Origin of the sequence: Streptomyces sp. NPDC058683 (assembly GCF_042716195.1) — a bacterium.
Lineage (GTDB): Bacteria > Actinomycetota > Actinomycetes > Streptomycetales > Streptomycetaceae > Streptomyces.
The window spans coordinates 114,219-156,435 of sequence record NZ_JBHXSK010000025.1; the positions used below are offsets into that span (position 1 = coordinate 114,219).

The following is a 42,217-nucleotide window of genomic DNA, read 5'->3' on the forward strand; positions in this document are numbered from 1 at the left end:
GGACAGTTCCCGGCCGATGGCGCTCATCATGCTGATCTCACTGGTGGCGGCGGCGCTGGCACTGACGGGCCTGGCCAGGCCGTGGGAAGGGAAGGGGGAACCGGTACCGGCGTAGCAACGGACGGCCTTCCTCCCGGCACCGTTCAGCCGTCCCTGGCACGGCCCCCGCGCCGTGCCATCAACTCCCGTGACCATCCAAGCGCACGTTGATCGACAAGTGCTGCCGGCCCATCGACAAGCGCTGCCGGTGACCTTCACGCATCGGAGCCTCTTGGAGGCGGCCGTCCGACGGGTCGGCTGGGCGGTCCGCCTGACGGGCCACGAGGCGCCGCGAAGTCCGACCGTGCCGTCCGTCGCCTTCAGCAGGAAGAAGCCCGGCCCCCGCACGGGGAGTTGGCGGACTGCGCCCGTCCCGGTTGCCGGGAGGCGGAGAACTGCCCAGGTCGGCGGGACGGCCACATCCCGCGAACGCGCCGCTTCGACGGGTCGCCGGACTCGCGGAGGTCCCGGGGCCGGCCTCGCCGAGCGCGTCCGGACCGGACGGAGCGAACCCGGGTCCGTCCGAACTCCGAAGCGAGGCACGGAGCTTCCGTGGACGCTTCCCACCTGCGGCTCAGCATGGATGTCCGCACCAGGGGTTGACAGGAAGCTCCTCACGCCACAGCCTTTGGCAACGTTGTCATTCTGCTCGGTGCGGGGTACGCAGAGCCGTTTCGGCGCACCTCGCCGCTTTTTGATGGGACGTCAGATTCATGACCGATCAATCGGATCCGTGGCGTAATCCGTCGCGGCGGTCCATAGTCGCCACGGGTTCCACCCTGTTGGCCGGGTTCGGACTCGGCGCGTCGCTCCCCGCCTCGACCGCAGCCGCCGCCACGGGCCGACCGGCGCACCCCGACTCGCCCCTTGAACTCGCGCTCAACCGGCCCGTCTCGGTCTCCTCGACGGCCTACGCCGCCACGCCCGGGTCCTTCGCGGTCGACCGGCTCACCGCGCGCGGCGTGCGGGGCAGCGGGTGGCGGGCGGAGGCCGGCGACCCACAGTGGATCACCGTCGATCTCCAGGCCGCGTGCAAGGTCACCTGGATCCGCCTGACCTTCGAAGCCGACGCCGCCGACCCGGTGTTCACCCCGCCCACCAGCGGAAACCCGGCCGACGGCACCACCGGCAAGGAGATCCTGTCGAGCTACGCGGTGGACTGCGTGGTCGAGACCTCCCTGGACAAGAAGTCGTGGACGAGTGTCTACCGCACCACCGCCGGCACCGGCGGAGCCGTGGACATCCAGCTTCCCCGCCCGGTGCCGGCGCGCTGGGTGCGCATGACGTCCCGCAAACGCTCCAGCCCCCTGCCCCTCGGACTCAACGGCTTCGAGGTGTACGGCACTCCCGACGGGCACCGTCCCACGGCGACGGGCTGGACCGACTGGGGCACCCGGCACGGTGCGGCGCCCAGGCTGACCGTTGCCGACGACGGCACGGTGCCGGTGGAGTCCGGCTGGCGCCTCACCCTGGACGACTGGGCCGGTGCCGACGGTTCCGGCCTGTCGAAGACCTCCGTCGACACCAGCCGCTGGCTGCCCGCCACCGTCCCCGGCACGGTCCTGGCCTCCCTCGTGGACCAGGGCAAGCTGCCTGACCCGGTCGCCGGGCTGAACAACCTGCACATCCCCGAGGCGCTGTCGCGGCACTCCTGGTGGTACAAGCGGGACTTCGAGCTGCCGCACGGCCTGCGCACCGGCTCCGGCCGCAGGATCTGGCTGGAGTTCGACGGCGTCAACCACCAGGCCGACGTCTGGCTCAACGGTGAACGGGTCGGTGATCTGACGTACCCGTTCGCCCGTTCCTCGTACGACGTGACCCGGCTGCTCGCCGCGGACGGCGCGAACGCGCTGGCCGTCAAGATCACGCCGATGCCGGTGCCCGGCAGCCCCGGCGACAAGGGCCCCCTGGGCGAGTCCTGGGTGGACGCGGGCGCCCAGCAGATGAACCTCAACTCGCCCACCTACCTGGCTTCCTCGGGCTGGGACTGGATGCCGGCCGTCCGCGACCGTGCGGCGGGGATCTGGAACCACGTCCGGCTGAGATCCACCGGGCAGGTCGTCATCGGCGACCCGCGCGTGGACACCGTCCTGCCGAAGCTGCCGGACGTCTCGGTCGCCGAGCTGACGATCGTCGTACCGGTCCGGAACGCCGACTCCACCGACCGCCGTGCGACGGTCTCCGCGGCCTTCGACGGCATCCGGGTGTCCGAGGCCGTCACCGTCCCGGCCGGCGAGAGCGTCGACGTGGTCTTCGCCCCCGACGCCTTCCGGCAGTTGCGGCTGCGCGACCCCAAGCTGTGGTGGCCGAACGGCCTGGGCGAGCCGAACCTGCACGACCTCACGCTCACCGCGTCGGTCGACGGCACCGAGAGCGACCGGCGCACCACCCGCTTCGGTATCCGCCAGTTCGGCTACGAGTACGAGGTGCCGCTGCCGTTCACGGCGTCCGGCGACTCGTACCTCCAGTCCGTCACCTTCGACCGGCAGCAGGCCCGGTACGTCCGTGTCAACTGCCGTACACGAGCCACTTCTTGGGGCAGTTCCCTGTGGACCCTGGCCGTGCGGGACAGCATCCGGCCGGCCACCGACCTCGCCCTGCACGCCCCGGCCGACGCCTCCAGCACGGACGGCGACGACCATGGCGCGGCCAACGTGACCGACGGCGATCCGGGCACCCGCTGGTCCTCGGCGTACGAGGACGACCAGTGGATCCGCGTCGACCTGGGCTCGGCACAGTCCTTCGACCGGGTCGACCTCACCTGGGAGCAGGCGTACGCCAAGGCCTTCGTGGTGCAGGTCTCCGCCGACGGCTCCGAGTGGACCGACGTGCAGGCTGTGGACAACGGAGCCGTGCCGCTGCCGTTCAGCAACGGCGACGCCAGCCTCCAGGTCGAGGACTTCGACCAGCGGACGGCCCGCTACGTCCGTATCAACTGTGGTCTGCGCAATACCAGTTGGGGCAACTCGTTGTGGTCCTTGAGCGTCGTCGACCGTGCCGTCCCCGGCACCGACCTCGCCCTGCACAAGACGGCGAAGGCCTCGACCGAGGACTCCGGCCATCCTGCCGCGCACGCCACCGACGGTGACGCGGGCACCCGTTGGTCGTCGCAGTACGAGGATCACCAGTGGATCCAGGTGGACCTGGGCTCCGCGCAGAGGTTCGACCGGGTGGCGATCGTCTGGGAGACGGCGTACCCGAAGACGTACACCATCCAGGTGTCCGACGACGGCGAGCAGTGGACCGACGTCAAGTCCGTGTCCAACACGCCCGATCCGCTGAAGATCTCCGTCAACGGCGTGCGGGTGCTGGCCCGCGGCGGCAACTGGGGCTGGGACGAACTGCTGCGCAGGATGCCGCCGGAGCGGATGGACGCGGCGGTGCGGATGCACCGCGACATGAACTTCACCATGATCCGCAACTGGGTCGGCAGCAGTGACCGGGAGGAGTTCTTCGCCGCCTGCGACCGGCACGGCATCCTCGTCTGGAACGACTTCCCGAACGCCTGGGCCATGGACCCGCCGGACCACGACGCGTTCAACTCGACCGCGCGGGACACCGTGTTGCGCTACCGCATCCATCCCTGCGTGGCCGTCTGGTGCGGGGCGAACGAGGGCAACCCGCCCGCCGCCATCGACCAGGGCATGCGCGAAGCCGTCGAGAAGCAGGTTCCCGGCCTGCTCTACCAGAACAACTCGGCCGGCGGCATCGTCACGGGCGGCGGCCCCTACGGCTGGGTCGAGCCGGAGAAGTACTTCGACCCCGACACCTACGGCAGCAAGGACTTCGGCTTCCACACCGAGATCGGCATGCCGGTGGTCTCCACCGCGGCGAGCGTGCGCAACATGACGGGCGACGAGCCCGAGTGGCCCATCCGTGGCGCCTGGTACTACCACGACTGGAGCGAGCGCGGGAACCAGGCGCCGCAGAACTACAAGGCCGCCGTCGAGTCCCGCCTCGGCGAGGCGGCCGGCCTCGACGACTTCGCCCGCAAGGCGCAGTTCGTCAACTACGAGAACACCCGCGCCATGTTCGAGGCGTGGAACGCCAACCTCTGGGACAACGCCACCGGCCTGATGCTGTGGATGTCCCATCCGGCCTGGCACAGCACCGTCTGGCAGACCTACGACTACGACTTCGACGTCAACGGCACCTACTACGGCGCCCGTTCCGCCTGCGAGCCGCTGCACGTCCAGGCGGACCCGGTGAAGTGGCAGGTCCTGGCGGTCAATCACACCCGAACGGACCTCAAGAACGCCACCGTGACCGCCCGCCTGTACGACCTGTCCGGCCGGCAGCTCGGCAGCAGCAGGACCGCCCGGGTGGACGTGGCACGGGCCGCCACGACGGAGGCGTTCACCGCCGGCTGGACCGACGACCTGCCCGACCTGCACCTGCTGCGGCTGACCCTGGAGGACGCCCACGGCAGTGAGCTCTCCCGCAACACCTACTGGCGCCACCGTGAACCCGCCGCCATGCAGGCCCTCAACAAGGCCAAGCAGGTGAACGTGTCCGGCTCCATCGGGCAGGTCTCCCGTGCCGGCGAGCGTCACGAACTGACCGCCACCGTCCGCAACCGCGGCTCGGCCGTCGCCGCCATGGTCCGGCTGTCCCTGGTGGACGAGGCCGGTGGCCACCGGGTGCTGCCGACGCTCTACAGCCACAACTACCTGTGGCTGCTGCCCGGCGAATCGCAGACCGTCACCCTGTCCTGGCCGTCGGGGTCCCTCCCCTCACGCCGTCCGGCGCTGACGGTGGAGGCCTACAACAGCCGCGCCACGACGATCCGCCCCTGAGGGGCCGCGCGTTCCCGCCGAGGGCACACCGAACCGTCCTCGGCGGGACACGCGTGCGACACGCGGCGATGCCTCCGACAGTTCCCCCCCGGGTTCTCCGGATCTCGGCCGCCGCGCGGTCACCCTCCGACGAAGCTCACCGTCTGTGTCATGTCCGCCCGCCCGGTGCGCACTTGGGGCACGCCTTCTTTTTCGAATCCCGCCGCGACACCACAGAACAGCACGAGCCCGTCATCGGCCCCGACCACCTGGCTGACGGTCCTGCGGTACATCGTCCACATCACCTGAGGACAGCTGTGCAGCCCTTCCGCCCTGAGCAGCAGCATGACCGTCTGCAGGTACATCCCCGCGTCCCCCCACTGCCCCGGCCCCATCGTCCGGTCGAGGTAGCAGAAGAGGACGACCGGAGCTCCGAACGCCTCCGAGTTCAGGGCGGCGATCCTCCTGGGTCGGTCCGGGTCGTCGCGCTCGATTCCCAGCGCCTTGTACCGCTGGGCGGCCGCGGCGGAGAACCGGTCCAGATACGGCGGGACCAGTTCGGCCGGGTACATCGGATACTCCCGCTCGTCACCCGGGTCTCCCGCCAGTGCCCTGGCCGTCGCACGTCTCTTCAGTTCGGCCAGGGGCTCGCCGCTCACGACATACACGTGCCACGGCTGCAGGTTCCCACTCGACGGAGCCCGCGCCGCCGTGGCCAGAACCCGTTCGAGTACCTCCTTGGGTACCGGCCGACCGCTGAACGCCCGCACGGCCCTGCGGCTGTCCACGGCTTCGTACACATCCACGCTTTCTCGTCCTCTCGTCCTCTCGTCCAACGACAGCCACTTCTCTGCTGATTTGAGCGCACGCCGATACGCGAGCCGCCACCGCCCGCCTCCCTCGGTACCGGAATCGCCGTACCCGCGATGAGCAGGCGGTAGCCGTAGTCGACGGATTCCCGGGTCAGCAGGCCGGCATGGCGGCGGTGCCAGGCTTCTGAGGCCAGGTCCGCGCGCGGTCTCGCGATCGCCGGTTCGACCACGGACGCGGGAAGCAGGGCGAACGTGGAACTCGCCTGTCGAATGGAGGGATCGAGACAGAACTCCGGACGCCGCCGGTACGCGATCTGAAAGCCGTCGGCGAATCATCGGCCATCTCGCGCAGCCGGCCGGCACGACCGAACCGGCCCGGCGGCTGGGCGTCAGCCCCGGCACGGACATCTCGTTCTCTGCCTGCGCAGCCCCCTCGGCGATCAGCTGGTGACCTGACGCCGCGATCGCCGGGACACACCAAGGAATGGGCACCGCCGGATCCTGACCGAGTCACGCCTCACCGACGGGCAGTCCAGTTCCGTGGCGGCCCACCGTTCTGACAGGGCATCGGAGAAGGTGCGTCAGGGGTAATGTCGCCCAGCGTGAAGTCGGCGCGGAGGACGGCGCCCGGTTCCAGCAGCCGCCATTGGACCTGCGGCTTTCTGCTGTGGGACGAGGCCACGATGGTGAGGTGTCCTTCGGGCAGCCCTGCCACGGCGTAGGTGCCCTGGGCGTTCGTCGCGGTACGTACCAACTGCCGTCCTCTGCCGTCCATGACGGTCACCGCGGCGTGCCGGAGCGGTTGCCGCGCACTGTCGCGTACGGTGCCCACCAGCGTCGGCAGCGGTTCGCCGAAGTGGTGGTGGGCCGGCATCGCCGTGGGTATCGGAGTCTCCAGGGACGGGTCGTCCACCGGTGGCTCCGCCTCCTTGTACTGCTTGCCCCTGCCGCGGTGCCGGGCGCCGGTGCTGCGGTGGCGCCAGGCGTCGAGGCCCATGAGCGCGATGCCCGCGGCGATCCACGCGCACAGGACGAGGACGGGCCTGCGGACCCCCGCCCCGTGGAAGTACAGGACGCCCCTCAGCGCGTCCACCGCGTTGCCGAGCGGCATCACGGCGTGCACGTGCTGGAAGAACGTCGGCAGCATCGCCACCGGGGCCACCCCGCTGGTGGGCGTGCTCAGCACGATGAACAGGCCCATCCCCACCCCGGGGAAGAACTGCTTCGTGAACGGTGCCATGCCGGTGCAGAACGTGGCCACCGCCGTCGTGAGGAGGAACGCCATCGCGAGGGCGGCCGGGTCGTTCGGCAGGTAGCCGAGGTCGACACCCACGAGGTCACCGACGACGGCGAAGACACCCGCGACGCCGACGATCGTCATCAGCTTCCTGCGGCGGTTGAAAGTCACCGCACGCAGCAGGGTCGTCGCGAGCAGGTACCCGGGGATGTTCCAGGCGGTGCCGAAGTAGACCAGGGTGGTTCCCGTCAGGTCCTTGGCCGTGGTGGGTGCCACATCCCTGAGGGTGAGCGGCTCGCTGGTCGCGGAGGTAAGCCCCGCGAAGTCCTTGCCCAGCGCCTGGAAGAGGGACATCCCGTTGGCCTTGGCCACATAGAGCACCGGACGGTGGCCGCCGACGTATCCCGCCACGGCACTCCGGTCCAGCACCGCCCGGCGGGCGGCCCGTGCATCGGCCACGGAGGTGACGTCGAACCCTCCGGGGTGATGACGGTGCAGCGCGGCCTCGACCTCCGCCTCCGGGGCACGGCCGGCGACCACCACGGCGGCATGATGCGGTTGAGGCGCGTGCAGGGCGGGGGCGAAGCAGAACAGGAAGCCCAGGAACAGCGTCACCGGGAACCACAGTGCCTCGGCGAGGGCTCTGGCCGACGACATGCCCTGTTCTCCGCTACGGGCCCTCACCTGCTCGACCCGCGTACGGCGCCGTGGGCCGTGGTGGACGGCTTCGCCGCGGACCCGGCCGCGCCGCCCCCTGATCGCGGGCCCTGCTTCCTGCCCGTCCGCTGTGCGGTCTCCGCTTTCATGGCGCCCTTTCCGTCTTTCGCGTCGGCCGTCGCCGTGGCCGGGACCTGCTCTTACGTACTGATCGGAGATGCGCCTGGTGCCCTCTCACCGTTCTCACCGCTCCCTACGACGGGCACGATCGGGCCGCGGATCTCCACCCGCATCACTGCTTGCCGTGTGCGCCTGTCCACTCGGACTCGCGGCCCGGCTCGGGGAGGAGACGGCCGCCCTCCACAGCCGAGCGGGCGGGGCTGTCCTGGATGACCACCAGCACGGTCTCCGGATCCACCTGGGCGATTCGTGAGACGGCTGCCGCGAGTTCCAGGGCGAGTCGGCTGGTGCTCTCTTGCGGATGACCGCGTCGCACCCAGCCATTGACCAGGAGCGGTGTTCCAGGGGTCCCGCCGACGAACACGTTGTCCCGCGGCAGCTCCGGGAACACGATGTTGACGTAGGCCAGTGGGACATCGTTGATCTCCGCGTGGATCCGAGTGATCTCGGTGGCGAGCGCGGCCTTGGTCTCCGTGGTCAGCGTGCCCTGCGCGGTGGTGCAGGTGTAGAGGGGCATGGCGTCTCCGGTGGGGGTGAGGCGGGATGGGGGGAATCGGCACAGAGTGCCGCCTTGTCGGGGCTTGGGACCGACGTGGTCGACCTACTTGCGAGGTTCCGTGTCGGCCGGGGGCGACCGACACGGAACCTCGGACAGGTGCGCGGCTCTGCCGGGCTGTCCCGAACTGGTCGCGGTGAGTGGTCAGTTGTCGTAGTCGGTGAGGGTCCTGAGGTCGTTGACGGAGTAGGCGAGGTGGAAGCGGAAGCCCTTGCCGGTTCGCCGGACGGGGAGGTCGGCGAGCTCTTCGCCGCGAGCCGGGAGGAAGTTCAGCTCGCCGGTGCCGATCCAGGCCTCGGTGACGCTCACGTCGTCGAGAAGCGCGAAGACCAGTTCGTGAACGGCGGGCTTGTCGTGCTGTCCGGCGGCCAGGCGGGGGAAGTGCCGGAGGTTGACCACGGGGCGGTTCATGAGGGCGGCCGGATCACTGAGCGGCTGATCGAGGGTGACGCGGGCTTCGGCTATGCGCTGGCCGGCGCTGGAGGCCGTCGCGCCGAACTGACCGCCCTTTCCGACCGGCGGGGTGGCGGGGTTGGCGACGGGATAGGCGCGGGTCTGGTGGACGACGCCGAGCTTCTTGGGGAAGCCCTGGACCCAGCCGCGGGCCATGGCCGCGTCGTTGTCGACGTAGATGTAGGGGCACCAGGCGACGGGCGTGTCGTCGAAGCGCGCGTCCAGGGTGGTGAGGAACTCCCGGTACTGGGAGCGGGCGGGGTCCAGGTACTCCTGTCCCGTGGAGGAGTACTGCCAGTCGATGAACATGGCCACGCCACGTCCGGGGGTGTCCGGGTCGAGAGCGAGGCCCTCGGGGAGCGTCGCCTCGGCCGCGGCGGGGTCGGTGAAGAACTCGACGCCGACAACGGTTCCGGCGTAGTGCCACGGCGGAGCCGGCGCCAGATTGGCGGTCCCGCGGGGAGAGAGGGGCAGGGTGTAACCCTTCATGGCAGATTTCCCTTCCATGAGTGCAACGATACGTATCGTTTCATTCGGACACCAGGGACGCTAACACGCCTTGACCCGAAAATGAAACGGTACGTATCGTTGCACTCATGGGACTCGCATTCACCTCGGATCCGGCGGCCACCCCGCGCTCGGCCCCCAAGATCCTCGACGCCACCAGGGACCTCCTGGCCGCGCAGGGCTACTCCACCCTCACCATCGAGGGGGTCGCGGCGGCCGCGGGCGTCGGCAAGTCGACCATCTACCGCTGGTGGCCGAACAAGGAAGCACTCGTCGCCGACGCGCTCGCTGAGGTGTTCCGGGCGGAGGAGATCCCCGACCGGGGCGACACCCGCGCGGAAGTGCGCGAGGCGGTCGACATGACGATCCGCAACTACGCCAACGAGGACCTGGCCGCGTCACTGCCCGCGCTCGCCGCGGGCCTGCTGCCCCACCCCGAGCTCATGGCCCGCTTCCGGGAGACCTTCCTGCGACGCAAGCGGCAGAACATCGACGTCGTGCTGCGCCGGGGGATGGAGCGGGGTGACCTGCCGCCCGACCTCGACACGGAACTGGTGCAGGACCTGTGGGCCGGTGCCATCCTCTACCGTCGGCTCATGATCGGGTCGCCCCTCGACGACGACCTGGCCGAACGCCTGGTCGAACTGGTGACCCACTCCCCGACAGCAGCCTTGTCCCGCCGTCCGCCCGCCTCGTCCGACTGAGCGACTTGACCGATCGAATCCGGCTGGCGCGTGCCGGCAGGTCCGTGATCTCGGCATGATCAGTTCCTGGCGCTTGTATTCCCGGCACTCGTAACCGCCCGCAGGACGGCCCTCGGTGATCCTGTCCTGCCGTTCACGGCGCCGGCTCCGGGAGCTCCACAGGGCCGGGACACGGCCGGGGTGCCGAGGGTGGCGTCTACGATGCCTTCTGGGTGCGCTGTCTTGCCCGGTAGGCCCGCAGGTTCGCCGCGTTGCCGCAGACCTTCACGTCGTGCCAAACCCCGCTGTTGTTGCGTGACCGGTCGAAGAACGTGGTCCCGCACCGGTCGTTCCGGCACACCTTCAGCCTGTGCCAGGTGCCCGTCTGCTGGGCCTGGAAGACCTCGATGAGGGCCAGGGCCGCCACCCGCCGCCAGCCGGTGCCGCGCGGCACCGGGCGCACCTGTCCGTCCTTGCCCAGCTCCATCACGACTGCCGCAATGTGCAGCGGCGGCAGTGCCTCTCCCTGCCCCTGCGCCGCCGCCCGGCGCAGGTCTTCACGGAAGGCCCGGAGTTCTTCGTGGTCGTGCGGGGCGAGTTCGATGCCTGCCGCGAGTCCGCCCGTGGCCTGGTTCCACTGCGCCAGTGCCTCGTCGAGCCAGGTCTGCGCGTCATCCGGGTCCGCGAGGAGGTCGCTCGTGCGTGGTTTTCCGGCGGAGATGGTGTTCATGAGGTCCTGCACGAAGGCGAGCCCCTCCGGCGCCGAACCCGTGTCGTAACGCATCGTGGCGGGCCAGCTCATTGCTATCACTCTCCACATGGCGCGCGTCCCGGCGACATAATCATAACATTTTTGCTTCTTTATTTTGCGCGTCCGCATGGCACCTGGGCGGAGGTGTGGCTCAGAGGTGAGCGACATATGCGTCACAGCTGACCGGGCACCGTGTGGCGGCGTCCGGCATCGACCGCCCCCGGCAGCGCGGCGTGCGGGAGCCCAGGTCTGGCTCCATGCTGGAACCGAGGGGCGGGCAACGAGGGGGTGCGGCAACGGAGGGAGTGGTGGGGATGCGGACCGTCGTGGACCTCACACGCTGCCAGGGCTATGCACAGTGCGTCTTTCTCGCACCGCAGATGTTCGAACTGCACGGGGAGGAGGGGCTGTTGTATACGACCGCCGTCCCCGAGGACCAGGTGGAGCGGGTGCGCCAGGCCGTGGCCGCGTGCCCGGTGCAGGCGATCCTCCTCGGGGAAGAGGTGAGCGGCGGTGCCCGGTGACCTCAAGGACGGCCGTATCGTCATCGTCGGCGCGTCGCTGGCGGGGCTGAGGGCCGCCGAGGGACTGCGCGACGAGGGTTTCACCGGCTCGGTGACCGTGGTCGGGGACGAACCTCACCCGCCCTACGACCGGCCGCCGCTGTCCAAGCAGGTGCTGCTCGGGCAGGCGACGGCGGAGACCACCGGGCTGCCGATGCGCCACGATCCGGACGCCGAGTGGCGGCTCGGGGTGCGCGCCGCGGGCGTCGACCTGCTCGCGAAACAGGTGCTGCTGGAGGACGGCGCATCGCTGCCGTACGACCGGCTGCTGATCGCCACCGGCACCCGCGCCCGGCCCTGGCTCAACCCCGAGGAAGGCGCCCTGGACGGAGTGTTCACCCTGCGCACCCGCGAGGACGCCGGGGCACTGGCCGAGCGTATGGCCGCCGGACCGGAACGGGTGCTGGTCATCGGCGGCGGCTTCACCGGCTCGGAGATCGCCTCCGCCTGCCGGGAACGCGGGCTGGCCGTCACCGTCGCCGAACGCGGCCCCGCGCCTCTGGTGGGCGCCCTGGGCGGCACCCTCGCGAAGCTCGCGGCCGTCATGCAGCGCAACCACGGCGTCGACCTGCGCACCGGGGTGACGGTCACCGCCCTGCACGGGGACGGGAACGGGACCTTCACCCACGCGCAGTTGTCCGACGGCAGCCGCGTCGACGCCGACGTCTGCGTCGTGGCGCTGGGCGCGATCCGCAACGTCGAGTGGCTGGCGGAGTCCGGGCTGGCGGCGGGCCCGCGCGGGATCGCGTGCGACGCCGGCTGCCGCGCCTTCACCATGTACGGGATCGTCACCGACGACGTCTACGTGGCCGGTGACGTCTCCCGCTTCCCGCACCCGCTGTTCGGGTACCAGATGCTCTCCCTGGAACACTGGGGCAACGCCGTCGAGCAGGCCGCGGTGGCGGCCCACAACATGGTCAATCCGGGGCCGCTGCAACGCCCCCACCTGGCCATCCCGACGTTCTGGTCGACCCAGTTCGGGCTCAACATCAAGTCGGTGGGCGTGCCCACCTACTCCGACCATGTGGTCATCGCCCAGGGCTCGCTGGAGGCGCGCCGCCTGGCCATGGTCTACGGCTACCAGGGGCGGGTCACCGCCGCGGTCACCGTCGACATGGCCAAGTCGCTCGACTACTACCGGCACTTGATCGAGACGGCCGCTCCGTTCCCGCCCCCGCCGGGCGCGGCCGACCGGGCGACCGCGGCCGACGTCCCGATCCCGTCCGACGTGCCGGATCCTTCCGTGCTCTCCCACGGCCCCACCGTGGCGCTCACCGGATACCTGCCCGACCGCCGACTGGCCGTGGTGCAGCCGACGCGCTGACCCGCGTCCCGTCCACGACTCCCACCACGAGGAGCCACCATGGACTCCGAGACCCTGCTGGCACGGATCACCGACTACGCCAGCCGCCCCAACCCCTACCCGCTGTACGCGGAACTCCGGGAGGCCGGCCCCGTGGTGCGGCAGGCCGACGGCAGCCACCTGGTCGGCGGCTACCACGACATCGCCGCCCTGCTCCACGACCCACGGATGAGCACCGATCCCCGCATCCGTGGCCAGGTGACGCACAAGCCGCCGTTCCTGCGGCTCGACGACCCGGAACACCACAGGCTGCGCACGCTGACCATGCGGCCCTTCGGACCCCCGCACAGCCCGGGCCGCGTCGACGCCATGCGCGGCGAGATCGACCGGATCACCGAGGAACTGCTGAAACCCTTCGAGGCGGGCCGGCAGATCGACCTCGTCGACGACTTCGCCTACCCGCTGCCCGTCACGGTGATCTGCCGCCTGCTCGGCGTGCCACGCGAGGACGAGCCGCTCTTCCGGGCCTGGTCCGACGTGCTGGTCGCGGCAGCCGACCTCAAGCCCGAGGACGACGACTCCGCCGGGACGCACGAGGCGGGCGACCAGGCACGGATCGAGCTGGGCGGGTACCTCGTGAACCTCGCCGAACGGCGCCGCGGCACCCCGGGCGACGACCTGCTCTCCGCCTTCGTCAACGAGCCGGACCCGGCCCTGCGGCTCACCCAGGAGGAACTCGCCGAAACCGCGGTGCTGTTGCTCATCGCGGGACACGAGACGACGGTCAACCTGATCACCAACGGAGTGCTCACGCTTCTGCGCCGGCCCGAGCACCTGGACCACCTTCGCCGCGACCCCGGCCTGCTGCCGCGGACGGTGGAGGAACTCCTGCGCTACGAACCCCCGGTCCACATGCGCGAGCGCATCCCGCTCACCGACATCACCGTCGCCGGCACCACGCTCGCCCGGGGCACCTCCGTGATCCTGGCGCTGGCCGCCGGCAACCGCGACCCCCGACGGTTCGACGATCCCGACCGGTTCGACCCCACCCGCCCGGACAACGAACACCTCGGCTTCGGCAGCGGCATCCACCTGTGCTTCGGCGCACCGCTCGCCCGCCTCGAGGCCCAGACCGCGCTCGGCGCACTGCTCCCCGTGCTCGGCACGGCAAGCCTGGTCCAGGACCCACCTCCCTACCGCCAGAACGCCATGCTGCGCGGCCCCCGCCATCTGCCGATCCAACTGTGAAGCCCTCCCGTCCCTCCGGGCCGGCAGCTTGGTGTGCCCGAGCACGGAGGAGCAGGAAGTCGAGCTGCTGTGTGGCCGGTGGTGGCTACTCCTGAGCGGTGCCGGTGGTCGCGAAGCGTCTGCGGTAGTGGGTCGGGGTCGTGCCCAGGTGGCGGGCGAAGGCACGGCGGAGGGTCTCGTCGGTGCCCAGACCGCTGTGCTCCGCGGCCGAGGTGACGCTGTGGCCCTCGAGGAGCAGGTGCTGGGCACGGTCGAGACGGACCCGTTCGACCCAGCGCGCGGGCGTGGTGCCCAGTTCGGCGCGGAACAGCCGGGTCAGATGGCGGGGGCTGACGGCGGCGGACGTCGCCAGGGCGGGCAGGCTGTGGTCGGCGGTCGGGTCGGCGAGCACGGATGCGATCAGGGTACGGAGGAGGTCGTTGCGGGCCGGTGGGGTGGTGATGGCGGTGGAGAACTGGGACTGCCCGCCCGGGCGTTGCATGAAGACGACCAGTTCGCGGGCGATGTCCCGGGCCACGCCGGCGCCGTGGTCGTCCTCCACCAGGGCGAGGGTGAGGTCGATGCCCGCGCTGATGCCCGCCGAGGTGACGTAACGCCCGTCACGGATGTGGATGGCGTCGGGCTCGACCCGGACCCGGGGGTAGCGGCGGGCGAACGTGGCCGCGTGCCGCCAGTGGGTCGTCGCACGGCGGCCGTCGAGCAGGCCCAGCTCGCCCAGCACGAACGCGCCGGTGCACACGGAGGCGACCCGGCGCGCCCGCTCGGTGAGTTCGCGGACCGTGGCCAGCAGCTCGTCCTCGATGGGCCGCTCGGCCAGCCGGTCGCCGCCCGCGACCAGGACCGTGTCGACCGGTCCGGTGTCGGCCGCCCGGACCGTGCCGGTCAGCGCCGGCCCGGCGGACGTGGTGACCGTCCCCCCGTCCGGCGACACCAGCACCAGCTCATAGGGATCGGCCAGCCGGCCCGCCTGGTGCAGCACCTCCGAGGGGCCGCTGACGTCGAGCATGGTCACGCCCTCGAAGACCACGAAGCCCACTCGATGTGCCATGTCCCAATCCGTGGTTTTCCTGGCAGCAGAGACATGGCCCAGCCTACGTCCCCCGGAGAACCCTGGAGGCACATCACCTATCCGGTATGGAGGCTGAGGACGATGAGCGAAGAGATCGCAGGCGTACGGATCCCGGACACCACCCTGGTGCGGGAGGCCACGGACATGGTGCGCGATGTCGCCACCCCGCTGGTGTTCGACCACTCCCGGCGGGTCTTCCTGTGGGGCTCGCTGCGCGGCCGGGCCCTGGGGCTGGCCTTCGACCCCGAACTGCTCTACGTGGGGGCGATGTTCCACGACCTCGGGCTGACCAAGAGCCTGCGCCGCACCGACCAGCGCTTCGAGATCGACGGCGCCGACGAGGCCCGCCGATTCCTGCACGCCCACGGCATCACCGGCGAGCCCGCCGACCGGGTCTGGACGAGCATCGCCCTGCACACCACCCCGGAGATCCCGCTGCACATGGCACCCGAGATCGCCCTGGTGACGCGCGGGGTCGAGCTGGACGTCCTCGGCATCGGCTATCACGAGGTCACCGACGAGCAGCGCGCCTCGGTCGTCGCCGCGCACCCGCGCCCGGACTTCAAGAACCAGATCCTCGCCGCCTTCACCGAGGGCATCCAGGACCGCCCCGACACCACCTTCGGCAACGTCAAGGCCGACGTCCTGGCCCACTACGTCCCCGGCTTCCGCCGCGGCGACTTCGTCGAGGTCATCAAGGGTTCCGCCTGGCCCGAGTGACCGGTTCGTCGTGGGAGGTCACTTGGGCGGGGGCGCGAGCAGGGCTTCCACGACGTCACGGAGCGGGCCCACCAGGTCCTCGGGTGCCGCGTCGGCCAGCGGCCGCAGACCGACGGCCGAGCGTACGACGGCGACGCCGACCCCCAGTGCGACCAGCAGTTCCGCCCGTAGCAGAGCGTCGGGTGCCGATGTGGCACCCGACGCTTCGAGCACCTGCCGGCCGAACTCCTCCAGCGCCCGCCGGCGCAGCTCGGCCACCTGCTCGTCGCCGGAGTCCCGCAACAGCATCAGCACCGGATGCTCGCCGAACTCCGTCCACGCCCCGGCCGCCAGCTGACGGCTGAGCGCCTCGGCCAGGGCGGCCGGGCCGCGCGGGAACTCCTCCTCGCCGCCCAGGAACCGGGGTGTCGACGCCAGCGCAGCCTTGAACAGGCCCTCCTTGGAGCCGAAGTACCGCTTGACGAGCGCCAGATTGACCCCGGCGTCCGCGGCGACGTCCCGCAGCGTCGTGCGGTCGTATCCGAGCCGCGTGAACCGGGCGCGGGCGGCGAGGAGGAGCGCCCGGCGCGTCGCCGAGGCGTCCCGGCGCCGGCGGCCGTCGGCCGGATCGACCGGGCTGACCCGATCGGGTTGCGAGGGTGCCTCGTCCGCTGACACGTCGGCTCCTCTCAGGGACATTTCCGTGGCCCGGGAAGGGGCCGCCATCAAGTAATCGTGCGTTGACTTGGCTCGGGGGTGGGGCTACGTTACCAAGTAATCACTTGATGACTAACGGGGCCGTGGGAAAGGAACATCGACGGTGCCTCAGCAAGCTCTTCTCGTCATGGACGTCCAGCGGGTCGTCACCGACCGGTTCGCCGCGGACGACTACCTGCCGCGCCTCGCCAAGGCGATCGACGCCGCCCGCGCGGGCGGCGTCCCGGTGATCTACGTGGTCGTCGGCTTCCGCCCCGGATACCCGGAGATCAGCACCCGCAACAAGATCTTCGGCGCCATGGCGAGCCGCGCGGCCGGCCTGGCCGGCGACGCCCCGGCCACACAGGTGCACCCCGACGTGGCGCCCGCACCCGGCGAGACCGTCGTGACCAAGCGACGCGTCAGCGCCTTCGCAGGCAGCGACCTCGACCTGGTGCTGCGGGCCGGCGAGATCGATCACCTCGTCCTCACCGGCATCGCCACCAGCGGCGTCGTACTGTCAACCCTCCGCCAGGCCGCCGACCTCGACTTCGAACTCACCGTCCTGTCCGACGGCTGCCTCGACTCCGACCCGGAGGTCCACCGGGTGCTCACCGAGAAGGTGTTCCCCATGCAGGCGGAGGTCACGACCGTGGACGCGTGGGCGGCGGCACTCTGACGCCTGCCGTGCCCGGCGCCGGCGCCGTCAGCGTGCGGCCGGGTGGGGCAGGTCGTGGGCTTCCAGGCTGATCAGCTCCTCCGATGTCGGGGCGGTCAGCTCGGCCACCCGCTGGGCCTGGCGCTCGGTCATCTCCTGGAAGATCTGGCGGGCCGAGCGGCCGTTGCCGAAGCCCTCGCCCCGGGGCATGGCCTGGAAGAGGGCGAGGAGTTCGGTGCGGGCCGTGGGCGTCAGCTCGTAGCGGTGCTGTCCGGCCTGGAACTCCACGATCGAGACCAGTTCGGCGGACTCGTAGTCCTCGAAGAGCAGGGTGCGGCCGAAACGGGAGGCGAGGCCCGGGTTGGAGCCGATGAAGCGGTGCATGTCACCGGGGTAGCCGGCGGCGATGACCACCACGTCGTCGCGATGGTCCTCCATCAGCTTCACCAGGGTCGCCACCGCCTCGGTGCCGAAGTCGTTGCCCGCCAGCGCCGGGGCCAGTGAGTAGGCCTCGTCGATGAAGAGCACACCGCCCAGCGCCCGGGTGAAGGCGGCGGTGGTCTTCGGGCCGGTGTGGCCCACGTACTCGCCCACCAGCGCCGTACGGTCGACCTCGATCAGATGGCCCCGGCGCAGCAGGCCGAGGGCCTTGAGGAGACGGCCGTAGAGGCGGGCCACGGTGGTCTTGCCGGTGCCGGGGTTGCCGGCGAACACCAGGTGGCGGCTGAGCGGCGGGGCCGGCAGCCCGGCCTCCTCGCGGCGGCGGACCGTCTGCATGAGCTTGACCAGTGAGCCGACGTCCTGCTTGACCCGGTCCAGGCCGACCAGTTCGTGGAGTTCGCCGAGCAGGTCCTCCAGGTTCTCCTCCTCCGGCTCCTCGGCGTCGGCGCCGGCGGACTTCGAGGCCCTGGGGGAGGGCGCCGTCCCGGGAGTGCCGTTCGCCGGCGCCGCGGCCGGGGTGCCGAAGGTCAGCGGGGCGCCGTCGGCCGTGCAGTCCTCCAGGACCGGCTTCGCGCCGTCGTCGGTGCCCAGCGCCTCGGTGCAGTCACGGACCCGGCAATGCCGGAACACCGGGTCGGCCCCCGCGGCGACATGCAGGGCGGGGAAGCCGGCGCGGGTGACGTCGAGCCCGGTGAACGTGCCGCCCGCGCCCTCCGCCAGGAACACCCCGTTCTTGCCCGGCCGGTCGATGCGCAGCCCGGTCATCTCCGGCCTGGCGCCGGTCCAGACGACGGCACCGGAGCCCGCGCAGTTCTCGACCCAGCCCCCGTTCACCGTCGCCTCGGCGCCCTCGTCGACCACCAGCCCGGCCGCCCCGGCGCCGCTGATCCGGATCCCGGCGAGGGAGGCGGCGGCGCCCTTGGCGACCTGGACGCCGATCTCCTTCGTGCCGGTCACCGTGGAGTCGGCGACCGTGCTGCCGGTGGGCGAGCCGATGCCGATCCCGGCGGCGGACCCGGCGACCCGGCAGCCGGTGAGCGTAGCCACCGCCCGTTCCAGGATGCTCACCCCGGTCATCGCGACATCGATGATCCCGCAGTCGGTCAGCTCGATCCGGGCCTCGCCGGTGGCGTGCACACCGTGCTCGGAGCCGCCGCGCACCCGGCAGTCGGCGAGCCGCCCCACGGCCGTACCGGCCAGGTGGACCGCGCTGAAGGCACTGCGGTCGATCCGGCAGTCCGCCAGGTCCGCCTCGCCCGCACCCGTCACCAGCAGCCCGTTGGCGCCCGCGTCGGCCACGAAGCAGCCGGACGCGCTGAGCCGCGCGGTCTCCTGCACCACCAGCCCGCTGGCGGCCGCCCCGCGGATCTTGCAGTCGGTCAGCTCGGCACGCGCCGACCCGGTCAGATGCACCCCCGCCGCCCCGGGCGTCTCGATGCGCGACTCCCCGGCGGTGGCCTCGGTGGCGTCCTCGAGGAGCAGTCCCGCCCGGCCGCTGCCCGCCAGCACCGAGTCGGTCAGCCGCAGCCGGGACCGGCCGCGCAGCCGCACCCCGGACCCGGTCGTGCGCTCCAGGCGCAGGCGTACGGCGTCCAGGCTCGCGGTGCCGGACAGCACCACGCCGGTGCCGTCGACGCCGGTGACCGCCGTGTCCTCCACCCGTGCCCGGACACCCCCGGCCAGATGCAGGCCGGCCAGCCGGGCGCCCTCCAGACGGCAGCGGCGCAGCACGACCGCCGTCGTACCGCCCTCCTCGTCGTCCGGGCCCTTCGCCTGCACCCGGCCGCCCTCCACCGAGCACTCCTCCAGGACCAGCCCGGCGCCGGGGGACACGCTCACGGCGGGCCGGCCCGCGTCGGAGCCCCACACGGTGATGTTGTGCAGGGCGCAGTCCGGTCCGTCCACGGTCACCGCGGGCGCCTCCCCGGGCGGCGCCGCGATCACGACGCTGCCCCGGCCGTGCTCCGCCGTGAGCACGACCGCGCGGTCCAGGACCAGGTTCTCGGTCCAGGTGCCGGGGGCGATCACCACCAGATCGCCGGGCGAGGCGGCGCGTATCGCCTCGCCGATGGTCCGGTACGCGCCCCGGCCGCCCTGACCCTTGGGCGCCACGGTGTGACGGGTGGTCATCTACGTTCCTCAAGTCTCGGTGATCGCCGCTGTCCCGATCATGGTGCCTGGTAATAGGTGGGATTGATGCTCGCACGGTAGGTGCTGGTCAGGTACAGCGACTGGATCGACTTCTCGAAGATCTTGAAGGGTAGCTGGATCCAGAAGTCGGCGAAGCCCTGGCGGTGGAAGAGCCGGCTGCCCGCGCTCATCACGAACACGTTCTTGACCAGTCCGGTGGTGGCGGCCGTGGTGACCGAGGCGGCGGCGTTGATCCCGCCCTCCCAGAGCGCGTCCCCGCCGTGCAGCTTCACGGTCTGGCCGTCGGCGTTGGTCACGCCCCACACGGCCGCGTTCATACTGCCGTTGACCCAGCCGGACAGCGCGCTGCTGAAGACACCGAACGAGTAGTCGTAGATACCGCCCCGCCAGCGGGTCGGCGTCTCGTTGCCCGCCCACTCGTTGGCCCAGGTCTTGTCGTGGTTCAGCGGACGCCGGGTCCACGGCTTGCCGCCGTCGACGTTGGCGATGCCGGCCTTGAACTTGCCGAGATTCTCGAACCCGAGGGCCCGGTTCTCGTGCACCGCGGTGCTCAGTCCGGTCTTGATGGTCGCGCCGACCGCCGCGTTGGCGAACGACTTGAGCGCGTCCTTGCCGGTGAACGGCTTGTTCTGGACGGCGGCCACGATCCCGTTGACGGCGAGGTTCGCACCGAACTCCAGGATGAACTCCTGACCGAACTCCAGCGCCGCCTTCTTGGCCACGCTCTGCCAGTACGGCTCGTAACGCGCCTCGCGCAGAGCCGCGTTGCCGTCCGGCAGGACGGTGCCGGACCAGGGCATGCGCTGCGCCTCACGGGTCGTACGGCCCCAGCCGCGGATCTCGGTGAGCGCGCCCCGGAAGTCGTACTCGTTGCCGGTCAGCCGCATACGGCCGAAGCTGTCCCGCTCGAACACCAGCCCGTTGTCGGTGCGCTGGGCGACCAGGGTGCCCCGGTCGTCGTAGCGGTTCCACTGGCCGCGCCAGGCGTCGGTCTCCAGGAACCCGCCGCCGTCCGCCTTCCGTTCGCGGACCACGCTGCCGTGGTCGTACTCCTTCCACACCGAACCCGGCGTGCCGGCACCGGTGTCGTACGTCCGCACCCGCACCGGACCGCCGTTGTGCAGCGGGGTCTCGCGCAGGACGGTGGGGGCGCCCTGGCCGGTGCCGGGCAGCGAGTCACGGAAGTGGCGGGCGCCCGGCGCCCACTGCTCCTGCCAGGTTCCGTCGTGCCACCAGCGGCGGACCTGGTTGGCCAGGGCCGGGTCGAGGGCCGTGCCGTCGCGCTTGAAGACGTTAGCGGTCCACCAGCCGTTGGTGTCGCGCCAGGCGTCCACGTGGTTGCCCGAGTCGAGCATCCGGCGCTCGCGGACCAGCTGTCCGCCCGCGTCGAAGTCCCGGTAGGAGTCGTCCCAGGGCAGCCGGGAGTCGGTGGAGCCGCGGAAGAACTCACGCTCGCCGGTGGCGACCTCGGCGCCGTTCGCGTCCAGCTCGCGCCAGGTCCAGCGGCCGGAGCCGGCGCGGCCGGAACCCTGGATCACATGGTCGGGCTGGTTCGGCTTGGCGTGACTGAGGCCGACGAGGTTGCCGTGCGGGTCCCGCTCGACCCACAAGCGGTTCTCCGGCAGGCCGGTGTACTCCCGGACGACCCCGCCGGGCAGTCCCTCGCGGGCGATCCGGGTGGTGCCGCCGGCGTCCTGGTACACGTCCTGCCAGAGCCTGCCCGCCGGGTCGTTCGCGAGCGGTTCGCGGTAGCCCCTGACGTTGCCGGCCTGCCAGGGCTGGTCGGTGGGGTTCGTCGGGGCGTGGCCGGGGCGCGCGGCGTGGTCGCCGACCTTCAGGGAGGTGCCGTCGTGCAGTTTGCCGCTGAACCGGGCGAAACTCCCGTCGGCGGCCAGGTCCAGGGCGCTGCCGTCCATGCCGACGTAGCGCACGCCGGAGGCGGCGACGGTGCCGTCGTTCGCCTCCTTGCTCCAGGTGAACATCTGGTAGGTGTCGTCGCCCCGGACATGCGCGTACGGCGGCCGGGTGTGCTCGGCGCCGGTCAGCCAGCGGGTGCGCACCCAGGTCGGCGGGCGCTGCTCGCGCCAGCGGTCCGTGGTCAGGAAGCCGTCGCCGAACGCCTCGTGCTTGCCGACCTCCTTGCCGTGCGGGGAGTGCCGCTCCCAGGTGCCGCGCAGCGTGCCGTCCGGGTTCAGGGCGTGCTCCTGGTACTGGCCGGCCCGCTCGGGCCATTCGGCCATGCCCCACTGCTGCTGGGCGACCCGGCCGTCCGTGGTGCGGTCGGTCCAGCCGCCGCCGACGCGCTCCGGCGTACGGGGACCCGAGGCGATCTCCTTGCCCGCGCCGTCGTAACGGTGCCAGGTCCAGGTGCCGTCGTCGGTCCGGACGCCCAGGGTGTGCCCGGCACTGCCGTCGAACTTCTGCAGCCCGTCGCGGTACTCGCGCACGGTCCGTCCCCAGCCGTCGGCGTCCCGCCAGCCGCTGCCGGCCGTGTCGTGGTGCCGGCTGCCGGTGCCGACCGGGGCGCCGCTGTTCTCGTCCCAACGCACCCAGTGCGTACGGGGGTTGGTGCGGGCGAACGCGATGGTGTCGGTACGGCGGAAGGAGTCGACGACATCGCCGCCGGCCCCGGGCAGTGCCCGGCGCTCGAAGACCGGGACCTTCGCCTTGGTCGAACCCAGCAGCCGGATCCGGCCGCCCCCGATCCCGGAGAGGTCGGCGGTGCCGTGGTGGAAGGCGCCGGTGCCGGCGATGCCCCGGCCGTCGGTGCGCGTCCAGGTCCGCCGCCCGTGGTCGAGGACATAGGTGAAGTCCGTCGGCCGGCCGTTGTCCAGCACCCTGAATCCCTGCCGGACCGGGCGGCCGTCGGCGCCGAGCACCAGGAACTCGCCGTTGCGCGGGCTGCCGTGCTGCTGGAACACGATCCGCAGATCGCCCTCGCTGCGGCCGACGTTCCAGTGGTCGAGACGCGCACCGGCCGTGTTCTCCAGCCAACCGCCGCCGAAGCGCCCGTCGGCCGCGGTCTCGGTGACGACGAAGCGTTCCCCGTACCCCGCGGGCAGCGCCTCGGTGCTGCGGTGACCGCCGCCGGGCAGCGGCACCCGTTCCCCGAGGAACCGGCCGGTGCCCTGGTCGAAGGTCTGGACGACGTCGGTCGGCCGGGTGACCCGGATACGGCCGCCCGGGTCGACGGCGACCGTGTGCGCCGGGTCCGGGGCGAAGCCGGCGTCCAGCCAGCGCTCGGGCGCACCCAGCGGACGGTCCAGATGCCCGACCGTGTCCCCGCCGCGCCCGGTCAGCCGCAGCCCGTCGCCGGTGTGGACACCGTCGGCCCCGAAGGTGTGGTGGCCGCCGGCGTTGACGGTGCGGAAACCGCCGTTGCCGGGCAGGGCGGTGACCGTGTCGGGCAGCGGGCGGCCGTAGGCGTCGGTGAGCCGGTGACCGCCGGCCCCGTCGGGCTCGACGAACCGGCCGCCGCGCGGCCCGCCCGCCGGGTCCGTCAGTGCCGTCGAGGTACCCGCCGGGCGGGCGTGCCCGTCGTAGAGCGTGGACCGACCGGTGACGTCGTCGATCGTGCGCAGCCGACCGCCGCCGACCTCGATGACGCGTTCCGGCAGCGGGTTCCCGGCGGTGTCGGTGAGCCGCCGGCCGCCGGCACCGTCCGGTACGGCGATCCGGTCGGCGCGCCCGCCCGTCGGCCCCTCGAACAGGGCCCGGCCCGAGTCCTGGAAGACGCCCTCGCCGGTGTACCGCGTGGTGGTGCCGGTCGCCTCGTCGGTGACCCGGAACCCGGCCCCGTCGGGCAGCCGGGTGACCGTCCCGGCCTGGGGGACGCCGGCCGTGTCGGTCACGACGTACCGGCCGTCGCCCAGCTCGGCCAGGAACCGCCCGCCGCGTCCGCCCTGCGGGTCGGTGAGGGAGACACCCCCCTCCTGGAACCGGCCCTGACCGTCATGGCGTACGGAGACGCCGGTCGTGTCGTCGGTGATCCGCACCCCGTTCCCGGCACCCAGGTCGTCCACCCGCACCGGCAAACGGTTGCCGCCGAGGTCGGTGACATGGGCGCCCGCGTTGTCGGTGACCAGGACCACGTGGTCCTCGGGAGCGTCGGTCGGGGCGGTGAGCCGGATTCCCTCGTCGACCGGGCGGCCGTGCGCGTCGACGCGGGCCGTGCGGCCGGTGCCGAAGTCGGTGACCCGTACCTCGCCGCCGGGCAGCGGCTCGGCGACCAGCCCCTGAGAGCCGGGACCGGTGACGGTGATGTGATCGGGACGGCCGCGGCCGTCGAGACGCATGTCCAGACGCCGGCCCGTGGGCGTGTCGTCGGCGTGCCGGATCGGGATGTCCTCGGCGATCCGGTCGCCGTTGCCGTTGTACGTCGTGACGGTGTCCAGGTCCGTGCGCCGCACCTGGAAGCCGCCGTTCGGGCCGGGGGTGACGGTGCGGCCGGGAACGGCGTCGAGCTGCCGGTCGACCAGCCGCAGGGTCGCGTTGCCCTCCGCGGGGGTGGCGACCACGATCGTGAAGCCGTTCGGGCCGGCGACCCCGGAGTCGGCCAGCTCGATCCGGGCGAGCGTGACGGGGACCTCGTCGGGCAGGTCGTCGAACTCGCCCGCGCCGAGCGTCGCGCCGCGCCGGGTGGCGTCGGCGTCCAGTTCGCCGATCGCGGCCTGGATCTTCTTCGGGTCGGCGGCGTCGTCCCGCAGGTTGTGGAACGCCGTGTTGAAACGGTCCTCGGCGGACTCGGCGCGGTGACGCAGCTGGTCGTCGACGGAACTGACACCCTGCGAGGTGCTCGCGTCGCCCGGCTGCCGGAGCTGCGCCCGGGCGTCGCCGAGTTCCTGCCGGGCGGCGGTCAGCTCCTCCCAGCCCGTGCGCCACGGCCGTCCCTCGGGGCCGAGGACCCGGGCGACGCCCGTGGACCGGTCGGCGGCCCAGGTGGTGTCGCGGGCCGTCTGGACCGGCCGGGGTGGGGGCGTGGTACCCGTGTCCAGGAGACCGAGGGCGTCGTTCTGCCGTTCGAACCGCTCGATGTCGCCGAGTGCTTGGTCGACCCGGGCGTGGGTCGCCGGGCTCGCACCACCGGCGGAGACGACGGCCCTGGCCCGGTCACCGAGCCCGCCCGCGGGCCCGAGGCGGTCGAAGTCGTCCAGCAGACGGTAGGCGTTCGACTCGGCCCGCACCTGGTTCAGCAGCGCGTCCACGCCGGCCCGCCGGGCCGACTGCGGGCGGGCGTCCAGGAAGGTCTCGGCGGCGATGGCCAGCCGGTCGAGGGCATCCGCACGCCGCGCCAACTGATCGGCGGGGATGCGGCGGAACGCGTCCAGCGCGCGGTCCACGGGGTGGATCTGCGAGCGGAACCGGATTCCGGTCGGGGTGGCGGTGTGGCTCCGGACGGTGGCCCGGTCGAGAAGGTCCGGTTCGGCCGCGCGACCGACGGTGGCCGGCGCGGTGTGCGGGGTGGCGTCGGTGTGGGGCGTGGGCCGGCCCGGCCGCTCGGGCCCTCGCAGGAGGTCGTCGACGACCGAGTCACCGAGCCGCGTGCCGTTGTTCGGCGGGAGCGGGGCGGAGTCGCCCGTGTCGCCACGGTGGGGTGCGGCCGACGTGTCGGCGTGGTGAGGAGCCGCCGAGCGGATGTCGTCGAGGTGCGGTGCCAGGTGCTCGGTGTCCACGAGGTGCAGCGCGGCCGAGTCGTTGGCGATCGGGCGCGGCTGGGTGGTGTCGGTGTCGAGGGGGTGGGCCGGTGCGGTCTCGGTGTCGGTATCGGTGAGACGTGCCGGTGGGGTGTCCTGGTCGGTGAGACGCGCAGGCGTGGTGTCCGTGTCGATGAGGCGCGCCGGCGTGGTGTCGGTGTCGCCGAGGTGGGTCGGTGCGGTCTCCGTGTCGATCGGGTGGGTGGCAGGCGACTTGTCGGTGGCGGGGTGGGGGGCGGTGGTCCCGGTGTCGTCGAGGCGCGGCGGGGTCGTGTCGGTGTCGGCGCGGTGGGGGGTGGGGGAGTGGGGGTCGATGTGGTGGGGTGCGGGCGCGTTGGTGTCGATGACCGAGTCACCGAGCCGCGTGCCGTTGTTCGGCGGGAGCGGGGTGGTGTCGCCCGCGTCGGCGCGGTGGGGGGTGGGGGAGTCGGTGTCGATGTGGTGCGGTGCCGGGGTGTCGGTGTCGACGAGGTGGGCCGTGGTGGCGTCCGTGGTGAGTGTGGGCGGCTTGGTCTCGGGGGCGAGCCGGGTGGGGGCGAGCGAGGATTCGGCGTGCGGCGGGGGCAGGTGGACGTCGGTCGTGGTGGAGAGCGGCGGCGCCGGGGTTCCGCTGTCGGCCTTGGGGGGCAGCAGCAGCCGTTGACCCTTGTCGGTGAGGTGGAGGCCCGTCTTGTCACCCCGCACCAGATCCGCGTTCCTGAGACCCGCGAACGCCGAGCTGAAGTCGTCCTTGCCGAGGCCGACCGCCTTCTGGGTCTGGGCGTCCCTGCGGGAGTCCTTGAGAGCGCGGGAACCGTCCGAGTTGGCGAGCACCCGGGCCATCTTCTTCATGTCGTCGGTGATGCCGGGAATCGCGTCGCCCAGCGCCTTCTCCAGGTGCTGCGGCAGCTCCTTCAGCAGCGCCTCCTCCGGCCCCGCCGTGGCCGCGGGCCTGGCCACCTTGACCGGCCTGGACGACGAGGGCTGAGCCGTCCCCGTGGAGGGCCCCGGCTGCGCCTTCACCGCGTCGGGATCGGGCTGGTGCTTCAGCGCGTCGATACGCCCGTTGATGTTGTCGAGAAGCTTCACGCGCTCGTCGAGCAGGCCCTTCGCCATGCCCTTGCGGGCCCCCTCGGCGATGTCGTGGAAATCCTGGGTCAGCTTGACCGACTGCTCGGCCAGGGGCTGCGCCTTGTTGAGGTTGTAGCGCTGCGCCTTCCTGTTGCCGCTGCCGACGGCGTTGTCGGCCTGGCGCAGCTTGTCGGACGCCTCGTCGAACGCCTTGCCCGCGGCCCGCGCGGCCGGGTCCACCGTCCCGTCCGCGAGATAGCGCCCGTCGCCGTCCGCGTCGTGGACCATGAGCGGCTTCGGCCACTCGGATTCGACATGGCTCGCGAACGGGTTGATGGGCAGCCCGGAGCCGAACTTGGCCTCGGGCCGGTACAGCTTGGAGACGACCGAGCCCAGCTGCTCCGCATCGACCGGCCCCTGGACGAGCTTGAGGACGTCGTCCTTGAAGCCGCCGCCGATCCGGTGCACCTCGCGCACCACCGACAGGGCGAGCGCTTCCTGGACGTGCGCGCCGTGGAAGACCTCCTGGTCGAAGGAGACCGCGCGGGGGTCGCCGCCGCCCTTGGGGTACTCGTACGTCCAGCGGGCCCGCTTGCCCATCGCGTCGAAACCGTCGTCGTACTTGGCGCTGCGGACGGTGTCGTCGCCGAACTTCAGGTCGCGCATCGTCTCGCGGTCCAGCGGGTGCAGCTGGTCGTGCAGCGACACCCAACCGCCCTTCTCCTCCAGGACCTTGGCGTCGAAGACGAGCGTGGTCGGCCCGTACCGCGTCGCCATCGGCTTGTCGCCGGCCTCCATCCGGAAGAAGACGAAGTCGTCGTTGCCCAGGTTGGAGGTGTTCTTCGCCGAACTCTTGCCGGAGGCGAGGAATCTGATGCCCCGTCGGGCCAGGTCGCCCTGGGAGGACATCACTCCGCTGTTGGCGATGGCGTGGTAGGCCGGAGTCGCGTGCTTGATGCGGTAGGGCAGGTTCTCCAGGCCGGCCAGCAGCTTGTCGAACTGCGCGCGTTCCGTGGGCGGCAGATTCTTCAGGAGGTCGTCGACGTCCTGGCGCAGTTGCGTGATGTTCCGCTCGGACAGTTTCTGCACGAACTCCGTCTGCTGGGACCTGGAGAGCTTGTCGAAGTCCTCGAAGTCGTCGAAGACCTGCTTCCACTGGGCCTGGGAGCCCGGCAGTTCGGCCTTCCACTGCAGGCCGGTGGGCACGTCGGCGTACGCCTTGTCGGTGCGGAAGCGGCGGGCGATGGCCGGCATGTCGCGCTGCAGGCGGGTGATCGAGGCCTCGGTGCCGAGGAAGCCCTTGAGGGCGACGGACTCGCCCGGCTTGGCGGCCGTGACGGCCTCGTCGACCATCCTGGCGAGCTGGTGGGCCACGGTGGAGACGGGGGTGTGCTGGTTGCGCAGGGTGTAGGTGCCGCCCAGCTCGGCGGCGTCCTTGACGAAGCCCTGGAGGGAGGCGTCGAGGGTGTGGGCGGCCTTGTCGAGGGTCTGGGCGAGGCTCTGGAGTTCCTGCGGGGTCTTCTTGCCGGCCTTGACCAGGTTCTCCAGTCGCCGGGTGAGCTCGCGCAGGCCGAGTGACTGGTCCTGGATCTCCTTGCCGGTCCTGATGAACTGGTCCGAGCGGGCGGCGTCGGGGGCGTTGCGGGCCTGGGTGTCCAGCTGCAGGGCGTGTTCCTGGAGGCGCAGGGCTCGCTGGATGTCACCGGCTCCGGCGAACTGGTCGACCAGCAGGTTGAGGTCACGCTGCGACAGCCGGCCTTCGGTCAGTGCCTGCGTCATGGCCTCGTCCAGCCGGACCGTGCTCTGGGTCGCCTCCTCGTTCGCCTTGGCCAGGGCGTCCACCGCGCCCGTGCGCTGCTTGGTGCCGGCGTTGGCGAGGTCGATCTCGGCCTGGTGCAGGCCGCGCTGTGCCTCGGTGTGCTCGCCGAGGATCTCGGCCAGCCGCTGGGGAGGCGTCACGGAGGTGGCCGCCTGCGTCTCACCGTGGACGGCCGGAGCGGTGTGGGCGGGCGGGGGAGTCGCGTTGTCGGCGGGCAGGACCGTGCCGCCGAGCGCGCGGGGCCGTTCCTTCAGGCTGAGCTCGCGCAGGGCGGAGAGGTCGGCCTCCATGCGTACCGGGTCGACGCCGAGTTCGGTCAGACGGCTGTGGGTGGCGTCGTACTGCTGCCGCGCGATGTCGACGTTGTTGCGGGCGTTGATCTCGGCGGCGGTGGGGCCGTGGGAGTTGCCGGCGTGGCCGTTGTGCGGCAGCAGGTCCTCGGAGCGGCCCAGGTCGTAGCGCGCCTGGACATGGTCCCGCCAGGCCTCGCGGCGGGCCTGGCGCAGCGGGTCGTCCGCGTGTCCGAACAACGCGTCGACGCGCTGTCCGTCCCGGAACCAGGCCTCCTCGATCTGGGCCGGGGTGAGCCGGGTTCCCCGCCCTGGCAGCTCCTGGCCGCCACCGGCGTGCGGGCTGTCCGGCCGCGGAGCGGGCGTCGTGTCGGGGGTCCCGCGCACCGCGGCCGGTACGGCCGTCTCCGTGTCGTGAGTGGTGTGGGTGGTCGCCGGGACGCCCGTCTCCGTGTCCGGTGTGCCCCGGGTGGGAGTCGGGACGGTCGCGTCCGTGTGCGGGGTGGAGTGGCTCGGGGTCGGGAGTTCCCTGCCCCATGACGTGGGGGTCGGCAGGGAGCTGAGCAGTTCGTTGTTGTGGAGGACGTGGCCGCGCAGGTCCGCGGCGAGGTCGTTGAAGCCGGTGCCGCTCCACTCCTTGGTGAAGGTGCGGTCGCCGCCCGTGATCGTGACGGAGACCGCGTTGTCGTCCACCTTGTGGGTGACCGTGACGGTCATCTCGTCCGGGTAGCCGGGCCTGCCGACGGTGAACGTCTTCACGTTCGGGCCGTCCCCGCCCTCCCGTACGACCGCGTCGCCGAGCCCTTCCCAGCGGCGCATCGCGTCCTGCCCGAAGGCGCGGCCGAAGTCCTCGAACGCCTCGCCCGACTGCAGCCCGGACCACTTCTCGTTGATGAGCCCTTCGAGTCGGCTCTCCGGGATCTGCTCGGCGCGCACGGGGACGACCGTGATGCCGTCCTCGACCCGGGCCGGCCCGGTCCGCACCAGCCGGGTCGGCGAGAGGGTGATCTCCCACTGGTCCTGGTTGAGCGCGAGGGCGTCGTCGGCGGCCTTGTTGTAGCCGGGCGGGTAGGCCATGGCGAGCTTGCCGTGGTCGGCCGGTACGTCGATCTCGAAGACGACGCGGTTGCTGTTGACGCCGTTCTTCGCCCACTCCGCCTGGAAGGCGCGGTTGTTGGAGGTCGAGGCGGGCAGCCGCTCCACGAACACCTCGGCCTGCGCCGCCCGCGGGTCCATGGACACGCCCCGCCAGACGGTCATGCGCTGGTTGGGGCCCTCGAACATCAGGTCACCGGCGACCTTGTTGAACTGCTTGACCTTGCCGACCAGGCCCGGATTGGCCTCCAGGGCACTCGGGTTGACGAAGCCGCCGTACCCCTTCTTCGAGGTGAAGGCGCCGCCGATGACGCCCTGCATGAACAGCTTGGTCTCGTTGTCGCCGGCGGCCCTGCCCATGTGGCCGCGGGCCGCGTGGGCGGCGGCGTCCCAGCTGTCCGCGGACGTACCGGTGAGCCCGGCCGGGCGCTGGGGCAGGGTGACGTCCGGGGTGGACGAGCGCAGCAGGTCGCCGGTGGACCGGCTGTAGACATGGCTCCCGGAGGTCGAGGCGACGACGATCTCGTCCTCGCCGCTCAGCTTCGCCGGCCAGGTGCCCGCGCCGTCGCTCACGGAGTCCACGGACTTGCCCGCGACCTTGACGCTCACCCCGCCGAACGGGCCGTCGCCGAACCGCACGGTCTCCTCGGCGAGCCGGATGCCGCCCAGCCGCTTGAAGGTCCAGCTGTGCACCACGGTCCCGCCGACGGCGTCCAGCTGCCGTACGACGAAGCCCATGCCCTGCTTCTCCACGGTGTACAGGCCCGACTCGACGGCGCCGCCGTGGAGTTCGGGTGTGCCGCCGCGCGGTGCCTTGACCGCGAGCTCGTGGTTGCCCGGGACCTTGACGACGTTGGGGTCCTTGAGGAGATCGTCGAAGGCGCCGGTGGTGTCGGCGGTGTGGGCGGCCGGCGTGGGAGAGGAGTGACCCGGCAGCGGGGTGTGGGTCCCGGGCGGGGTGGGGGCGGCGTGGGTCGGCAGGTCCTGGGGGACATGCGCGGAGGTGCCGGTGGCCGAGCCGGCCAGGCCCTTGTCGGCGTCCGTGTGCGTGGGCGCGCCGGCGAAGGCGGGGCTGTCGGTGGTGCGGGCGCTGCGGCCGGTGTCGACGAGGTCGAGGGCGGCGCTGTTGCCGTGCGCGCCCGGGTGCCCGGAGCCGCCGGGGGAGACGGGCGCCGGGTCGTGCGGGGCGCCGTTGCCGGTGAACCGGTCGGGGGTGCCGGCGTTCCCGGGGCCGGTCGTGAGCCGGTCCGGGGTGGTGACGCCCGCCGGGTTCGTGGTGAGCCGCTCCGGGCTGACCGGGGGCGTCGTGGGCGTGTTGTGCAGCAGTTGCTGCGGCGGTGTGCCGGGGTGCGGTGTGCCGGGGCTCTGGACCAGTTCGTCGAGGTGCAGCCGGGTCTGGTTGGCCGTCAGGGCGCTGGTGGTGCGGTCGGCCAGGGCGTTGCCGGTGCCGGGGGCCACGGGGGTGTTGGGCGTGCTGTGGCGGGTGCCTGCCAGCAGGTCGAAGGCCGACGTCCCGGCGTCGACGCCGCCCGGCCCGCCGTGCCCGATGCCGGTCGGGGACGGGTGGGTCACCGTGGTGGGGCCGGTGAGCAGGTTGTGGGGCGCCGTCACGTCGTGCGGGGCGCCGGGCGTCGGGGTCGAGTCGAGCGCGGTGTGCGCCACGTTCGTGCCGGGGGTGCCCGTCAGGGTGGTGTGGACGGTGCCGAGGCCGGGCGTGCCGGGCGCGTGGACGGCGCCGACGCCCGGGTTGCCGGTGAGCGCGGAGTGCAGCGTGACCGCGGCCGGGTTGCCCGTGGAGATGTCGCCGAGGGTGCCGGCGACCGGCGGCGGGGTGGCGTGGGTGCCGGTGAGCACGGTCGTACCCGGCACGTGCGTGCCGTTGTGCGCCCCGCCCGGCAGCAGCACGTCGGCGGTGGACGTCAGGTTCGTGGGCGTCGGGTGCAGCCCGGTGAGCGTGGTGTGGGCACCGCCGGTGACGCCGGTGACCGGCGTGTTGGTGAGGCCGTGGGTGGCGCCGGGGACTCCGGCCGACGCGGGCAGGTGGAGACCGGAGGCGGTGGTGACGGTCGGCGTGGCACCCACGCTCACCCCGACGTCCGAACGCCCGCCCAGCGCGCCGAAGTTCTCCACGTGGACGTTGCCGAGCTGCACATGGGGCATGTCGACCAGCGCGTCCACGGTGCGCGCCGCGTGCACGCCGAAATTGCCGCGGTGGGCGATGGCGCCCACGTCACCCAGGTTCAGGGACGGCGGACGCAGGGTCGAGGTGACGTCCAGATGCGTGCTGGGCAGGTTGAGGTCGAGGTTCCGGATACTGCTCTGACCCGAACCCGCCCCGAACCGCACCTCGTTCAGCTGGATACGCGGCATGTCGACCAGCGCGTCGACGGTACGCGGGTCGACCGGGACCGAGCTGATCGTCCGCCCGACGGCACCCGTGATCGGGGCGCCGAAGACGTGCTGCCCGAGCACACCGCGGTCGAAGAGGCTGATCCGCAGGGCGCGCGCGAAGCCGTACTCGCCGATCTCCGCCGCGTCCACCGGTAGGAAGATCCGCAGCCACTTGGTGCCGCCGAACTCCTGGCCCACCCAGGTCTTGGTCGCCTGCCAGCCCTTGGAGAACGTCTCGGGCAGCCCGCGCACGAACCCCGGGATCCCCTTGATGCCCTGCACGATCGTCAGACCGGCCGAGTTGACCCCGCGGCCGATGATGCCGGGCAGGTTGTGGATGCCGTCCAGCACCCACAGGCCGCCCTTGTAGACCCAGGTGCTGCCCAGCTTGACCAGGTCTTTCAGGCCGAGCAGCAGGGTGGTGGGGCGGAAGCCGTTGGTGAACAGGTTGCGCAGGGCCTGGAAGGTTCCCCGGGCGATGTTGGCGAAGCCCTTGGCGAACGCGCTCGTCGCGACGCCCTTGATGATCTGGAAGATCGGCAGCGCCTTGGTGGTGGGCGCCAGGATGCCGAGTCCGGCGAGGAAGAGGTCCAGGAAGCTGGCGTTGCCGTTGGCGAAGTCGACGATGGTCTTGATGAAGAGGGTCAGGTTGACGCCGAGGGCGAGCAGCGCGATCGGACCGCCGAAGATCAGCGCCGGCACGATCAGGATGATCGCCAGCCACTGGAACGCCTCCCAGAACAGCTGGCACTCGGAGATCGGCAGCTGGATGTTGGAGACGCCCGAGATGCTGCCGGCCGCGGCCGAGGCGCCCTCGCCGTGCTCGGTGCCGGCCTGCCGGGCCGTGGAGGCGTAGGTCTCCCGGTTCGGGTCGTCCTCGGACAGTCCCCGGCCCGAGTTGAGCGCGCCGTCGGCGCGTGACTGCAGGTCGACGAGTTTGTCCGCCCAGGTGTTCAGCGCGGTCGCCGCGCTCTCGAAGGACTGCGCCACGTCCTCGACGTGCCCGCGCAGCCGGTCGTTGACCTTGCCGCGCAGGGCGTTGGCGGCCTCGCCGACGAAGACGCTGTCCCCGGCGGTGTTCATGACCGCGTCGATCGCCGTGCTGATCCGCCGCGCCTCGGAGCCGAGGTTGTTGAGCTCGGTGGACAGCGTCCGGATCTGATCGGGTTCGCCCGGAGTGGGGTCGCTGTCGAGCCCGATCGCGTTCCAGTCGGTCGGGCGTGGCATACGAGTTCCTCCCGGAAGCTGCGGGGCTCGGGGCGGTTACTCCCCAAGTGACCACGCCACAGCGGCCGCCGCGGTTCACGTGATCTGGGTTACAGCCGCCGCCCGGGGTGAACCGGCGAGGCGTGTGTGGCGTGGTCCAACTGACCGGAGTTGCGACTGGGAGGCCCACGCATGGCCGATGGCCTGAAAATCGAATACAACGTCCTCAACGACGCCAAACGGGACCTGGAGAACCTGGCCGGCGACATCGGTCCGCTCCTCGACAACAGCACGTTCTCCCGGCTGGGCCAGACGGACTACGACGGATACACCTCCAGCGAAGCCCTGACGGTCCTCGGTGACCAGACCCTGGCCGACGCGCTCTCGGGTTTCTACTCCAACGCGAGCAGCACCATGTCCCACGCGGACAAGGGCCTCAAGGAACTGGCGGGCGCCTTCGGCTCGGTGGGCGAGGCGTTCCTGTCGTTCGACTCCGAACTGGCCCAGGGCATGGGCATCACGGGCAGCAACCTGGGCCTGCAGAACTACTTCCGGGACAAGGACCTGTGGGACTACAAGCAGTCCCACCTCGACCAGTGCGTCCCCGGTCCGGACGGCACGATGCCGGACTTCTGCTCGGCCACCGACCCCGGGAACCCGCCGCTGGACCAGACGATCAACACCGAGCGGGGGAGCGTCCACACCCACCTCACGCTCGACGACCAGCGTCATGTGATCAAGGAGGAGTCCACCGTCACCTACGACGGCAAGACGTACACCTCGGTCACCAACTACTCCAGCGACGGCAATCACTACACCACGGACACCTCCTACCCGGACGGCAGCACCGTCCACTCGGAGACCAACCTCAACTCCGACGGCAGCGGCTCGATGGTCACCACCGGCAGTGACGGCGACCGCACCGAGTACACCCGCGGCCCCAAGGACGCCAACGGCAACCAGCCGGACTGGACGAAGGTGGGCGGCGACGACGACAGCGGGGACGGCGACCCGTCCGACAACCCGCCGGTCGTCGAATAGCGGACCAGCAACCCCTTCACCCCATCGAGACCGACAGGAACGGACAGGAACCCCATGGCCAGCTACAACGGCATCAACCTCGACTACCACAAGATCGAGGAGGTCGTGAGCCTGCTGCACGACGCCCACGAGAACCTGCTGCCGGTGCTCAGCAACCTGCGCAACCGGGTCAACACCCTCGTCGACGACGGCATGGTGTTCCAGCAGTCCAGCGAGGTCATCCGGACGACCTACAACAACTTCGACACCAGCCTGCTGGCCGCCGTGAAGGGCATCAACGACTTCTCGGAGATGTTCAACGGCATCAAGGAGAACGCGATCCAGTTCGACCAGGGCATCAGCAGCAGCCTGCAGAACAACTCGTAACTCCCGTAGTACGACGAGACGTAGTACGGCGAGGGCCTCCCCGGAGTTTCCGGGGAGGCCCTTTCGCTGTCCGCCGTGCCGGTCAGGCGCGCAGCGGTGTGAGCGGCACCTGGACGGCGAGCAGGGTGCCGCCGGGACCGGCCGTCCAGGCCCGGCCCGGGTGCGTGGCCGCCCGCACCACGCTGGGCAGCAGACGCAGGCCGACCAGATCGCCCTCGGACAGGTTCTTCGGCGCGAGCAGCAGACCGCTCCGGGCCCGCCGGGCGGCGAGGGTCCAGCCGCTCATGCCGCTCTGGAAGCCCTCCGCCGAGGCCGCGTAGACCAGACCGAGACCCTGGTCACGGCCGGATACGGCGAGCTCCTTGAGGAGCTTGTCCGCCGCCGAGTTGGTGATCAGATCGGCGTCGTCGATCATCACCACCCGCGGTCCGGGCAGCGCGTCCAGCGCCGCCCGCACGGTGTCGGCCGAGGGGTCGCTCTCGGTGAGCACGGTGGCGGTGGCATGCCGGTCCAGGGCGCGCAGCGGCGACTCACGCGGGGTGAGCACCACCAGCGAAGTGCCGCCGGCCAGCAGCGACACGGCGATCGAGGCGAGGGTGTTGCTGCGCCCCGACCCGGCCGGGCCGAACACCCCGAACGCCGAGGCGGTACCGGCCAGGTCCGTGCCGACGGGGCCGCCGTCGTCGCCGCCGACACCGATCAGACCCCACAGCGGCCGCCGCCGGTCCGCCTGGACCTTCTCGTAGGCCTCGGCGAACTCCACCGAGCGCGGCAGCACGGCCACCTGGAACGGCCGCCGGGCCTCCGGCACCTGGGCATCCCGCTTGCGGGCGCTCTCGCCGATCGAGCGCAGCGCCTCCGCCTGCTCGGTACCGCCGCCGGCGGCGAGCAGCGCCACCTGGGTCTCGGTGCCGCTGAGCACATGCCAGCCGCGGCCGGGCGGGATGTCGGCCGGGATCTTGTTCGGCATCATGCCGACGGCCTGGTAGTCGCTGCGGTCGCCCTGGCGGAGCAGCAGCTTGTGGTCGTTGTGCGCGGCCATCCGCCCGCCCAGCAGCGAGCGTTCCGAGGTGGCGACGACATGGATGCCGGCGGCGGCACCCTCGCGCATCAGCCGGATGACCTCCTGGAGCAACTGGCCGTGGTCGTGTTCGTCGAGGATGACCTGCAACGAGTCCCAGCCGTCGATCAGCAGCATGATGTGCGCCGGCCGTTCGGCCTTCGGCAGCAGCCGGCGCAGCTCCGCGATGCCGGTCGCGCTGTGGGTCTGGGCCAGGTCCTGCCGTTCGGTCAGTTCCTGGTTCAGCCGGCGCAGCATCCGGCCGAGCCGCTCCAGGTCGTGCCGGGAGACCACCCCGCCGCAGTGCGGGAGCGCCCCGACGGCGGTGAGGCCGCCGCCGCCCGCGTCGATGCCGTACAGGTGCACGTCGGCGGTGCTCGCCACCCGGGCCGCCGAACCGGCGACGGTCCGCAGCACCTGGGTACGCCCGGAGCGCGGCGCGCCGATGATGTACAGGTGCCCGAAGGTGGTGAGGTCGGCGACGGCGACCCGGCGCTGCTGGAGCTGCGGGACGTCCTCCAGGGCGTAGGGGATGACCAGTCGGCCGTCGCGGGTGGCGCCGAGCTCGTCCAGGTCGTCCAGGACCAGCTGCCGCTGGAGCGGCGGCAGCCAGGGGCTGGGCTGCTGGGTGAAGTCGTCGAGCAGGTCGGCGGCGGAGCGGATCTCCTCGACGAGGACCTGGAGGTCGGTCGGTGCCGGGCCCTGCGGGGCCGAGGCGGACACCGTCCGGGTCTCCGCGGGGAGTTCGGCGGGGCGGCCGAGCGCGTCCCAGCCGACGTCCACCGAACGGACGGGCTTGCGGGGACCGGCCTCCGGCTCGGCCGCGGCGGCCGGGTTCTCCCGGGGGCGTTCGGCACCCACCCAGGCGGTCTGGAACGGATCCGCCTGCCGCGGTCCGCGCCGCACCAGGGCCCGGCCGGGCGTGGCGGTGGAGATGTCGACGGCGTCCTTGACGTCGATGATGTCCTGGCTCTCGGTCTGGTCGGTGACCCGCAGTGCGATCCGCAGGTTGGTGTTGGCGCGGATGTCACCGGTGACCACACCGGCCGGCCGCTGCGTGGCCAGGATCAGATGGATGCCGAGCGAGCGGCCCCGCTGGGCGATGCTGATCAGCCCGGGGACGAAGTCGGGGACCTCGCGGACCAGGGTGGCGAACTCGTCGATGACCAGCAGCAGCCGCGGCAGCGGCGCCAGCGAGGGATCGGCGGCCCGCTTGGCCCGGTACTCCGGATGGTCCTTGGCGTCGGCGGCGGCCAGCACCTGCTCCCTGCGCCGGAGTTCGGCGGCCAGTGACTCCAGGGCCCGCTCCACGAGGTGGGCGTCGAGGTCGGTGACCATGCCGAGGGTGTGCGGCAGGTGGGCGCACTCCTTGAACGCGCTGCCGCCCTTGTAGTCGACCAGCACGAAGGTGAGTTCGTCGGGCCGGTTGGCGGCGGCCAGCGAGGCCACGAACGTCTGCAGCAGCTCCGACTTGCCGGAACCCGTGGTACCGGCGACCAGGCCGTGCGGCCCGTCCTGCACCAGGTCCAGGGAGAGCGGCCCGTCGAAGCCGGTGCCGATGAGGAAGGAGGTGCTGGCGGGCTCGCGCTGCCAGCGCTCCAACAGGCCCTGCGCGTTCGGCGGTTCCTGCTCCAGCAGGTCCAGGAGACGGACCCGCTGGGGGAGTCCGGCGTCGTGCTCGGGGCTGACGTCCCGGATCGGGGCCAGCGCCCGGGCCAGCTGCTCGCACCACTCGGGGGAGACCCGGTCGGCACGGACGGCGGGCAGGTCGGGCGCGCCGGGGCGGCGCACGGTCAGCCGGCCGTCGGCCGCGAGGACCACACCGGTGCTCTCCTCGGGCAGCAGCCGCTCCTGCTCGTCCAGACAGACGCTGAAGATCCGCACCCGCGGGCCCTCGGTCAGCACCTGGACCATGCCGGGTACGTCACGCAGCCGCCGGGCGCCGTCCGCGATCACCAGCACGTCGGGGTCGGTGAAGACCACGTCACGGTCGTTGCCGGCCTGCCGGCGGCGCGCCTGCACCTGGGAGACCAGTTCGCTCATCCTGGCGGCGGTGGACTCGGGGTCGTTGCCGATCAGCACCATCGGACCGCCGGCCGTGCCGGGCTTGAGATGCGGCAGCCAGCGCGTCCACGCCCAGTCCGCCACCCGGTCCGGCTCGGTCAGGACGACGACCCTCAGGTCGCGCGGGCTGTGCAGCACGCCCGCCTGCGCCACCAGCCAGCGGGCCAGCGGCTGCACCTCGGCGGCCGGACCGGCGATGCCGACGACACCGTGCGCGGTGATGTCGACGCCGATCGGCGTGTCGGGGATGTTCCAGCGGATCGAGCGGTGGTTCTCGTCGCGCGCCGGGTCCTCCAGCTCCCGCACCGACGGCTGGTCCACCGTGCCAAGGCGCAGCACCAGGTGGTCCGGGTCCCGGCGGCGCCGCTCCCACAGCCGGCCGCCGGGGCCGGTCGCGATCAGGGCGACGGCCGCCGGGTCCGGGCCGGTCTTGTCGCGGACCCGGCGCTCGCCGACGACCGCCTCCCTGACCTGCTTCTCAAGGACGTCAAGGCGCTGCTCATAGGCCCGCTCGGACTCCAGGAACTGCTTGCGGGCCGCACGCCGGCCGGTCGCCCAGTTCGACAGCATCATCATCGGGCTGAGGAACAGGAACACCAGGAAGTAGTACGACTTGAAGATGCTGACCATGAACAGGCCGAGGACGATCGGGGAGATCATCATCACGGTCGGGAACGGCCGTTTCTGTGGCGGCGACGGCGGCTGCGGCAGCCGGACCCGTTCGGCGTCCAGGTGCGGGGCGATCCGCGGCGGCCGGTTGTAGTCCACGCCGTAGCCGTCGGCGGACGGGGTGACGGCCGCGTCCGCCTCGACCGGCGCGCTCATCCGCAGCAGCACCGGACCCACGGTCAGGTCCTCGCCGGCCGGCCAGGGCACCGGGCCCGGCCCCGCCGGGCGTTCCCGCGGCGGCTGGGGGCGGGGCCTGCGCAGCTGGGTGATGGCGTCGTCGGGCGGCGGCGAGGCGAGCCGGGCCCGGACGGTGGCCTCGGGCTCGTCGTCGGTGCGGTGCCAGGCCGCGGAGCCGTCCGCTCCGACCGTCACCCACAGCCCGGACTCGGGTACCCCGTCTCCGGCGTCGAGCCGCAGGGCGCACAGCGGGTCGGTGCCGATCTCGTGGCTGCCGGAGCCGAGCCGCCAGGTGCGCCCGGCGCCGGGCCCGGAGACGATGTGCACCTCGGCGAGGACACCGTCCTGGTCGCTGTCGTCATGGACCCGGACCAGGTCGGCCGGGCGGGCCGGGCCGCCGAGCCCGAGCAGCCCGCCGTCGCGGATGCCGCTGCCGGAGACCCGGGTCTCGGGGTCGAGCCGGTGGCCGTCGGCGTAGAGGTTGCGGGCCTGCGGCGCGCCGGCCGTGGCCCAGTCGGCGCCGCCCGCGGCGGCCTCGTCCTGGGTCAGGGCGGCGGCGAGATCGCCGACGGTCGCGTTCGAGGGCAGCCGGACCTGGTGGTCGCGGCGCTGTCCGTCCGTGGCGTCCACGGTGGTGATGGTGAGGTTCACGGCTCCCAGCCGGGCGGTCGTTCGTGCGGAATCAGGGGACGGGTACGGCGGTTACGGCGCCGGCGGCGAGCTCGCGGAGACACCGGCCGCACCGGAGGTGCTCGGTTCCGCGAAGTCGTCGTCGCTCTCGGCCGCCGGGGCCGGAGCGGGTACCGGCGCGACGGCCGGCTCGGACTCGGGGGCCGGCCGGGTGGCCGAGACACCGGTCGGCTCGGCGACCGGCGCCGCGCCGGCGTCGAGGTCGGGCTCGTCCGGCAGCAGGTCGGGGTCGGCGGCGGAGGTGACGTCCTGCGGATGTGCGGCCTCGTCGTCCGGGCGGTCGGGGCACGGCGGCAGCGCGGACAGCGTCCGGGCCACCGCCCGCGACAGCGGCAGGACGTCGACCCGGGTCGCGGCGGGAGCGCCGTGCACCGTGAGCGTCGAGTCCGGCGCGATCTCCAGGAGCCGGGTCCGGCCCCGGGCCACCCCGAGGCTCAGCAGCCGCACACCGGACGGCAGCGGCCGCTCCAGCGGGTCGGCGCACACCGCGACCTCGATGCCGGGCTGCCCGACGGTGGCGGTGGCCGTCGCCCCCGGATGCCGGGGGTGCACCCCGCCCGCGATGGCGACCCGGCCCTCGGGCAGCCGGGCGTCCACCTGGGCGGCGAGCGCCTGGAGCACGGCGCGGGCCGTACGGGCGGCCCGCAGCGGGCCGAACACGGACAGCGCGGGCGGCCCGGAGCGCACGTCGAGCAGCACGGCGTGCCCCATGTCGTGCCCCACGCACACCAGCAGCGGTACGGCCGGGTCCTCGGTGTCGTCCGTGAGGTCGGCGCGGTCGATCCACCACAGCCGCGGATCGGTCTCGTCGGCCGCCCAGGGCTCCGGCGGCTCGCGCAGCGCGTCGCCGTCCGCCGCGACCAGCACGGCCATCCACTCGGGCCCGGCCAGCACGCCGTAGGGACGGACCCCGGGGCGGGCGGACGCGGCCAGGGCCGTGGCCCGCTCGGCGTCGGCCCACACGGCCGGGTCGCGGAGCAGCCGGACCAGCAGCCGCAGTCCGCGCCGGTAGCGCAGTTCGGTGCGGACCGGACCGGTGAACGCCCGCACCGTGAGGGTGATCTCGCGCCGGAGGCGGCGCCACAGGGCCTTCCAGCCGCCGCCGCGCCGCACCAGCCAGCTCGTGACGGCGAAGACGAGAACCAGCAGGCCGACCAGGCCGAGCAGGGTGGTGATGGTGTCTGAGGTCATCGCGTCTCTCCCCGGAGTCTCTCTGCTCCGGCCTGGTGGCAGTCGTGGGATTCGAGGGTCGCGCGCAGCGCGCGGATGCCGTGATGGGTACGGGACTTGACCGTGCCCGGGGGCAGCCCGAGCTGGCGGGCCACGTCGTCGCCGGCCTGTCCCAGCAGATGGACCCGGGCGACGGCTTCGCGGTGGGCGGGAGCGAGGGTGCGCAGCGCGGAGACCAGCACCCGGCGGTCACCGACCTGTTCGGCGTGGTCGGGCACGGGTGCCGGTCCGGCACCGCCGAAGTCCGCCGCGGTGATTCCCACCGGGACGGTCCGGTCCCGGCGCCGGCTGTCGACCACGAGGTTGCGGGCGACCCGGAACAGCCACATACGGATGGGCCGGTCCCGCCAGTCCAGCCGGCCGGCCGACTGCCAGGCCCGCAACAGGGTTTCCTGGACGACGTCCTCCGCGCCGTGGGGGTCGCGCCCCATCATGCCGGTCACGAAGCGGCGCAGGCTGTCGCGCTCCGCGAGCAGGAGGCCGAGCGTCCGGTCCGCGCCGTCGGCGCGGTCATGGTCGATGAGGCTCAATGCCTCCGCCTTCCGGTGTCGGGTTGTGCTGTTGTGCTGTCGTGCGGTGTTGCTCTGTGTCACTGTGAAAAGCTTCAGGTACGAACGCTAGCGCGAAAAACGGAAGTTCCCGAAGTCACCATTGCTGCGGACTTCAACAAGTTCGTCACAGGCAACTCCGCATAGGTGGACGGAAGGTGACGTTCGGCGGGATCTTCGTGGGCAGGCGCCCGGAGCTGGGCCTTCCCTTGGTTACTGTTCCTGTGTCCCGCTCGTTCCGGGCGTTCCGAGACCTTCACGAGACCTTCAGGAGACGACGTGCCGCCCCTTCGTAAACCCCGGCCCTCGGCGGAACGGCCCGGCAATCCGGCGGGACGTTTCAGTGACACCTTCGCCAACCGTCCCGCCATGCCCCGTCGTGGGCTGCTGCCGGGGGTACGGGTGTGGGCGACCGTGGCCGCCGCGGCCGGACTGACCGTCGTCGTGGCCGTGGCCGTACCGGTGCTGAGTCATGTCGACCTCTTCCCGGACCCGGACACCACACCGGCCGCGGCGGTGGCGCCGGGGGATCCGACAACGCTGTCCAGCACGTCGGAGTCGCCGTCCTCGTCCTCGTCACCGACGCCGTCCCACACTCCCTCGCACAAGCCCGCCAAGACCGGTTCCGGCGGCTCCGGGTCCGGCGGCGGCACGGGCGCCGGCACGACCGGGCAGCAGTCCGGCGGCGGCTCCGTCAGCTCTGGTTCGAACGCGAACTCCGGCACGAACTCGGGCTCCACCTCGTCCGGTACGAAATCGAGCGGCACCAAGTCGTCGTCCTCGGGCGGGAAGTCCTCCTCCGGCGGCTCCTCGTCGAGCGGGGGCACCAAGACCACGACGGTCCCCGGCGTGGCGCTGATCGGGAACCCGTCCGGCCGCTGCGTCGACGTCACCAACGCGGGAGGGGACGGCACCCGGCTGGAGATCCTGGACTGCTCGGGCGCGGCCAAGCAGAAGTGGGTCTTCCAGTCGGACGGCACCATCCGCTCACTCGGCCTGTGCATGGACCTGGCCTGGGGCAACACCGCCAACGGCACCGCGATCCAGGTCGCCAAGTGCAGCGGCAACCGCGCCCAGCTGTTCTACCTCAGCTCGGCCGGCGACCTGGTCAGCTCCCTGGCCGACAAGTGCGTCGACGTCACCGACAACGGGACCGGCAACGGCACCAAGCTCCAGCTGTGGACCTGCGCCGGCACCCCCAACCAGAAGTGGCACAAGGGCTGACCTGTCTGGGGCCCTTCTTCGTCGGCCCCGCACCCGTGAAAGGGTGTCGGCCCTCCCCGGTAAACCCCGCCACCCCCCCCCCCCCAAAAATACCGCCACCCCGTTCGGCGGCGCCCCAAACAAAAA

General features: G+C 72.0%; 23 protein-coding genes (1 of these 23 running past the window's edge). 11 read left to right on the forward strand and 12 right to left on the reverse strand.

Annotated features, from left to right (window positions below):
- Both ACFWXC_RS27305 and ACFWXC_RS27310 read left to right on the forward strand, forming a co-directional pair.
- Positions 1–115, forward strand: the final stretch of a protein-coding gene (locus ACFWXC_RS27305; RefSeq protein WP_384482850.1) for a multidrug effflux MFS transporter. It extends 1,160 nt beyond the left edge of the window; only the last 115 of its 1,275 coding nucleotides appear in the window; the start codon falls outside the window, past its left edge; its stop codon occupies positions 113–115.
- 637 nt (positions 116–752) lie between these two features.
- A complete protein-coding gene (locus ACFWXC_RS27310) occupies positions 753–4,835 on the forward strand; it encodes a discoidin domain-containing protein (RefSeq protein WP_384482851.1) in 4,083 nt (1,360 codons plus the stop codon).
- 119 nt (positions 4,836–4,954) lie between these two features.
- Here ACFWXC_RS27310 and ACFWXC_RS27315 read toward each other — a convergent pair whose 3' ends face one another.
- The 4 genes from ACFWXC_RS27315 to ACFWXC_RS27330 all read right to left on the reverse strand — a co-directional run bounded on the left by ACFWXC_RS27315 (position 4,955) and on the right by ACFWXC_RS27330 (position 9,198).
- Positions 4,955–5,620 carry a nitroreductase gene (locus tag ACFWXC_RS27315; protein WP_384482853.1) on the reverse strand — a complete coding sequence of 222 codons (666 nt, stop codon included), beginning with the start codon at positions 5,618–5,620 and terminating at the stop codon, positions 4,955–4,957.
- 523 nt (positions 5,621–6,143) lie between these two features.
- Positions 6,144–7,520, reverse strand: a complete 1,377-nt coding sequence (locus ACFWXC_RS27320; RefSeq protein WP_384482855.1) for a carboxypeptidase regulatory-like domain-containing protein — start codon at positions 7,518–7,520, stop codon at positions 6,144–6,146.
- Between the two features lie 292 nt (positions 7,521–7,812).
- Entirely contained in the window at positions 7,813–8,217 is a 405-nt protein-coding gene (locus ACFWXC_RS27325) for a tautomerase family protein (protein WP_384482857.1), read from the reverse strand.
- Positions 8,218–8,400: 183 nt separating this feature from the next.
- Positions 8,401–9,198 carry an acetoacetate decarboxylase family protein gene (locus ACFWXC_RS27330; protein WP_384482859.1) on the reverse strand — a complete coding sequence of 266 codons (798 nt, stop codon included), beginning with the start codon at positions 9,196–9,198 and terminating at the stop codon, positions 8,401–8,403.
- Positions 9,199–9,305: 107 nt separating this feature from the next.
- Here ACFWXC_RS27330 and ACFWXC_RS27335 point away from each other — a divergent pair, with 107 nt between their 5' ends.
- Positions 9,306–9,920: a TetR/AcrR family transcriptional regulator gene (locus ACFWXC_RS27335; protein WP_384482861.1), complete on the forward strand. Its 615-nt coding sequence runs from the start codon at positions 9,306–9,308 to the stop codon at positions 9,918–9,920.
- Between the two features lie 196 nt (positions 9,921–10,116).
- Here ACFWXC_RS27335 and ACFWXC_RS27340 read toward each other — a convergent pair whose 3' ends face one another.
- Complete coding sequence (locus tag ACFWXC_RS27340; RefSeq protein ID WP_384482862.1) at positions 10,117–10,701, reverse strand: CGNR zinc finger domain-containing protein; 585 nt, start codon at positions 10,699–10,701, stop codon at positions 10,117–10,119.
- Positions 10,702–10,964: 263 nt separating this feature from the next.
- Here ACFWXC_RS27340 and ACFWXC_RS27345 point away from each other — a divergent pair, with 263 nt between their 5' ends.
- From ACFWXC_RS27345 to ACFWXC_RS27355, 3 genes are read left to right on the forward strand one after another with little or no spacing between them, the layout of a single operon-like run.
- Complete coding sequence (locus tag ACFWXC_RS27345) at positions 10,965–11,174, forward strand: ferredoxin (protein ID WP_384482864.1); 210 nt, start codon at positions 10,965–10,967, stop codon at positions 11,172–11,174.
- A complete protein-coding gene (locus ACFWXC_RS27350; protein WP_384482866.1) occupies positions 11,164–12,537 on the forward strand; it encodes an NAD(P)/FAD-dependent oxidoreductase in 1,374 nt (457 codons plus the stop codon). Before ACFWXC_RS27345 ends, ACFWXC_RS27350 begins: the two co-directional genes overlap by 11 nt.
- A 39-nt stretch (positions 12,538–12,576) precedes the next feature.
- Positions 12,577–13,764: a cytochrome P450 gene (locus tag ACFWXC_RS27355; protein WP_384482868.1), complete on the forward strand. Its 1,188-nt coding sequence runs from the start codon at positions 12,577–12,579 to the stop codon at positions 13,762–13,764.
- An 85-nt stretch (positions 13,765–13,849) separates the two neighbouring features.
- Here ACFWXC_RS27355 and ACFWXC_RS27360 read toward each other — a convergent pair whose 3' ends face one another.
- Positions 13,850–14,812: a GlxA family transcriptional regulator gene (locus ACFWXC_RS27360; RefSeq protein ID WP_384482870.1), complete on the reverse strand. Its 963-nt coding sequence runs from the start codon at positions 14,810–14,812 to the stop codon at positions 13,850–13,852.
- 102 nt (positions 14,813–14,914) lie between these two features.
- Between ACFWXC_RS27360 and ACFWXC_RS27365 the strand changes: the two genes are divergently transcribed.
- Complete coding sequence (locus ACFWXC_RS27365) at positions 14,915–15,553, forward strand: HD domain-containing protein (protein ID WP_384482872.1); 639 nt, start codon at positions 14,915–14,917, stop codon at positions 15,551–15,553.
- Positions 15,554–15,571: 18 nt separating this feature from the next.
- On the opposite strand, the gene ACFWXC_RS27370 is transcribed toward ACFWXC_RS27365, so the two are convergent.
- On the reverse strand, positions 15,572–16,210 hold the full coding sequence (locus tag ACFWXC_RS27370; protein WP_384482874.1) for a TetR/AcrR family transcriptional regulator: 639 nt from the start codon (positions 16,208–16,210) through the stop codon (positions 15,572–15,574).
- 142 nt (positions 16,211–16,352) lie between these two features.
- Between ACFWXC_RS27370 and ACFWXC_RS27375 the strand changes: the two genes are divergently transcribed.
- A complete protein-coding gene (locus ACFWXC_RS27375) occupies positions 16,353–16,907 on the forward strand; it encodes a cysteine hydrolase family protein (RefSeq protein ID WP_384482876.1) in 555 nt (184 codons plus the stop codon).
- 27 nt (positions 16,908–16,934) lie between these two features.
- Here ACFWXC_RS27375 and ACFWXC_RS27380 read toward each other — a convergent pair whose 3' ends face one another.
- Both ACFWXC_RS27380 and ACFWXC_RS27385 read right to left on the reverse strand, forming a co-directional pair.
- The gene (locus ACFWXC_RS27380; RefSeq protein ID WP_384482878.1) at positions 16,935–19,457 is read right to left on the reverse strand and encodes a right-handed parallel beta-helix repeat-containing protein; all 2,523 of its coding nucleotides are present in this window, start codon (positions 19,455–19,457) and stop codon (positions 16,935–16,937) included.
- A 38-nt stretch (positions 19,458–19,495) separates the two neighbouring features.
- Positions 19,496–33,043: a hypothetical protein gene (locus ACFWXC_RS27385; RefSeq protein WP_384482880.1), complete on the reverse strand. Its 13,548-nt coding sequence runs from the start codon at positions 33,041–33,043 to the stop codon at positions 19,496–19,498.
- A 171-nt stretch (positions 33,044–33,214) separates the two neighbouring features.
- Here ACFWXC_RS27385 and ACFWXC_RS27390 point away from each other — a divergent pair, with 171 nt between their 5' ends.
- A complete protein-coding gene (locus ACFWXC_RS27390; RefSeq protein WP_384482882.1) occupies positions 33,215–34,063 on the forward strand; it encodes a hypothetical protein in 849 nt (282 codons plus the stop codon).
- A 54-nt stretch (positions 34,064–34,117) separates the two neighbouring features.
- Positions 34,118–34,429, forward strand: a complete 312-nt coding sequence (locus ACFWXC_RS27395; RefSeq protein ID WP_046730425.1) for a hypothetical protein — start codon at positions 34,118–34,120, stop codon at positions 34,427–34,429.
- 82 nt (positions 34,430–34,511) lie between these two features.
- Here ACFWXC_RS27395 and ACFWXC_RS27400 read toward each other — a convergent pair whose 3' ends face one another.
- From ACFWXC_RS27400 to ACFWXC_RS27410, 3 genes are read right to left on the reverse strand one after another with little or no spacing between them, the layout of a single operon-like run.
- Positions 34,512–39,050 carry an FtsK/SpoIIIE domain-containing protein gene (locus ACFWXC_RS27400; RefSeq protein ID WP_384482884.1) on the reverse strand — a complete coding sequence of 1,513 codons (4,539 nt, stop codon included), beginning with the start codon at positions 39,048–39,050 and terminating at the stop codon, positions 34,512–34,514.
- A 51-nt stretch (positions 39,051–39,101) separates the two neighbouring features.
- Positions 39,102–40,280: a hypothetical protein gene (locus ACFWXC_RS27405; protein WP_384482886.1), complete on the reverse strand. Its 1,179-nt coding sequence runs from the start codon at positions 40,278–40,280 to the stop codon at positions 39,102–39,104.
- The gene (locus ACFWXC_RS27410; protein WP_384482888.1) at positions 40,277–40,849 is read right to left on the reverse strand and encodes a sigma-70 family RNA polymerase sigma factor; all 573 of its coding nucleotides are present in this window, start codon (positions 40,847–40,849) and stop codon (positions 40,277–40,279) included. Before ACFWXC_RS27410 ends, ACFWXC_RS27405 begins: the two co-directional genes overlap by 4 nt.
- A gap of 387 nt (positions 40,850–41,236) precedes the next feature.
- Here ACFWXC_RS27410 and ACFWXC_RS27415 point away from each other — a divergent pair, with 387 nt between their 5' ends.
- Positions 41,237–42,091 (forward strand): ricin-type beta-trefoil lectin domain protein, encoded by an 855-nt coding sequence (locus ACFWXC_RS27415; protein ID WP_384482890.1) that lies wholly within the window; start codon positions 41,237–41,239, stop codon positions 42,089–42,091.
- The last annotated feature ends 126 nt before the right edge of the window (positions 42,092–42,217 follow it).

Bases quoted from the DNA above. Each gene is read 5' to 3' on its own strand.
- ACFWXC_RS27310 (WP_384482851.1), top strand. From the start codon at position 753: ATGACCGATCAATCGGATCCGTGGCGTAATCCGTCGCGGCGGTCCATA.
- ACFWXC_RS27320 (WP_384482855.1), bottom strand. From the start codon at position 7,520: ATGTCGTCGGCCAGAGCCCTCGCCGAGGCACTGTGGTTCCCGGTGACG.
- ACFWXC_RS27325 (WP_384482857.1), bottom strand. From the start codon at position 8,217: ATGCCCCTCTACACCTGCACCACCGCGCAGGGCACGCTGACCACGGAG.
- ACFWXC_RS27330 (WP_384482859.1), bottom strand. From the start codon at position 9,198: ATGAAGGGTTACACCCTGCCCCTCTCTCCCCGCGGGACCGCCAATCTG.
- ACFWXC_RS27335 (WP_384482861.1), top strand. From the start codon at position 9,306: ATGGGACTCGCATTCACCTCGGATCCGGCGGCCACCCCGCGCTCGGCC.
- ACFWXC_RS27340 (WP_384482862.1), bottom strand. From the start codon at position 10,701: ATGAGCTGGCCCGCCACGATGCGTTACGACACGGGTTCGGCGCCGGAG.
- ACFWXC_RS27345 (WP_384482864.1), top strand. From the start codon at position 10,965: ATGCGGACCGTCGTGGACCTCACACGCTGCCAGGGCTATGCACAGTGC.
- ACFWXC_RS27355 (WP_384482868.1), top strand. From the start codon at position 12,577: ATGGACTCCGAGACCCTGCTGGCACGGATCACCGACTACGCCAGCCGC.
- ACFWXC_RS27360 (WP_384482870.1), bottom strand. From the start codon at position 14,812: ATGGCACATCGAGTGGGCTTCGTGGTCTTCGAGGGCGTGACCATGCTC.
- ACFWXC_RS27365 (WP_384482872.1), top strand. From the start codon at position 14,915: ATGAGCGAAGAGATCGCAGGCGTACGGATCCCGGACACCACCCTGGTG.
- ACFWXC_RS27380 (WP_384482878.1), bottom strand. From the start codon at position 19,457: ATGACCACCCGTCACACCGTGGCGCCCAAGGGTCAGGGCGGCCGGGGC.
- ACFWXC_RS27385 (WP_384482880.1), bottom strand. From the start codon at position 33,043: ATGCCACGCCCGACCGACTGGAACGCGATCGGGCTCGACAGCGACCCC.
- ACFWXC_RS27390 (WP_384482882.1), top strand. From the start codon at position 33,215: ATGGCCGATGGCCTGAAAATCGAATACAACGTCCTCAACGACGCCAAA.
- ACFWXC_RS27395 (WP_046730425.1), top strand. From the start codon at position 34,118: ATGGCCAGCTACAACGGCATCAACCTCGACTACCACAAGATCGAGGAG.
- ACFWXC_RS27405 (WP_384482886.1), bottom strand. From the start codon at position 40,280: ATGACCTCAGACACCATCACCACCCTGCTCGGCCTGGTCGGCCTGCTG.
- ACFWXC_RS27415 (WP_384482890.1), top strand. From the start codon at position 41,237: ATGCCCCGTCGTGGGCTGCTGCCGGGGGTACGGGTGTGGGCGACCGTG.